Origin of the sequence: Streptomyces sp. NPDC046712 (assembly GCF_040645695.1) — a bacterium.
Taxonomy (GTDB): Bacteria; Actinomycetota; Actinomycetes; order Streptomycetales; family Streptomycetaceae; genus Streptomyces.
Map to the genome: position 1 here is coordinate 1 of NZ_JBEYYW010000038.1, position 55527 is coordinate 55527.

At 72.2% G+C, this 55527-nt stretch carries 58 protein-coding genes and 1 riboswitch (1 of these 59 only partly in view); of the genes, 27 read left to right on the forward strand and 31 right to left on the reverse strand.

Annotated elements, in window-relative coordinates; genetic code table 11:
• The first annotated feature begins 153 nt into the window (after positions 1–153).
• Positions 154–504, forward strand: a complete 351-nt coding sequence (locus tag ABZ939_RS33530) for a hypothetical protein (RefSeq protein ID WP_361863800.1) — start codon at positions 154–156, stop codon at positions 502–504.
• 68 nt (positions 505–572) lie between these two features.
• Here ABZ939_RS33530 and ABZ939_RS33535 read toward each other — a convergent pair whose 3' ends face one another.
• Complete coding sequence (locus ABZ939_RS33535; protein ID WP_361863802.1) at positions 573–1223, reverse strand: NAD(P)-binding domain-containing protein; 651 nt, start codon at positions 1221–1223, stop codon at positions 573–575.
• Positions 1224–1368: 145 nt separating this feature from the next.
• On the opposite strand from ABZ939_RS33535, the gene ABZ939_RS33540 reads away from it, so the two are divergent.
• A complete protein-coding gene (locus tag ABZ939_RS33540; protein ID WP_361863803.1) occupies positions 1369–1881 on the forward strand; it encodes a GNAT family N-acetyltransferase in 513 nt (170 codons plus the stop codon).
• Here ABZ939_RS33540 and ABZ939_RS33545 read toward each other — a convergent pair.
• The 5 genes from ABZ939_RS33545 to ABZ939_RS33565 form a co-directional block, all read right to left on the reverse strand.
• Positions 1874–2452 carry a YdeI/OmpD-associated family protein gene (locus ABZ939_RS33545; protein ID WP_361863805.1) on the reverse strand — a complete coding sequence of 193 codons (579 nt, stop codon included), beginning with the start codon at positions 2450–2452 and terminating at the stop codon, positions 1874–1876. The two genes, ABZ939_RS33540 and ABZ939_RS33545, sit on opposite strands and share 8 nt — an antisense overlap.
• A 132-nt stretch (positions 2453–2584) precedes the next feature.
• Complete coding sequence (locus tag ABZ939_RS33550; RefSeq protein WP_361863807.1) at positions 2585–3877, reverse strand: bifunctional GNAT family N-acetyltransferase/ATP-binding protein; 1293 nt, start codon at positions 3875–3877, stop codon at positions 2585–2587.
• A 190-nt stretch (positions 3878–4067) separates the two neighbouring features.
• Positions 4068–4424, reverse strand: a complete 357-nt coding sequence (locus tag ABZ939_RS33555; protein ID WP_361863809.1) for a DUF805 domain-containing protein — start codon at positions 4422–4424, stop codon at positions 4068–4070.
• Between the two features lie 214 nt (positions 4425–4638).
• Entirely contained in the window at positions 4639–5022 is a 384-nt protein-coding gene (locus ABZ939_RS33560; protein WP_361863811.1) for an SPW repeat protein, read from the reverse strand.
• A 285-nt stretch (positions 5023–5307) separates the two neighbouring features.
• The gene (locus ABZ939_RS33565; RefSeq protein WP_361863812.1) at positions 5308–5757 is read right to left on the reverse strand and encodes a VOC family protein; all 450 of its coding nucleotides are present in this window, start codon (positions 5755–5757) and stop codon (positions 5308–5310) included.
• Positions 5758–5890: 133 nt separating this feature from the next.
• Between ABZ939_RS33565 and ABZ939_RS33570 the strand changes: the two genes are divergently transcribed.
• From ABZ939_RS33570 to ABZ939_RS33585, 4 genes are all read left to right on the forward strand, one after another.
• A complete protein-coding gene (locus ABZ939_RS33570; protein ID WP_361863814.1) occupies positions 5891–6262 on the forward strand; it encodes a cupin domain-containing protein in 372 nt (123 codons plus the stop codon).
• Between the two features lie 110 nt (positions 6263–6372).
• On the forward strand, positions 6373–6888 hold the full coding sequence (locus tag ABZ939_RS33575) for a DinB family protein (protein ID WP_361863816.1): 516 nt from the start codon (positions 6373–6375) through the stop codon (positions 6886–6888).
• 69 nt (positions 6889–6957) lie between these two features.
• Positions 6958–7488, forward strand: a complete 531-nt coding sequence (locus tag ABZ939_RS33580) for a GNAT family N-acetyltransferase (protein WP_361863818.1) — start codon at positions 6958–6960, stop codon at positions 7486–7488.
• On the forward strand, positions 7485–7871 hold the full coding sequence (locus ABZ939_RS33585) for a nuclear transport factor 2 family protein (RefSeq protein ID WP_361863820.1): 387 nt from the start codon (positions 7485–7487) through the stop codon (positions 7869–7871). The genes ABZ939_RS33580 and ABZ939_RS33585 overlap by 4 nt, the downstream gene beginning before the upstream one ends.
• A 70-nt stretch (positions 7872–7941) precedes the next feature.
• Here the strand turns inward: ABZ939_RS33585 and ABZ939_RS33590 are convergent, their stop codons facing one another.
• On the reverse strand, positions 7942–8301 hold the full coding sequence (locus ABZ939_RS33590) for a hypothetical protein (protein WP_361863821.1): 360 nt from the start codon (positions 8299–8301) through the stop codon (positions 7942–7944).
• A gap of 177 nt (positions 8302–8478) precedes the next feature.
• On the opposite strand from ABZ939_RS33590, the gene ABZ939_RS33595 reads away from it, so the two are divergent.
• Positions 8479–9936 carry a carboxylesterase family protein gene (locus tag ABZ939_RS33595; RefSeq protein ID WP_361863823.1) on the forward strand — a complete coding sequence of 486 codons (1458 nt, stop codon included), beginning with the start codon at positions 8479–8481 and terminating at the stop codon, positions 9934–9936.
• Between the two features lie 62 nt (positions 9937–9998).
• Here ABZ939_RS33595 and ABZ939_RS33600 read toward each other — a convergent pair whose 3' ends face one another.
• The gene (locus ABZ939_RS33600; RefSeq protein ID WP_361863825.1) at positions 9999–10562 is read right to left on the reverse strand and encodes a type 1 glutamine amidotransferase domain-containing protein; all 564 of its coding nucleotides are present in this window, start codon (positions 10560–10562) and stop codon (positions 9999–10001) included.
• A 64-nt stretch (positions 10563–10626) separates the two neighbouring features.
• Positions 10627–11391 (reverse strand): metallophosphoesterase, encoded by a 765-nt coding sequence (locus tag ABZ939_RS33605; protein ID WP_361863827.1) that lies wholly within the window; start codon positions 11389–11391, stop codon positions 10627–10629.
• Between the two features lie 225 nt (positions 11392–11616).
• Between ABZ939_RS33605 and ABZ939_RS33610 the strand changes: the two genes are divergently transcribed.
• Positions 11617–12309, forward strand: a complete 693-nt coding sequence (locus ABZ939_RS33610; protein ID WP_361863829.1) for an RraA family protein — start codon at positions 11617–11619, stop codon at positions 12307–12309.
• Positions 12310–12324: 15 nt separating this feature from the next.
• Here the strand turns inward: ABZ939_RS33610 and ABZ939_RS33615 are convergent, their stop codons facing one another.
• Complete coding sequence (locus ABZ939_RS33615; RefSeq protein WP_361863831.1) at positions 12325–12765, reverse strand: OsmC family protein; 441 nt, start codon at positions 12763–12765, stop codon at positions 12325–12327.
• A gap of 313 nt (positions 12766–13078) precedes the next feature.
• Here ABZ939_RS33615 and ABZ939_RS33620 point away from each other — a divergent pair, with 313 nt between their 5' ends.
• From ABZ939_RS33620 to ABZ939_RS33630, 3 genes are all read left to right on the forward strand, one after another.
• Entirely contained in the window at positions 13079–13369 is a 291-nt protein-coding gene (locus ABZ939_RS33620) for a hypothetical protein (RefSeq protein WP_361863832.1), read from the forward strand.
• 103 nt (positions 13370–13472) lie between these two features.
• Complete coding sequence (locus ABZ939_RS33625; RefSeq protein WP_361863834.1) at positions 13473–14462, forward strand: glutamate ABC transporter substrate-binding protein; 990 nt, start codon at positions 13473–13475, stop codon at positions 14460–14462.
• Positions 14463–14634: 172 nt separating this feature from the next.
• Complete coding sequence (locus tag ABZ939_RS33630; protein WP_361863836.1) at positions 14635–15693, forward strand: hypothetical protein; 1059 nt, start codon at positions 14635–14637, stop codon at positions 15691–15693.
• Between the two features lie 191 nt (positions 15694–15884).
• Here the strand turns inward: ABZ939_RS33630 and ABZ939_RS33635 are convergent, their stop codons facing one another.
• Positions 15885–16580 carry an NAD(P)-binding domain-containing protein gene (locus tag ABZ939_RS33635; protein ID WP_361863917.1) on the reverse strand — a complete coding sequence of 232 codons (696 nt, stop codon included), beginning with the start codon at positions 16578–16580 and terminating at the stop codon, positions 15885–15887.
• A gap of 163 nt (positions 16581–16743) precedes the next feature.
• Here ABZ939_RS33635 and ABZ939_RS33640 point away from each other — a divergent pair, with 163 nt between their 5' ends.
• The 3 genes from ABZ939_RS33640 (at position 16744) to ABZ939_RS33650 (ending at position 20174) form a co-directional block, all read left to right on the forward strand.
• Positions 16744–19101 carry a molybdopterin cofactor-binding domain-containing protein gene (locus tag ABZ939_RS33640; RefSeq protein WP_361863838.1) on the forward strand — a complete coding sequence of 786 codons (2358 nt, stop codon included), beginning with the start codon at positions 16744–16746 and terminating at the stop codon, positions 19099–19101.
• Between the two features lie 14 nt (positions 19102–19115).
• Positions 19116–19595, forward strand: a complete 480-nt coding sequence (locus tag ABZ939_RS33645) for a (2Fe-2S)-binding protein (RefSeq protein WP_361863840.1) — start codon at positions 19116–19118, stop codon at positions 19593–19595.
• A 78-nt stretch (positions 19596–19673) separates the two neighbouring features.
• Positions 19674–20174: a MarR family transcriptional regulator gene (locus ABZ939_RS33650; protein WP_361863919.1), complete on the forward strand. Its 501-nt coding sequence runs from the start codon at positions 19674–19676 to the stop codon at positions 20172–20174.
• Between the two features lie 16 nt (positions 20175–20190).
• Here the strand turns inward: ABZ939_RS33650 and ABZ939_RS33655 are convergent, their stop codons facing one another.
• Entirely contained in the window at positions 20191–21561 is a 1371-nt protein-coding gene (locus ABZ939_RS33655; protein ID WP_361863841.1) for an AMP-binding protein, read from the reverse strand.
• A 247-nt stretch (positions 21562–21808) separates the two neighbouring features.
• Here ABZ939_RS33655 and ABZ939_RS33660 point away from each other — a divergent pair, with 247 nt between their 5' ends.
• Positions 21809–23086 (forward strand): YncE family protein, encoded by a 1278-nt coding sequence (locus tag ABZ939_RS33660; protein ID WP_361863843.1) that lies wholly within the window; start codon positions 21809–21811, stop codon positions 23084–23086.
• A gap of 7 nt (positions 23087–23093) precedes the next feature.
• Here ABZ939_RS33660 and ABZ939_RS33665 read toward each other — a convergent pair whose 3' ends face one another.
• The gene (locus tag ABZ939_RS33665; RefSeq protein WP_361863845.1) at positions 23094–23480 is read right to left on the reverse strand and encodes a MerR family transcriptional regulator; all 387 of its coding nucleotides are present in this window, start codon (positions 23478–23480) and stop codon (positions 23094–23096) included.
• 63 nt (positions 23481–23543) lie between these two features.
• Between ABZ939_RS33665 and ABZ939_RS33670 the strand changes: the two genes are divergently transcribed.
• The 5 genes from ABZ939_RS33670 to ABZ939_RS33690 all read left to right on the forward strand — a co-directional run bounded on the left by ABZ939_RS33670 (position 23544) and on the right by ABZ939_RS33690 (position 29081).
• A complete protein-coding gene (locus ABZ939_RS33670) occupies positions 23544–24773 on the forward strand; it encodes an MFS transporter (RefSeq protein WP_361863847.1) in 1230 nt (409 codons plus the stop codon).
• 194 nt (positions 24774–24967) lie between these two features.
• Positions 24968–25921 (forward strand): alpha/beta hydrolase, encoded by a 954-nt coding sequence (locus ABZ939_RS33675; protein ID WP_361863849.1) that lies wholly within the window; start codon positions 24968–24970, stop codon positions 25919–25921.
• Positions 25914–27080, forward strand: coding sequence for an acyltransferase (locus ABZ939_RS33680; protein WP_361863851.1), 1167 nt, complete (start codon positions 25914–25916; stop codon positions 27078–27080). Before ABZ939_RS33675 ends, ABZ939_RS33680 begins: the two co-directional genes overlap by 8 nt.
• A complete protein-coding gene (locus tag ABZ939_RS33685) occupies positions 27073–28407 on the forward strand; it encodes a sensor histidine kinase (protein WP_361863853.1) in 1335 nt (444 codons plus the stop codon). Before ABZ939_RS33680 ends, ABZ939_RS33685 begins: the two co-directional genes overlap by 8 nt.
• Positions 28404–29081: a response regulator transcription factor gene (locus ABZ939_RS33690; RefSeq protein ID WP_361863855.1), complete on the forward strand. Its 678-nt coding sequence runs from the start codon at positions 28404–28406 to the stop codon at positions 29079–29081. The genes ABZ939_RS33685 and ABZ939_RS33690 overlap by 4 nt, the downstream gene beginning before the upstream one ends.
• Before the next feature lie 65 nt (positions 29082–29146).
• Here the strand turns inward: ABZ939_RS33690 and ABZ939_RS33695 are convergent, their stop codons facing one another.
• From ABZ939_RS33695 to ABZ939_RS33725, 7 genes are all read right to left on the reverse strand, one after another.
• A complete protein-coding gene (locus ABZ939_RS33695; protein ID WP_361863857.1) occupies positions 29147–29968 on the reverse strand; it encodes a hypothetical protein in 822 nt (273 codons plus the stop codon).
• Positions 29968–31242 (reverse strand): VWA domain-containing protein, encoded by a 1275-nt coding sequence (locus ABZ939_RS33700; protein WP_361863859.1) that lies wholly within the window; start codon positions 31240–31242, stop codon positions 29968–29970. Before ABZ939_RS33700 ends, ABZ939_RS33695 begins: the two co-directional genes overlap by 1 nt.
• A gap of 103 nt (positions 31243–31345) precedes the next feature.
• Positions 31346–32062: an NAD(P)H-dependent oxidoreductase gene (locus ABZ939_RS33705; protein ID WP_361863861.1), complete on the reverse strand. Its 717-nt coding sequence runs from the start codon at positions 32060–32062 to the stop codon at positions 31346–31348.
• A gap of 176 nt (positions 32063–32238) precedes the next feature.
• Entirely contained in the window at positions 32239–33180 is a 942-nt protein-coding gene (locus ABZ939_RS33710) for an endonuclease/exonuclease/phosphatase family protein (protein ID WP_361863863.1), read from the reverse strand.
• A gap of 142 nt (positions 33181–33322) precedes the next feature.
• Positions 33323–34474, reverse strand: coding sequence for a YncE family protein (locus ABZ939_RS33715; protein ID WP_361863865.1), 1152 nt, complete (start codon positions 34472–34474; stop codon positions 33323–33325).
• Positions 34471–35115: an ankyrin repeat domain-containing protein gene (locus tag ABZ939_RS33720; RefSeq protein ID WP_361863867.1), complete on the reverse strand. Its 645-nt coding sequence runs from the start codon at positions 35113–35115 to the stop codon at positions 34471–34473. Before ABZ939_RS33720 ends, ABZ939_RS33715 begins: the two co-directional genes overlap by 4 nt.
• A gap of 235 nt (positions 35116–35350) precedes the next feature.
• A complete protein-coding gene (locus ABZ939_RS33725; protein WP_361863869.1) occupies positions 35351–36058 on the reverse strand; it encodes an NAD(P)H-binding protein in 708 nt (235 codons plus the stop codon).
• Positions 36059–36153: 95 nt separating this feature from the next.
• Between ABZ939_RS33725 and ABZ939_RS33730 the strand changes: the two genes are divergently transcribed.
• From ABZ939_RS33730 to ABZ939_RS33745, 4 genes are all read left to right on the forward strand, one after another.
• Positions 36154–36891 carry a TetR/AcrR family transcriptional regulator gene (locus tag ABZ939_RS33730; protein ID WP_361863871.1) on the forward strand — a complete coding sequence of 246 codons (738 nt, stop codon included), beginning with the start codon at positions 36154–36156 and terminating at the stop codon, positions 36889–36891.
• 55 nt (positions 36892–36946) lie between these two features.
• Complete coding sequence (locus ABZ939_RS33735; RefSeq protein ID WP_361863873.1) at positions 36947–37408, forward strand: hypothetical protein; 462 nt, start codon at positions 36947–36949, stop codon at positions 37406–37408.
• 130 nt (positions 37409–37538) lie between these two features.
• Positions 37539–38759, forward strand: coding sequence for a T4 RnlA family RNA ligase (locus ABZ939_RS33740; RefSeq protein WP_361863875.1), 1221 nt, complete (start codon positions 37539–37541; stop codon positions 38757–38759).
• Between the two features lie 3 nt (positions 38760–38762).
• Complete coding sequence (locus ABZ939_RS33745; RefSeq protein WP_361863877.1) at positions 38763–39680, forward strand: AAA family ATPase; 918 nt, start codon at positions 38763–38765, stop codon at positions 39678–39680.
• Between the two features lie 29 nt (positions 39681–39709).
• On the opposite strand, the gene ABZ939_RS33750 is transcribed toward ABZ939_RS33745, so the two are convergent.
• A complete protein-coding gene (locus ABZ939_RS33750; protein WP_361863879.1) occupies positions 39710–40408 on the reverse strand; it encodes an alpha/beta fold hydrolase in 699 nt (232 codons plus the stop codon).
• A 200-nt stretch (positions 40409–40608) separates the two neighbouring features.
• Here ABZ939_RS33750 and ABZ939_RS33755 point away from each other — a divergent pair, with 200 nt between their 5' ends.
• The 3 genes from ABZ939_RS33755 to ABZ939_RS33765 are packed head-to-tail and all read left to right on the forward strand — an operon-like array spanning position 40609 to position 44303.
• Positions 40609–41721 carry a CapA family protein gene (locus ABZ939_RS33755; protein WP_361863881.1) on the forward strand — a complete coding sequence of 371 codons (1113 nt, stop codon included), beginning with the start codon at positions 40609–40611 and terminating at the stop codon, positions 41719–41721.
• Between the two features lie 56 nt (positions 41722–41777).
• Positions 41778–43070 (forward strand): phosphoribosyltransferase family protein, encoded by a 1293-nt coding sequence (locus ABZ939_RS33760; protein WP_361863883.1) that lies wholly within the window; start codon positions 41778–41780, stop codon positions 43068–43070.
• A 54-nt stretch (positions 43071–43124) separates the two neighbouring features.
• Positions 43125–44303 carry a hypothetical protein gene (locus ABZ939_RS33765; protein ID WP_361863885.1) on the forward strand — a complete coding sequence of 393 codons (1179 nt, stop codon included), beginning with the start codon at positions 43125–43127 and terminating at the stop codon, positions 44301–44303.
• A gap of 208 nt (positions 44304–44511) precedes the next feature.
• Here ABZ939_RS33765 and ABZ939_RS33770 read toward each other — a convergent pair whose 3' ends face one another.
• The 10 genes from ABZ939_RS33770 to ABZ939_RS33815 form a co-directional block, all read right to left on the reverse strand.
• Positions 44512–45657: a hypothetical protein gene (locus ABZ939_RS33770; protein ID WP_361863887.1), complete on the reverse strand. Its 1146-nt coding sequence runs from the start codon at positions 45655–45657 to the stop codon at positions 44512–44514.
• Positions 45658–45827: 170 nt separating this feature from the next.
• Entirely contained in the window at positions 45828–46709 is an 882-nt protein-coding gene (locus ABZ939_RS33775; protein ID WP_361863889.1) for a LysM peptidoglycan-binding domain-containing protein, read from the reverse strand.
• Positions 46710–46713: 4 nt separating this feature from the next.
• A riboswitch (cyclic di-AMP (ydaO/yuaA leader) is annotated at positions 46714–46899 on the reverse strand.
• Between the two features lie 276 nt (positions 46900–47175).
• Entirely contained in the window at positions 47176–49200 is a 2025-nt protein-coding gene (locus ABZ939_RS33780) for a phosphocholine-specific phospholipase C (protein WP_361863891.1), read from the reverse strand.
• Positions 49201–49449: 249 nt separating this feature from the next.
• Positions 49450–49704 carry a LapA family protein gene (locus tag ABZ939_RS33785; RefSeq protein WP_361863893.1) on the reverse strand — a complete coding sequence of 85 codons (255 nt, stop codon included), beginning with the start codon at positions 49702–49704 and terminating at the stop codon, positions 49450–49452.
• A 38-nt stretch (positions 49705–49742) separates the two neighbouring features.
• Positions 49743–50459: a GntR family transcriptional regulator gene (locus tag ABZ939_RS33790; protein WP_361863895.1), complete on the reverse strand. Its 717-nt coding sequence runs from the start codon at positions 50457–50459 to the stop codon at positions 49743–49745.
• 96 nt (positions 50460–50555) lie between these two features.
• Complete coding sequence (locus ABZ939_RS33795) at positions 50556–51557, reverse strand: proline racemase family protein (RefSeq protein ID WP_361863897.1); 1002 nt, start codon at positions 51555–51557, stop codon at positions 50556–50558.
• Positions 51558–51582: 25 nt separating this feature from the next.
• On the reverse strand, positions 51583–52449 hold the full coding sequence (locus ABZ939_RS33800; protein WP_361863921.1) for a dihydrodipicolinate synthase family protein: 867 nt from the start codon (positions 52447–52449) through the stop codon (positions 51583–51585).
• A gap of 130 nt (positions 52450–52579) precedes the next feature.
• The gene (locus ABZ939_RS33805; protein WP_361863899.1) at positions 52580–54154 is read right to left on the reverse strand and encodes an NAD(P)/FAD-dependent oxidoreductase; all 1575 of its coding nucleotides are present in this window, start codon (positions 54152–54154) and stop codon (positions 52580–52582) included.
• Positions 54132–54479 (reverse strand): (2Fe-2S)-binding protein, encoded by a 348-nt coding sequence (locus ABZ939_RS33810; protein WP_361863901.1) that lies wholly within the window; start codon positions 54477–54479, stop codon positions 54132–54134. The genes ABZ939_RS33805 and ABZ939_RS33810 overlap by 23 nt, the downstream gene beginning before the upstream one ends.
• Positions 54480–54523: 44 nt before the next feature.
• Positions 54524–55527, reverse strand: the 3' portion of a protein-coding gene (locus tag ABZ939_RS33815) for an FAD-dependent oxidoreductase (protein WP_361863903.1). 190 nt of this gene lie beyond the right edge of the window; only the last 1004 of its 1194 coding nucleotides appear in the window; its start codon lies off the right edge, out of view; the stop codon is at positions 54524–54526.

Genomic DNA, 55527 nt, shown 5'->3' on the forward strand with positions numbered 1-55527 from the left:
GTGGCAGCGTCCAGGATCTGCTGTTCGCGGTGATGCCGCGGGACTCCTTTGGTACCGGCCTTCGAGCGGGGGGTTGCCATACGCCGATATTATCACCCCGACCCCCACCCCGCCATCCTCGCCGCCGCGCAGGCCGGACGGCACGGGGAGGCCGTGGCCGTCGCCGTCGCCTGGGAGCAGGAGGCGCTGCGACGGTACGGGCCGCGATCGCAGCAGGCCGTGCACTGGATGGAGGTGCGGGCCGATCTCGCGCGGCTCGCCGGGCAGCCCGCCCGCAGCTGCGAGTTGTGGATCACGGCGGCCCAGGCACGGCTCGGTCTGAGCCAGGAGCCCGGAGAACCCGACGTCGAAGGCGCCGTCGACCGGGCGCACCACCAGTGGGAGCAGATCGAGGACCTCGCCCGCGCCCGCGAGCTGGGGCCCGCCCTCGTCGCGCTGCGGCAGCGCGTCCCGGGCCGCAAGGCCGGCGCCCTGGCCGCCGTACAGCGCCGTCTGCGCTCCTGACGGACCGACAGGCGACCGATGCTCAGGGCGGGTCGGCGCCCCGAGCATCAGTCCATCCGGTGCGTCGGCTAGGACGCCGTCGGCGGCACCACCCGGATGCCGAATTCGTACGAGCCGATCGCCCCGGCGATCCCGATGAAGAGCAGTGCGTAGTGCTCCTGGCCGCGCGCCGTCTCGATGCCCCCGAGGTCGAGCAGCGACTCCTTCGGCCAGCCCAGATCCGCCAGCAGCCCGCTCACCGTCCGCTTGGCGTCGGCGTCGTTCCCAGAGAGGAAGATCGTGCTCGGTCCCTCCAGCGAGTCGGGAGCGATCATCAGCTTCCTGTCGATCGTGGCCAGGGTCTTGACCACGGGCGTCTCGGGGAACGCCCGCTGGATCTCCTCCCCGAGGCTGACCCCGGGGTGCGAGAGCGTCCCGTCCGGCAGGAAGCCGACGCCCACGTCCAGCAGCACCTTCCCCGCGAGGGCCGACGCGCCGATCGACTCCAGCAGGGCCACCGACACCGTCCCCGGCGTGGCGTTCACCACGACCTCCGCGTGCGCCACGGCGGCGCCCGAGCTCTCCAGCCGGACCCCGGCGTCGATTAACTCCTTCAGCTCCGTGCGGAGCTCCGTGTCATCGGGGCGCCTCGACCCGATGACGATGTCGTGACCCGCGCGGGACCAGCCCGCCGCGAGTGCCTGTCCCACATGTCCTGTTCCCAGAATTCCGATTCGCATGGGGACGACGCTAGGCGGCGTCGTCGCGGCGCCGCATCGGACCATGGTCCCGCCGTCGGGGCGCGAGGCCCTAGGACCGATGACCGAGGGGGTGGGTCGGGGCGGGGCGCCCGGAGAACCGGTCCGACCTGAGATGATCGTACGTATGCATAGTTCCTCCACCGCCCGGGCCGCCGTCGCCCTCACCACCGAGCGACTTCTGCTGCGGCCGGTCCAGGCGCGTGACGTGGAGGCCGTGACCCGGCTGTGGACCGACCCCGAGGTCCGGTTCCACCTGGGCGGGCCGGTCGTCGACCAGGTCGTACGGATCCGGCAGCGGCGGGTCGTCGGAGCGCCCGGCGTCCACGCGGTCGTCCGGGCCTCCGACGGAATACTGCTCGGCCTCGTCACCGTGGAGCCGGCGGCACGCGACGGCGAGACGGAGGTGTCGTACCAGTTCCTGCCCGAGCACTGGGGACAGGGCTATGCGCGCGAGGCCGTCGCCGCCGCCGTCGACCGGGCGCTGGAGAGCACACCGAGCGTGGTCGCGGTGACCCAGGAGGCGAACGACCGCTCGCGGCGGCTCCTGGAGGCCGTCGGGATGGTCCACGCCGCTTCCTTCGTGGAGTTCGACGCCCCCCAGGTGCTCTACCGCCGCACCGGCGGATCCCTCAGGTGACCTTCTCGCCGGCCGCCAGCTTCGCCATCATCCGCTCGAGCCGCTCGCCCCGGTTCTTCGGCGTGCGCGCCTGCCACAGCCGCAGGATCACCATGTACTGATCGGTCTTCCCGAGCTGCTCGTAGAAGGTCCGGGCGGGCTCGTCGGCCGCCAGCGCCGCCGCGAGGTCGTCGGGCACGGTCGCCTCGGCCTGCGAGGGGTACGCGTTCTCCCACCGGCCGTCCGCCTGCGCCGCCCGCACCTCCGCCAGCCCCGGCTCGCGCATCCGGCCCGCGGCAATCAGCGCGTCCACCTTGCGGACGTTCACCAGCGACCACAGGCTGCGCGCCCGGCGCGGGGTGTACTTCTGGAAGTAGTAGGCCCCGTCCCCGCCCTTGCGCTGCCCGTCGATCCAGCCGAAGCAGAGCATGCAGTCGAGCACCTCCGGAATCGTCAGCGACTCGCCCCCCTTGCCCTTCTTGGCGATCCTCAGCCAGACCCCGGGAGTGTCGGCATGGTGCGTTTCCAGCCAGGACTCCAGCTCCGTGGTCTTCGTGACGGTCATGAGCTCGAGCCCCTCGTACTGCTCCATGGGACCAGTCCCCCTCTGTTCGTCTGTCGTCGCGGAAACCGCTCGTGACCAGGATATTGACCGTGCTCGGACAGTGACCGTCATTTGCCGATCTTCGAGCGCCGCCCGGCACCGCGCGCGAGCGGCGCCCCGTCAGAACCGGGCGTGCGTGGTGATGTCCGACTCGAACTGAGTGATCATCTCCGGCGTCACCGTCGGACGGCACTGGCCGATCGCCTCCAGGTAGTCCGCCGTGCTCGCTCCCGGCATCCGCTCCTCGGCGGCCGACCGTCCGCCGACGGAGACCAGATCGCGCTCGAAGGAGTTCTGGGCGGCGATCCGGGCGGCGTGCTCGATGTCCGCGGGCGTGAACAGGTCGCTCGCAGCCACCAGTTCGTCGATGTCCACGTCCGGCCGGCCGTCGGTGTAGCGCGCCCAGATCGCGGCCCGGGCCGCCTTGTCCGGTGTACCGATCGGGATGAGGTAGTCGAAACGGCCGGGGCGCAGGAAGGCCGGGTCGAGGGAGCGGATCGAGTTCGTCGCGCAGACGAGGAGCCGCTCGTCGCGTTCCCGGAAGCCCGGTATCAGCTTGAGCAGTTCGTTGGTCACCCCGTGCATGCCGCCGGGCTGCGCCGGCTCCTGGCGGACCGGGGCGATCTCCTCGACCTCGTCGATGAAGACCAGGACCCGTTCCAGCTCGGCGATCCGGGCGAAGGCGGAACGCAGCGCCGCCGCCAGGTTGCCCTCGTCGGCCAGCCGGGAGGGCAGGATCTCCACGAACGGCCAGCCGAGCCGGGAGGCGATCCCCCGGGCGAACGTCGTCTTGCCGGTCCCCGGCGGACCGAACAGTCCCACCGCGCGCGGCGGGCGCACACCGTGCCGCGCCGCGCGCTCCGGCTCGGCGAGCGGAAGCACGACACGCCGTTCGATCAGGTCCTTCTCACGCTCCATGCCGGCGACCTTCGCCCACAGGTCGCCCGGCAGCAGTCGGCCGCCGAGGTCGTCGAGGAGGTTGGCGGCCGGCCCGTGCAGCGGCTCGACCTTCTCGAAGTAGGCGACGGCCGGCTGGCGGGTGTAGCCCGCGTTGAGAAGTCCCTCGCCGAGCAGGTCCTCCTCGGGCAGGACGTACGCGATCCGGCCGACCCGCGCCGCGACCAGGCGTCGCTCCAGTTCGACCAGAAGGGCGCTGGCCAGGCCGCGGCCGCGCCACGCCGAGGCGATCGCGATCCGCATCACCCAGGCCCGCTCCCCGGCCACGCAGGCGAGCGCCGCCCCGATGGGCACGCCCTGGTGGACGGCGACGACGGCCGGCTGGCGGGAGGTCAGGGCGCCGATGCATTCGGCCAGGGAGAAGACGGATTCCTGGCCGAGCTCGGCCGTGGTGTCGATCAGGTGGACCACTGCGGCGAGATCGCTCTCGCGGTAGTCATGGATGAGCCAGTTCACCGGTACCGCCCCTCGTTCGTTCGGTTGTCACGCCGTTCCGGCGAGGCTAGGTGTGGGGGCGGAGACGGGTCGTGCGCCATGGTGCACAAGGCGCGACCGGCAAATGCTACGAACCGTCACTGGGCGTACGGCGCCGGACATGCGCGAAGCCCCCGGAAGGGAGCCTTCCGGGGGCTTCGGGCGGTACTGCTTAGTACGCGGCGACGGCCTTCGGGTTCGGGCCGTAGGCGTTGTCCGTCGGGGCACCCTCGGTCGCGTAGAACACGATCAGGATGATCGGGCCGACGAGCGGGATGATGCCGATCAGGATCCACCAGCCGGAGCGGCCGGTGTCGTGCAGACGGCGGATGGTCACGCCGAGCGTCGGCAGGAAGACGGCCAGCGCGTAGATGGCGGTCAGCAGCGGCTGCGTGGTGAGCACCGCGTCGAGGACCGCGACGACGACGTACGCGATCAGGTTGAACAGGAAGAACATCCAGTATTCCTGGCGGCGCGCACGGCCGTTGAATACCGCGTACTTCTTGAGAACGTCGAGGTACCAGTTCACTTTGTCCCCCCAAGGACTGGGAATGCGAGCGGGAGCCTGTCCCTGTGGAGCAAGCTTACGCAGAACTTATGTGGCCGAAACGCTGTCGGTCAATTCGTTACCTGGGGAGGGGCGTTGGGGGGTGATGTGTCTGGTTTGCACAGTGGGACGGCAACGGCGCCGCGGCCTGATGCAGAGGCCACGACGCCGTTTCGGGGAGAGGATCAGAACGTCGTCACGTTCTCCTGCTCTTGCTCATGAGGAGTCCGCCCGCCGTGAGGGCGAAGAGGCAGACGCATGCGCCGGTGATGACGTTGCTGACCATCGCGCCGGTGTCCACGTCCCGGGCGACCACCCAGGGGGAGATGATCAGCCACACGCCACCCGCCAGAGCGACGAAGTTCAGGTCCTGCGACCGCTCCGGGGCCAACGACATACAGAGTCCGAGACCCGCGAGAGCGATGCCGACGATCAGGTTGTTGAGGGCGAGGTCCGGGTGGAGACCGGCGAAGTGAACCGTGTAAGCGGACACTGCGGCCCAGATGCCGGCCATGATGATGAGTTCCTCGACCGCGGCCACACCACGGGTCTGGAGCATCCGTGAGTAGCGGTCCCGCATTTCCGATGCGTCGGGGTGTCCCCTGATATCACCAGGACGGTGAGAGACGTCAGACATACGACTCGCCTCCTTCTGGCGTCATGCACGTCTGATCGCGCTTGCGGCGTGATGCCGCCGTTTCATTGTGCGCTTATCTGGCCTTTATGTGTAGGTCTGCCCGATAAGGGATCCGAACAGAAAGCAAGTGACGAATTAGCGCGGAACCACCAAAGGGGCGACCGCTCGGCGAATAGTCACTGAAAGATCACGCAGAGTCGCGCATCGATATGCGTCTCCCGATCTTGGTCAGTCCGCGCCGAACGGCGTGTAGGGACGCGTCAGGATCTCCATGTTGTGGCCGTCGGGGTCGTCGAAGTAGGCGCCCCGGCCGCCGAAGAGATCGTTGGCCCGGCCCGGCTCGGTGTGGCTCGGGTCCGCGTAGTACGTCACCCCGACGGCCTCCAGGCGCCCGATCATCGTGTCGAACTCCTCGTCCGGCACGAGAAAGGCGTAGTGCTGCGAGACGACCGGCTGCCCGGGGTTCTCGTAGAAGTCGAGGCTCACGCGGTTGGCGGTGGTCACGGGAACGAACGGGCCGACGGGTGCGCCGACCTCCAGACCGAGGATCGTGGCGATGAACTCGGCGGAGAGCCGCTGGTCGGTGGCGTGCACGATGGTGTGGTTGAACTCTGCGGTCACGAGGTCCCTCCCGGCGATGAAAAGGCTGTCTTCCGGAGACCGACGTCGGAATCTCATTCTCGGTCGCGCACGACGTCGTGTCCCACCGGATCGGAGCCCCGGGCAACGGGACGCCGGGCGAGGGCTGTTCGGCGTAGCCTGGAAGAGGACTCGGGGGCTGGCACGTCTCACCGCCTGGAGGCGGACGAACATGACCGGAATCGTGTCCCGGAGCTTCGACTCCGCAGATGAGACCCGTCCCTTCGAGGGCGGTAAGGGCAGGCTCGACGTCATCAACGCGGACCGCGGCCCGGTGGGCCGGGCCGTCTTCGAGCCGGGCTGGCAGTGGTCCAAGCACGTCAAGCCCATCGCCGGTACGGACAGCTGCCAGGCCGCCCACGTCGGCTACGTCGTCAGCGGCCGGTTGAAGGTCGTCATGGACGACGGGGAGTCGGCCGAGTTCGGAGCCGGCGACTTCATGGTCGTCCAGCCGGGCCACGACGCCTGGGTCGTCGGCGACGAGCCCTGCGTGGCTCTGGACTGGGTCGGCTTCGGCGACTACGCCGTACGCAAGGGCGGCTGACACCCTCACGCGGGCCTGACACAGCGCCGGCCGGGCGTGCCGCCTGCTAGCGGCGGCATGCCCGGGAAAATGCGGCAACCACTGCGTGTGCGCGCTGGCACGATGACCCGATGAACGACGATCGCCGCATACAGACGCCCCGTACCGCCGACGAGCGCGCCACGCTCACCGCCATGCTCCAGTTCCAGCGGGACACCCTGGAGATGAAGTGTGCCGGGCTGACCGCCGATCAGCTCAAGCGGCGCGCGATCGCCCCCTCGGGCCTCTCCCTCGTCGGCCTGGTGCGGCACGCGGCCGAGGTCGAACGCGGCTGGTTCCGTAATGTCCTCAACGGCGAGCAGAGCCGCAGCCCGTGGACCCCGCCGGGCTCGACGGAGTGGGCGGACTTCGACGTCGACGACCTCGACGAGGCCGGTGTCGAGGAGGCTTTCACGGTGTGGCGGGACGAATGCGCCCGCGCCCGCGCCGTCGTGGACGCGGCGGACTCCCTCGACGCCCGCGGACACGTCGGCGAGGAGGCGTACTCGCTGCGCTACGTCCTCGCCCACATGATCGAGGAGTACGCCCGTCACAACGGCCACGCGGACCTGCTGCGCGAGCGCATCGACGGCGTCACGGGCGAGTAGCGGGCATCGCCGGACCGGTCGAGGGAAACCCTTGATCAACAGGGCTGTTGGCCTGTTATCGTCCCCCCTATGCCCGAACTGACCAGCCCCTCCGCAGGACTTCAGTCCTCCTGGCTCGAAGCGCACGCCGAGTGGAGCCCCGGCGCCCACCAGGACGGTGCCGGGATGAGGCTGGCGGAAGGGGACGCCCTCGCCGATCCGGCGGTATTCGCCGCCTGGGTGGCGAGACTGCGGGCCCAGTCCGACCGGACCCGGCCGCTCGCGGAGGGCTGGGTGCACGCCACGCACTGGTGGATCGTCGAGGACGGCGCCTACGTGGGCGCGATCGACCTGCGCCACGACCTCAACGACTTCCTCCTGCGCGCCGGCGGGCACATCGGCTACAGCATCCGGCCCTCCGCCCGCCGCCGCGGTCTCGCCACCTGGGCGCTGGGCGCGGTCCTCCCCGAGGCACGTGCCCTCGGCCTCGAACGGGTCCTGGTGACCTGCGACGAGGACAACATCGCCTCCGCGCGCACGATCGAGCGCAACGGCGGCGCCCTGGAGGACGTCCGCGACACGGAACTCGGCCGGAAGCGGCGCTACTGGATCGCCCTGTGAGCGCGGAGGCGGATCAGGTCGCCGAGGCCGTCGCGGCGGAACTCCGGCTCATGGAGCCCTCGGTCCGCACCTCCCGTGCGTCGGCCCGGGAGCTCCTCGATCCCGAATTCGTCGAGGTCGGCGCCTCCGGCCGCCGCTGGACGTACGAGGAGATGCTCGCCGCGCTGCCGGAGCTGGACGGCGGTACGGAGGACGGCCCACGCTACGAACCCTCGGCGATGACCGGCACGGTCCTGGCCCCCGGCCTGGTCCACCTGACCTACGAGACGGTCATCGACGGCCTCCGCGCCCGCCGCAGCTCCCTCTGGCGCCGGGACGGCGACGGCGGCGGTTGGCGGATGTACTACCACCAGGCCACACCGGTCCCACCGGGGACGGAGTAGGGCGCGACCGCGCCGGACGGGTGCCGCCGCGCCCGTAGTCGCGCGGGGGTCTCCTCGGCGCCGTGCTTCGTCAGCCGTCCGCGTCGGTCACGCAGTCCGCGGCGCAGGCGGCACGTTCGTACGCGTCGCGCAGGGCCGCCGCCGCGTGATCGCGGGGCACCTCGGGGTGGCCGAAGTGTTCGGCGGCCAGGCGCATCACGTCCTCGACGGTGACGATGGCCGGCTCTCCGTGGCCGGCCGCCTCGCGCGCCGACGCGATCGCCATCCCGGCCGCACGCAGCAGGACACGCGCGTGGGCGCGGTCGGCCGCGGCCCGTGCCCGACCGGCGTGGAGCGGGCGTACCGCGCGGCCCTTGCGGACGGCGCCCGTCGCCATCAACGCCACCCCGGCGGCCATCACCAGGATCCCGACCGCCGTCGCCCCGTCCAAGCCGCCCCCCCCGCCCGCCGAGCCGTTCGTACGCGGTTCTACCCGAGTGCGGAAGGGCGACACACGTCCCCGGAGCGGAGAAGCGCCATCGGGGGTCACACATTCGAGTGACACGTGTAACCTCTGCTCTGAAGCGTCGTACGAACGGCCAGACGCCCACGTCGCCCAGGAGCGCCCATGACCCGCACCGCCGCACCCCTCGTCACCACCACCCGCGGCCCGGTCCGCGGTGAGCGTCGCGCCGACGGGAGTGTCCGTTTCCTCGGCATCCCCTACGCGCAGCCGCCAGTCGGCGACCTCCGTTTCGCCGCCCCGGTACCGCCGGAGCCGTGGACCGAGCCCCTCGACGCCACCGCGTACGGGCCCACCGCCCAACGCCGTCCCTTCGCCGAGGTCACCACCATCCCCGAGCCCTCCATCCCGGGCGCCGGAGTGCTCAACCTCAACGTCTTCACCCCCGACCCCGACCCCGAGGCGGGGCTGCTGCCTGTCCTCGTCTGGATCCACGGCGGCGGATACGTCGCCGGGTCCGCCGCCAGCCCCTGGTACGACGGCTCCGCCTTCAACCGCGACGGCATCGTCCTGGTCTCCCTGGGCTACCGGCTCGGCATCGAGGGCTTCCTGCACCTGGAGGGCGCGCCCGACAACCGCGGCGTCCGGGACTGGATCGCCGCCCTGGAATGGGTCCGCGACAACATCGCCCGCTTCGGCGGCGACCCGGCCAAGGTCACCGTCGCCGGCCAGTCCGCGGGCGGCGGCGCCGTACAGACCCTGCTCGCCGTCCCCGCCGCCCACGGACTGTTCCGCGCCGCGCTCTCCGTCTCCGGCGCCGTGATGCGCCCGGACGGACCCGAGGTCGCCCGCGCCGCCGCCCGCCTGTTCACCGCCCGTACCGGCGTACCCGCCACTGCCGCCGCGCTGCGTGACCTCGGCGACGACGAACTGCTCGACCTGCAGGACAGGCTCGGCGAGCCGGGCCCCGACCGCGAGGGGCTGTCGGCCATGCTGTCCCTGGCGCCCTTCGCGGACGGCGAACTGATCCCGGAACCGGTCCTCGACGCGCTGACGGACGGCGACGCGGGCGCCGACGTCCCGCTGATGCTGGGCTTCACGGCGCACGAGTTCAACGCCATCCCCGCCCCGGGGCCCGACGGCCCGCCCGTGCCGGTCCTCCTCGGCACCGTCGGCCTGGCGCCGGACCGGGTGGAGGCCTTCACCACCGCCTACGCGGCGGCCGGCCCCGACCGCCTGTTCGGCCAGGCGCTGACCGACGCCACCTTCCGCGCGCCGTCCCTGGCGCTGGCCGACGCCCGCGCCGCCCGCGAACGGCCCACCTGGCTCTACGAGTTCGCATGGGAGTCGCCGGTCGAGAAGATGGCCTTCCACTGCCTCGACCTGCCGTACGCCTTCGACCTCCTGGACGCCGAGGGCGTCACGGCCGCCGCCGGTGACGCGCCGCCGCAGGCGCTCGCCGACGCGATGCATCGCGCCTGGGTCTCCTTCGTACGGGACCAGGACCCGGGCGAGTCCTGGCCGCGCTACACGGCAGGGCACCGCGCCACGATGGTCTGGGACACCGAGCCGAGGGTCGAGCGGGACCCGCTGCGCCAGGTCCGTGAGATCTGGCTCGCCTGACCGGGCCCCTCGGACTCCCCGCGCCGAGTTCCCCTCGGCGCAGGGGGCCCGCCGCAGGACGGTCAGGACGGGGCGCCCCCGCCCAGGGCCTCGATGATCGCCTCCGAGAAGCTCCCGACATCGGCCGGCCTGCGTGAGGTGATCAGCCTGAACCCACCGGACGTGTCGACAACGACACCGCGGTCGATCCACGTCCCGCCCGCGTTCACCAGATCCGTCCGGATCGACGGATACGAGGTCACTTCCTTGCCCGGGACCAGCCCGCTCTCGACGAGCAGCCACGGACCGTGGCAGATCGCGGCCACGGTCTTCCCGGTCTTGGCGAACGCGGTCAGCAGCCGCTGCGCCGCCGGATCCACCCGCAGGCGATCGGCGTTGACCGTGCCGCCCGGCACGACGACCGCGTCGAACCGGTCCGCCGACACCTCGCCGTACGTCGTGTCGGGCCGTACGACATCACCGGGACGCCGGTCCGACACCAGCGTGACGACGGGCTCGGCCTTCCGCGCCGCCACGGTGACCCTGGCTCCGGCCTCACGCAGGGCCGCCACCGGCTTCTTCAGTTCGTCCTGCTCCGTGCCGTAGTTCGTCGTGAGGACGAGGACGCGTTTTCCGTCGAGGGACACGGCAGCCTCCCGCCTGTGGGCCGCGAACCGGCCACACTCCCGCGAGTCTCCGCGCACCGCGCCGCTAAACGGGAACGCTCCGGTAGTGGGTGGTGATCCTGCCCCCCTCGTCCAGCACGTGGAAGGCGAGCGACGGCGCCATCTCGTCCCGGTACACGTGACCGCTCGGCCGGTCGTCCCGCTCCCAGGGGAGCTTCGACGTCGAGATCACGCCGGGGGCGACCAGCAGCGGGCGCCCGGCGAAGGTGGTGGCGGCCGCGGTGTGCGCGTGCCCGCACAGGAACGCCACGATGCCCGGCCTGCGTCCGGCCAGCTCGGCGAGCCGCCGCTCCCCGAACTGACGGATGCCGTCGACGAAGGGGATGTGCAGCGCGGTCGGCGGGTGGTGGAACCCGACCAGGACGGGCACGTCGTCCGGAGTCCCGTCCAGTACGGACTCCAGCCAGGCGAGGGTCTCCTCCTCCAGGAACCCCTCGTCCTTGCCCGGCACCGACGAATCGCCCAGGGCGAGCACGAACCCGGCGCCGCGCAGGACCTGGTTCACCGGCGCGCCGCTCCGCGCCGCGGGCTCTCCGAGCAGCACCTCGCGAAAGACGTCGCGCCGGTCGTGGTTGCCGGGACAGACCAGCAACGGGTGCCGCGTCCGCAGCAACTCCCGTACATGGAGGTACTCCGACTCCAGTCCGTTGTCGGCGATGTCGCCGGTCACCACGACCGCGTCGAGGTCGGCGTCGAGCGATTCCAGATAGGCCATCACGGATCTGGTGCGCTCCGCGCTGCGCGGCGAGCTGTCGATGTGGATGTCGCTGAGATGCGCGATCACGATCACGGCGATGAACCCCTCCCATGCGTCCCTGCGCGAACAAGGGGACGGCCTCCGCGTCCCCGCGCGAACGTACTGCGATTCGCCGGCCGCCGCGCGGGCCACATCGACGGAAGTGGCCCGGGACCGTACGACGCCCCGGAGTTAGCATCGCGCGACGGCCGCCGACGGCCCGCGGACCGACCGTCACAGCAACGACCCGAGCAGCACGACAGAGAACGGACATCACCGATGCTGAAGGACTTCGCCGAGCTCTCCACGCCCCTGATCGCCGACGCCTGCGTCCGGCTCGGTGAACCGCTGCGCGCCGCTCCCGCCGGAATCGCCGCCGTCGTACCGGGACAGCGCCTCGCCGGGCGCGTCCTGCCCGCCCGGCACTACGGCAGCGTCGACGTCTTCCTGGAGGCCTTCGGCACCGCCGAGCCGGGCGACGTGCTCGTCGTCGACAACGCCGGCCGCCGCGACGAGGCCTGCGTCGGGGATCTGGCCGTCCTCGAGGCAGCGGCGGCGGGCGTCGCGGGTCTCGTCATCTGGGGGCTGCACCGCGACACCCCCGATCTCGTCGAGATCGGGCTGCCCGTCTTCTCCTACGGACGCCACGCACCCGGACCCGTCCGCCTGGACCCACGGGAGCCGGAAGCCCTGCGCAGCGCGCGCTGCGGCGAACACCTGGTGAGCGCCGCCGATGTCGTCTTCGGCGACGACGACGGCGTGGTGTTCGTGGCCGCCGACCGGGTCGACACCGTCCTCGAGACCGCCCGCGGCATCTTCCGCACCGAGCGCGAACAGGCGCGCAGGATCAGGGCCGGTGAGACGCTGCGCGCCCAGACGCGGTTCGCGGAGTATCTCGGCCGGCGGGAGGCCGACCCGTCGTACACCTTCCGGCAGCATCTGCGCCGGACCGGCGGCGCCATCGAGGAGTAACCGCTGCCCCGTGGATCAGCCCGCCCGGAAGCCGACCGTCCCGTCCGGCAGCACAGCCTCCACCGTCGCGCCGTGCTCGACGGTCCGGCTCACCGTGCAGAACTTCTCGTGCGTCAGCCGCACCCCGCGCGCGAAGACCTCCGCCGCCCGCGGGTTGCTCTCGGGCAGTTCGAACTCGTAACTGACCCTGATCCGGCCCAACCGGCCGTCGTCCTCGGGCCCCGAGACCGACTCGACCACGATCCGCAGATCGTCGTGGTCCACGGCGCGTGCCGTCCGGTCCACCACCATGCCGCCGCAGCCCCCCATGGCCGCGAGCAGCAGTTCCACCGGTGTGAACGAGGGCTGTGCGTCCGCGTCGTCGGCCGCTCCGATCCGCACCTCCGCGCCCCGGTCGTTGCGCGCGATCCAGGTGCGGTAGCCGGTGCGGACGGTCTCGATGCGGTAGTCGGCCATGGTGTCGTGGACTCCTCGGTGTGCGTACGGTGCGGTCGACCGCCCACGCAACCCCACGGGGTCCGGCCCGCCAAGCGGACGCGCCGGACGCACCGGAGGTCGGCAACCGGTCTGTGTTCCAGAGTGGACCATGGCGCCCCACGCCCCGGCCATCGCCCCCCAGACCGCGCGAAGTTCGGGCTCCGCCTCACTCTTGATCGCCCGGGTGCTTCCCTGAGGGCCGCCGACAACCCCCGAGCTGAGTATGTGGGTACGGCCGGACTGAGTACGTCGTCCGATACCCGGGGCCGGCCTCCGCTGGTCGAATGTGGTCATGACCTCGGACGCCCGGCTCAACCGCCGAATGCAGCACGTCACCACCACCGGCTCGGCGCTGGCGGTGGCGCTGCTCCCGCTCGTCGTCGGCATGTTGCTGGCGAGGAGTGTCGGCGCGGACCCCATGACGTCGGTGAACGCCCTGATCACCAGCGGCGGCCAGCGCGCCCGGCTGTCCCGGTGCCAGCTCCGCGCGGTGCGGTCGACGCGGGAGGGCCGGGGTGTTCCGGTCGGCCGGAAGCTCGCCCTGCCGTCGCTCCCGTCGTTGCCGGTCCTGCGGGGGCGGTGAAGTTTGCCCGAATACGCGACCAACTCTCTTATCAGGACCGTGTGTTGACGTTCTGCTGCGTAGCCTTGGGGGGAGGGGAGTCGGCTGCGCGGGGGTGGGGCTTGTGACTGCTGGATCCGGGTCGGCACGGCAGGGGAGAAGGCCGCTGGGCAGCCGCTCCGCGCTGTGGCTGCTGCTCACGGCGATGGTCCTGGCCACGGCTCCGGCCGCCGCGGTGACGGGCGGGCCGCCCGCCGCCCCACGCGCGAGCGCCCGGCCCGCCGCCGCGACGCCCGCCCGCGCCCCGTCCTGCGATCCGCGGCGTGCGAGCCCGCGGCCCTCGCGCGTGGACGGCCCGGCCGTCCGACGCATCCGCGAGCGCGGCCACCTCATCGCGGGGGTGGACCTGAACAGCTACCTCTGGGGTTCACGGGATCCGCACACCCGCGAACCGGTCGGCTTCGACATCGACCTCGTCCGGGCCATCGCCCGCGACATCCTCGGCCCGAATGCCACGGTCCGCTTCGTCGGCATGCCGCCCAGCCAGCGGATCGCCCGGCTCCAGGCACGCCAGGTCGACGTCGTCGTACGCACGATGAGCATCACCTGCGAGCGGCTGACCGATGTCGCCTTCTCCAGCGTCTACTTCGAGACCGGCCACCAACTCCTCGTCCCCGAGGGGTCCGGGATCCAGGGCTTCGACGCGAGGCTGCGCGGGCGGCGCGTCTGCCTCAGCAAAGGCAGTTCGGCCTCCGACCTGCTGCGCGGCGCCAAGACCGGGGCCGTCGCGGTGGAGACCGCCAGCCATCTGGACTGCCTCGTCGAGCTCCAGCAGGGCAACGTGGACGCCATCCTCACCCACGCCACCCTCGCCGCGGGGCTCGCCGCACAGGACCCCAACCTCCGGCTGGTCGGCCCGCGTCTGGACACCTCCCTGTACGGGGTTGCCATGAACAAGGACGACACGGACCTGGTCCGCCGGGTCAACGCGGTCCTGGAGGACTACCGCAAGGGCGGCGCCCGCAGCCCCTGGAGGGCCTCCTACGACAAGTGGCTCGCGCCGACCCTGGGCGCACACCCCCAGGGCCCGCCGGCGGCCGCGTACATCGACTGACTCCACGGAGCCCGCGCATCACCCCGCATCACCTCGCATCACCTCGCATTACCTCCGAGGTAATCGATCTTGTGGACGCGGCCGGGCAGGGTTGCTGTCACAGGCCGGGGCGCGGAAGGAGCGCCCCGCACCGCCTGTTGTCACGCTGTTCCTGCTACGAGGGTCGAGGTCGATGATGCGCGGTACGAAGATGCTGGGGCGTGCGGGGGCCGTCACGATGGCCGTGGTGTCGGGGGTGTCGGGCATGGCGCTCGGCACGGCGAACCCGGAGGCGGGGGCCGCGCCCCAGGCGGCCGTGGCCGCTCCGGCATCCGTGGAGTGCGCGGAGGTTCGGGACAAGGTCGGCACGCTGGAAGGCCGTGTCACCCCCAACGCCTGCGCGTTCATGAAGCGGCAGATCGTGTTCGGCGAGACGCCGACCGGGACGCTGCCGCAGGCGGGCGGGACCGGACACCCTAGGGTCGCCGCCTACCTCGACATCTTCGACCCCGAGGCCACCCTCTGGGAGGCCGGCGGCGCGGCGCAGCGCGGGCACACCACGATCGGCGACTCCATCGTGAAATCGCTGCGCCTCGCTCCCGATCTGCGCTACCGGGGCACGGAGGTCGTCGCGGACGGAGCCGTGGTGATGTTCGGCCAGTGGAACGAGGTGACCATCAAGGGGCACAAGGTCGCCTACCCGCAGATCGCCCGCAACGTCCTGTCCGACGACGGCAAGACGATGCAGGCCCGGCGCTACTACGACCGGTACACCGTGTTCCGCTCGGCCGCCCCCGAGCTGCGGAACCTCTTCGAGGGCATCACCGACTCCGGCCCCCTGGACGAGGGCGGCGCGGGGCGCCCCTTCCGTGCCGACGACATCACGACGCGCCTGGCGGCCTGGAACGGCGAGGACGTCGAGGCCCTCACCGGAGGCGCGGGCCACGGTGCACTGACCGCGCCCGGCCTTGCCGCCCCGCTCGAGACGCGCGACGGCAAGGCCGCCTACCTCCGCAGGCTCTTCGACCACGCGGACCTCCGGCTGCAGGCGGGTCAGGTCGCGTTCGGGCGGACGAACACCTACGTGGAATGGCACGGCGCCGTCACCAGTTCCAAGGGCGCGAAGATCCCGTTCGGGATCGTCGAGCGATTCGGCCCGGCCGGCGAGTGGGAGCTGACCTTCGACACCCTGCCCCTGATCGCCGACCAGGCGGAGATCGGCGCGATGTTCCAGCGCCTGAGCCAACCCTGAGGCCGGAGCGGAGCCCGCGAGGATGGCCGCCTGCGCGGATCGGCCTGCGCGGATCGGCCTGCACGGTTCGGCCTGCGTGGTCGGCCGCGCGGTCGGTCTGCGTGGTCGGTCTCCGCCTCGGCGGGAAAACCTGTGGGTGTTGTCCATCTCGCCGCATGGCGCGAGAACCCGGGCATGTCTGCCCGGCGGCGTCAGCTCCGGAACGACGTGGGGCGCTCGGGCGATGCCTGGGCGAGGGCCTCGGTGACGGCCGTAACTCCGCCCCGGAGGCCGTAGACGGGGGTGCCGGGCTGCTGGCGCCAGGAGTCGTCGAGGCCGCCGGCGTCGACGGTGTCGAAGCCCAGCTCGTCGATGAGGTCCCGTACGGCCTGCTTCGCGGCCTCGTCGTCGCCCGCCACCGGCAGGGCGATGCGCTCAGGGTCCCCGGCCGGGCGGGGACCGTCGAGGATGTCCTGGGCGTAGGTGCCGTTGAACGCCTTGATCACCGGGTGGCCGAGCTGCTGCTCGGTCCAGCGGCTCTCGGTCAGGCCGTCGTCCTCGATGCCCGCGATCCGGCCGTCACGCTGGGGGTAGTAGTTCCCGGTGTCGATCACGGCGAAGCCCTCCGCCGCGCCGTCGAGGAGTCCGGACGGCAGGTCCGGCACGGCCTTCAGCGGGACGGTCACCACGACGATCCGGGCGCCGCTCGCCGCCTCGGCGACGGTCACCGGCTTCGCGCCGGTCTCGTCGGCGAGCGCGGTGAGGGTCTCGGGACCGCGGGAGTTGGCAACGGCGACGTCGTGGCCGAGGGCCGTGAGGCGGCGGGTGAGGTTGCCGCCGATGTTGCCTGCGCCGATGATGCCGATCTTCATGGGACGTCCTTCCGGGCCGGTGCGGCGAACTGCCACCGTCACCAGAACTGCAGGCCGTGTACACCTATTCCCGTCCGTGAGGCCCCCCTGCCGTGAGGGCTTGGCGTGCTCCAGGTGAAGCCCGATGCGTTCCGGGACACAAGACGCGCCAAGTGCGCGATGATCCCTCCGACTTCGTGGTTCGTCGAGAGGGCAGCCGATGACAGCGCGCGACGATGCGCAGCAGCACCCCCGGGAGGACTCCGCGCCGAGCGGCGTGGACCGGCGCCGATTCCTCGGCTACGTCCTGGCGGCACCGACCCTGACCGTCGCGGCACAGCTCGGCGAGGCCGTCCTCGCACCCTTCCCGGCGGCCGCGGCCGCTCCCTCCCTGGTGCCCTCGTTGCCCGGCCCCTCCGAGATCTACGACCTCAACGACATGCTCACGCATGCCGCCCTGCCCACCGCGAACCTGATCACCATCCGGATCGAGCCCGACGGCACCGCCTCCTTCGCCCTGCCCCGGGCCGAGGTCGGCCAGGGCATCACCACCTCCTCCGCGATGCTGATCGCCGAGGAGCTCGACCTGCCCCTGGACAAGGTTCGGGTCACCCTCGCCGACGCCCGCCCGGAGCTGCTGTTCAACCAGCTCACCGGCGGCTCCAACACCACCATCTCCACCTTCACGCCCATCCGTGTCGCCGCCGCCGTCGCCCGCGGCCGGCTGCTGCGCGCCGCCGCCCTGGAACTCGGGGAGCTGGTCGGCTCGCTCACCGCCAAGGCCGGGGCGATCGTCTCCTCGACGACGGGCCGGAGCCTCACCTACGGCGAACTCGCCGTGAAGGCGGCCTCCGTCACCGACACCGCGGTCGGCGTCGCCCTCAAGCCGGCTTCCGAGTTCAAGGTCATCGGCACCGCGCAGCGGCGGATCGACGCCCTGGAGGCCGTGACGGGACGCAAGAAGTTCGCCATGGACGTCCGGGTGCCGGAAGCGCTGCCCACGATGGTCTGCCGGCCGCCGACGATCAACGGCACCGTGCTTTCGGTGGAGAACCTGGACGAGGTCCGGGCCATGCCCGGCATCACCGACGTCGTACGGATCTCCACCGGTGTCGCCGTCCGCGGCCGTACCTTCGGCCAGTGCATCGACGCCGTCCGGGCCCTCCGGGTCACCTGGGGCCCCGGCACCGCCGAGGGCGCCTCGGACGCGACCGTCCTGAAGAAGCTCCGCGCCGCCGAACTCCCGCTCGTCGTCCCACCGTTGCCCCTGCTGACCAAGGCGGTCGACGCCCGCTTCACCTTCCACTTCGCCAGCAACAGCGCCCTGGAGACCAACTGCGCGATCGCGGACGTGCGGCCGGACGCGGCCGAGATCTGGGCGAGCCTCAAGTCGCCCATCGTCGCCCAGGAGCAGATCGCCCTGCAGCTCGGTCTCCCGCCCACGGCCGTGAAGGTCCATGTCACCGAGGGCGGCGGATCGTTCGGCCGCAAGCTCTTCCACGACGCCGCTCGCGAGGCCGCCGAGATCTCCCGGGCCATGGGCAAGCCCGTGAAGCTGATGTGGCACCGGACCGACGACTTCCGCCAGGGCCGTACGCATCCCATGTCGACCTCCCGGGTCCGGGCCACGTACAGCCTCGGCGAGGTGCTCACGTACGAGCAGCGGCACACCTCCGTCGCCACGGACTTCGGTCACGGCCTCGGTGAGATCATCACGTCCGCGGCCGCCCAACTGCCCGTCGGGGACCTCACCTTCTCCGAGACGATCTTCCAGCTCACGCAGCAGAGCCCGTACCACTTCGGGGTCACCACCCAGCTGCTCAGCGAGACCGATAAGGGTTTCAACACCGGCTCCATGCGCAACATCTACTCGCCCAACGTCCGGTGTGCGCAGGAGCTGGTCGTCGACGAGCTGGCCCGGCGGATGGGCAAGGACGCCTACGCGTTCCGCCGCCAGTACCTCAAGGACGAGCGCGCGCGGGCGGTCCTCGACAAGGTCGCCGAGGTGGGTGACTGGGGGCGGGCCCTCCCCGCCGGCGTGGCCCAGGGGATCGCGGTCCACCCGGAGTACCACGCCTTCGTCGCCGTCCTCGCCGAGATCGACTGCCGGCCCGAGACCACCGGACGGAAGGTCGAGGACGCGTACACCGGCCCGCGCGTCACCAAGGTCGTCTGCGCAGTCGACGTCGGTCTCGCGGTCAACCCGAGGGGTCTCCAGGCCCAGATGATGGGCGGCATCATCGACGGCATCGCCGTCACCCTCACCTCGGGCCTCCACCTCCGCGACGGGCACTTCCAGGAGGGGAGCTGGGACAACTACTTCTACACCCGCCAGTGGAACACCCCACCCGAGCTGGAGATCGTCGTGATGCCGTCGACCTCGGACCGGCCGGGCGGTGCGGGCGAGCTGGCTGTCGCGGGCGCGATGGCCGCGGTCGCCTGTGCGTACGGCCGGGCCACCGGCACCATGCCGACGACCTTCCCCGTCAACCACGCCGAGCCGCTCGGATTCGAGCCGCTGCCCACCACCCCGCCGATCCCCGCCTCGCCGGTCGACGGCCTCGACCGCGCCTTCTAGGACCAGGAGCCACCGTGCCGCAACACACCTTCATCCTCAACGGCAAGGCGGTCACGGCCGACGTCGAGGACGACGTCCGGCTGCTGTGGGTGCTCAGGGACGTCCTGGGGGTGACCGGACCCAAATACGGCTGCGGGCTCGGCGTCTGCCAGGCGTGCACCAGCCACATCAACGGCAAGGCGTTCAACCCCTGCTCCGTCCCGGTCAAGGACATCGCCCCCACCGACGAGATCACCACCATCGAGGGCCTGCCCGCGACCGTCGGCCGGGAACTCCACCCGATGCAGGAGGCATGGCTCGACCTCGACGTGGCCCAGTGCGGCTACTGCCAGCCCGGGCAGATCATGACGGCGGTCGCCAAGGTCCGCAGGGCCCGCGAGGCAGGACGCGAGATCGACGAGGCCGACCTCGACGAAATCCGCAACATCTGCCGCTGTGGGACCTATAACCGAATCCGTGAGGCGATCGTGGCAGGAGCCCGCCGCATGCCCTGACGCCGCTCGCCGACGGGCCGTGTACGGCGGGGGCCGCTGCCGTATTCTGGCCGAATGGGCAAGTCCGTTGGTGAGCAGATGGGCGTCGTCGCCGCGCTGGTGCGATCGTCGTTCCTGGTGAACGCCGTCTACGCCGATTCCGGTCGTGAGTACGGCCTGACGCCGCAGCAGGGTCAGCTGCTGTGCGTGCTGATGCCGCAGCCCTACGGCATGAGCGAACTGGGTGGGATGCTCGGCCTCGCGAAGTCGAGCCTCACGGGCCTGGTGGACCGGACCTCCCAGCGCGGGCTCGTACGGCGTGAGCCTGACCCGGAGGACGGCCGCGCCGTGCGGGTGGCGCTCACGGAGGAGGGCGCGCGGCTGGCCGACGAGTTCTACACCGAGACGTGCCGCCGCCTCGAACTGCTGCCCGCGGGCCTCGACGCGGCGGAGCGCGACCGGCTCGCGCAGCTGCTCGGCCGGGTGGTCCTGGACAACAAGGTGCCGACGGTCTTCGTCGAACCGGGCGATGTGGCGACGCTCCCCGAGGCGAAGCGCCGCCAGGGCCTGTCCGGCGGATCAGGGTCGGACACCCGCTAGGTCGTTTTCCGCACGCTCAGGGCTTCGTCGGGACGTCCTTGAGGCGGCCGGTGACCACCAGGTCGCCGTCCGGGGTGCGGTGCGCGAGGTCGCCGGTGCGGAAGTAGCCGTCGGTGGTGAACGAGCGTGCGTTGTGGTCGGGCGCCCGGTAGTAGCCGCGCAGGGTGTACGGACCACGGGCGAGGAGTTCGCCGGGCTCCCCGTCGGGCACGTCCTTGCCGTCGATGTCGACGATGCGGATCTCATCGTCGGGCGAGAGCGGGCGGCCCTGTGTGCCGAGCACGGTCTCGTCCGGATCGGCGGGCCGGGTGAGGGTGAGCAGGCCCTCAGCCCTGCCGGAGACCTGCTGCAGGCGGCAGCCCAGTTCGGGGCCTATCCGTTCGGCGGTCGCCCGGTGAGGGGGTGCGCCGCCGATCTGCAGGAGACGCAGACTGCTCACATCGGCCCGGGCCGTGGGAAGTGCGTCGAGCCAGCGTCGGGCGACGTCGGGCTGCACCGACGTGAGGGTGACGCGCTCCCGTCCGATGACCGGCAGACAGGTATCGGGCTCCGGGTTGTCGGCGAGGACGACGGTGCCGCCGACGGAGAGGGTGCCGAGGATCCCGGGGCAGCCGAAGGTGAGGTTGGACTCGACGGGAAGCGCGGCGAGATACACGTCGTCCTCGGTGAGCGACACCAGCTCGGCCGCGGCCTGCGCCTGGTAGGCGTAGTCGTTGTGGGTGCGCGGAACGAGCCGGGGCGCTTCCTCGGCGGTGTCGCCGGAGAGCAGGAAGAACGCCACCTGACCGGCGCTCTGCGCGAGCGCCGGCGCGGGCGGGGCGTCGACGGAGCCCAGCGGGAAGTAGTGGCAGCCCGACGGGTCGGTCGTGTAGCCGCCGCCGTACGGGGACGAGGTGCCCGGCGCCTCGAGGGTGAACACCCGCCGCAGGAAGGGTCCTCCGGCCGCGATGTCCGCGGCCATCGCCGTGTGGTCGAAGCCCCGGTACGTCGAGGGACCGATGTAGCCGCGGGCCTGGGTGACCTGGACGAGGTGGGACACCTCGGCCGCGCGGTGCGTGATCGGGCACATCACGGGGACCGCGCCGGCCCGCATCAGTGCGAACACGGTGACGACGAACTCGGGAACGTTCGGCAGCTGGACGACGACGCGTTGCCCGGGCCGGAAGTTGAGCAGCCGGAATCCGGCGGCCATCCGGTCCACGCGACGGTTCAGGTTCGCGTACGTGAGGCGGGTGTCGCCGTGTACGAGCGCGGTCCGCGCTCCGTACTGCAGGGCCCAGCCGCGCAACAGGTTGTCCAGCGTGTTGCCATGCCAGTGCCCGGCCGCCCAGTAGCGGTCGACGAACTCCTCGGGCCAGGGCGTACAGCCGTCGAGCATGGGTGTCATTCGCTTCCTTCTGTGCCGTGTTGACCTTGGAAACCCAAGCCGTCGACACCTCCGTACGCAATGCGCTTTCCCGACCAAGGGCGAAGGACTCCCTCGGCGGAAAGACCAAGGAGCGCCGCTGACCATGAGAATCGGTGACCGACGCCGCCGAAGTCTTGTCGCGAGCGCGACAACTCCTTACCGTCGGGTAAGTTGCCCTGGCCGAAGGGGCAGTTGATGCCGCACGACCTCTCGGAAGGAACCCCCCATGCCTGCTCCCCGGACGCGTGGTGCGCGCCGTGTACTGCTCGGCTCCCTCGCCGCCGCCCTCGCACTCACCGTCACGGGGGGCGGCTCCGTCGCCGCCGCGCCGCCCGCCGACTCACCGCGGCCGGCCGGGCTGCGCGAGGTGATGTTCGTGGGGAACAACTGGGACGGCACCGCAGATGTCATCAAGTCCACCGGCGACCTCGCGCGCATCGGCCGCATCAACGTCATCCCCGACCGCGAGCGCCGCATGTGGGAGATCGGGCTGAACCCGGTCAAGCTGGCGTACTTTCTGGGCATCAGGCAAGGGCCGGGCGAGGGGCACGACCAGTTCGTCGACGACATGTACGCCACACCGGACGGCTCGGCGATGGTGGTCTCCCGGCCGAGCTTCGCCGACGTGGTCTCCATCGACCTCCGCTCGGGCGCGATCAACTGGCGCTTCCCCGTGTCCGGCTTCCGCTCCGACCACATGGCCGTCTCGCCCGACGGCACCCGGGTCGCCGTCTCGGCCTCCACCTCCAACAGGGTGCATGTCCTCGACATCACCACGGGCCGGGAGATCGGCTCCTTCGCCACCGGCGACAAGCCGCACGAGAACGTCTTCACGGCCGACGGCCGCTACCTCTGGAACATGGCGATCGGCGAGGTCACCACCGCCCTCGACGACCCGTTCTGGGACTGGACCAAGGGCGACCGCCGCATCACCGTCGTCGACGCCCGCACCTTCGAGCAGGTCCGGGTCGTCGACATGCGCGCCCGGCTCGACGCCTTCGGCCGCAAGGACCTCTCCGACGCCGTACGCCCCGTCGCCTTCACGCCGGACGAGTCCACGCTCTACTTCCAGGTCTCGTTCTTCAACGGCTTCCTCGAGTACGACGTCGCCGCCGACCGCATCACCCGCGTCAAGTCGCTCCCCGAGAACCCGGCGACCGACCCGGACCGCACCACGTGGGTCAACGACTCCCGCCACCACGGCATGTCCATGAGCCCCGACGGCAAGCGGCTCTGCGTGGCCGCCACGATGGACGACTACGCCACCGTCGTCGACCGCGAGACCCTGAAGGAGGGCCCGCTGGTCGAGGCGTCCAAGCCCTACTGGGCCACGGTCAGCGGCGACGGCCGCTCCTGCGTCATCTCGGAGAGCGGCACGGACCGCGTAACGGCGATCGACTTCGCCACCGGCCGCCGCGTCGCCTCGGTCGCCGTCGGCGACCACCCGCAGCGGGTCCGCCTCGCGCGCGTGCCCGCCGACTGGACCGGACCGGCCGCACGCTGAGGACGGCTCAGCCCGCGCCGACGGACCCGGTGGCCAACTTCTCGCGTACGGCGTCGAGATACTCGGCCACCGCGTCCCGGTTACGGGTCAGGAAGCGGATGCGCTCCGTCATCCGGTCGCGCTCGTTCTCGAGCGTGGCCAGCATCTCCGGTGTCGCGTCCGGGAAATGGATGACGCGGGGCTTGTCGAGGCACGGCAGGATCTGCTTGATGATCCGCGTCGGCAGCCCCGCGTCGAGCAGTCCACGGATCTGCAGGACCCGGTCCACGTTCGACTCGTCATAGGCGCGGTAGCCGTTCGGCGTGCGATCGGCGACGATGAGCCCCTGTTCCTCGTAGTAGCGCAACAGTCTGCGCGGGGTGCCGGTGCGTTCCGACAACTCTCCGATGCGCATGGGGTCCACCTCATAGATGCCGCTTGACCTTCACATCAATGTGAAGGTTTCAGCATACGGGGCATGAGCACCCACACGGCATCGAAGGCCGGTTCCTCCGCACGTCCCGAGAACCGGCGGCCCTCCGGAAAACTACCTCTGCCCGCCCTCCTCGCCCTGGCCACCGCCGTCTTCGTCACCAGCCTGACCGAGACCCTCCCTGCCGGCGTCCTGCCCGCGATGAGCGCGGACCTCGGCGTCGGGGAGGCGGCCATGGGCCAGTCCGTCACCATCTACGCCATCGGGACCGCGCTCACCGCGATCCCGCTGACCGCGGCCACCGCCGGCCGGCGGCGAAAGGGCCTGCTGCTCACCGCGGTCGCGGGCTTCGCCGTCGCCAACACGGTCACCGCCGTCTCCACCCACTACCCCCTCACCATGGCCGCCCGGTTCGCGGCCGGCGTCGCCGCCGGTCTCGCCTGGGCCCTGCTCGCCGGATACGCCCGCCGCCTGGCGCCCGTCCATCTCCAGGGCAAGGCGATCGCCGTCGTCATGACGGGTATTCCGGTCGCGCTCTCCCTGGGCGTGCCCGCCGGCACCTTCCTCGGCGCCGCGCTCGGCTGGCAGGTCACGTTCCTGGTCATGACCGCCCTGGCCGTCGTCCTCCTCGCCTGGATCGTGCTCTCCGTCCCCGACCACCCCGGACAGCCCCGGGGCGGCCGGGCGCCCATCCGGCGGACCCTCGCCGTCCCCGGCGTGGCGCCCGTCCTGTTCGTCACCCTCGTCCTCGTCCTCGCCCACACCATCCTCTACACCTATGTGGCCGCCTTCCTGGGCCACCTCGGTATGGGCGGCTCCACCGGACTCGTCCTCCTCGTCTTCGGCGGCGCCTCCCTGCTGAGCATCTGGTTCACCGGCCTGCACATCGACCGCCGGCTGCGGACCCTGACCCTCGCCGCGACCGTGCTGTTCGCGGTCGCCTCCGGCGCCCTCGCCGTGGCCGCCGACAGCACCTTCCTCGTCCACGCCGCCGCCGCCCTGTGGGGCCTCGGCTGGGGCGGAGCACCGACACTGCTGCAGACCGCCGTGGGCGACGCCGGCGGCGAGGCGGCGGAAACCGCGCAGACCCTGCTCGTCAGCCTCTGGAACGCGGCCATGGCGGGCGGAGGCGTCGTCGGCGGACTCCTCCTCGACCTCCTCGGCGCCGCCGCACTGCCCGGGAGCGTCCTCCTGCTCCTCGTCCCCGTCCTGATCGTCGTCGCGGCCGCCCGCACCCACGCATTCCCCGCCCGCCGAGGCCGCACCGCCGAGTGAGCGCCACGCCTCCCGCCGCCGCGACCCCTACCTCCGCCGCGTGAGCCCCACGCCTCCGGCGACCGCGACCCCTACCCGTCATACTTCCGAGCTACCCGCGGACTGTCCCCTCCGGCGGGACGCCGACTACAGGGCGTGATCCATACGTTCGGCACCGGAACGAAGCACCTCGTCCGGTACGGAAGGACCACACCATGGCGTCCCGCCCGCGCAGCCGCCGCCTGCGCCGCACGCTGCTCGCCGCACTCGTCACCGCATCCGTGGCGGTGCCGACGGCGGGCGCCGCCCGCCCCGCCGCCGTCCCGGCACCCGCCCCGGCCGCACTCGGCCCCCTCGCCCCGGCCACGGCCGCGAGCCTCGACGAGCGGTACGCCGCCAACCGGGACGCCCTCCGCGCCGCCGAACGGACCGCCGCCGACTACGGCGACCGGAAGAGGGCCACCACCCTGCGCGCCATGGCGGGCCCGACCCGGCACTTCCTCTCCTTCGACGGCCGTGACGGCGGCCGCAGCGTCGAGGTCGTCGGCGACCTCGCAGGCGCCGAACGCATCGCGGTCCTCGTCCCCGGCTCGGACACGGCGCTCGGCAGCGAGCGATTCCGGAACGGCGCCGTCGCACTCCAGCGGCAGCTGGGCGAGCGCGCCGCCGTCCTCGCCTGGCTCGGCTACCGCACCCCCGCCACCGCGAGCGCGTCGGCCGTCACCCCTGGGCGGGCCCACGAGGCCGCCCCCGCTCTCCGGGACTTCATGGGGGAGTTGGGGGCCGCCAAGCCCGCCGCCCGCCTCACCCTCCTCTGTCACTCCTACGGTTCCGTCGTCTGCGCCAAGGCGGCGCCCGGGCTCCCCGTCGCCGGCATCGTCCTCTACGGAAGCCCGGGAACCGGCGCCGACAGCGCCGCGGACCTGCGGACCACGGCCACCGTCTGGGCCGGGCGCGGTGAGTCCGACTGGATCGCCCACGTGCCCCACCTCCGCCTGCCCCTGCCCTTCGGAGAGCTCGGATTCGGCACGGACCCCCTCTCGCCGGAGTTCGGCGCCCGGATCTTCGACGCCGGGCCCGGAGGACACAGCGACTACCTCGCTCCCGGCTCCGTACCGCTGAAGAACCTCGCCCGCATCGTCGAAGGACGGGACCCGGCCGATGCGTGAACTCGTCCGCCGTATCGAGGCCGCCACCCCACCGGACCGCGACCGCGCCCTCGACGCCCTGCGCGCCCTCGCCATCCTCGGCGTGGTGCTCGGCCACTGGCTCGTGACCGCCCTCGTCGCCGACAGCGGCACGGTCCGGGCCGCCAGCCCGCTGCAGCACCTGCCCGAATTCACCCCGGTCTCCTGGGTGTTCCAGACCCTGGCCGTCTTCTTCCTGGTCGGCGGGCAGGTGGCCGCGAGGAGCCACACCGCCGCCCGAGCCCGGCAGGAGAGCTACCGCTGCTGGCTCGCGGCCCGGCTGGAACGTCTCTTCCGGCCCGTCGCCGCCGTGCTCGCGGTATGGACCGTCGCGACGCTCGCGATGCTCGCCGCGGGCGTGCCCTGGCAGACCCTGTACACGCTGGGCAAACTCGTCCTCTCCCCGCTGTGGTTCCTGCTCGTCTTCGCCGCGCTCACGGCGGCGACCCCCCTCGTCGCCCGGGTGCATCCGCTGTGGCCGCTCGCCGTCGTCCTCCATGTCGACCTGATCCGTTACGGCCTCGACGGGCCCGACCGGCTCGGCTGGGTCAACGTGGCCGCCGGCTGGCTCGTCCCGTACTGCCTGGGCGCGGCCTGGTCCCGGCACGGACTCAAGGACCGCACGACCGGCTGGGTGCTGCTGCTCGGCGGAGTCGCCGCCACCGCCCTCCTCGTGCTGTTCGCCGGCTACCCCGCCTCCATGGTCGGTGTGCCGGGCGCGCCGATATCCAACCTCAACCCGCCCACCCTCGCCGCCGTCACCTTCGGCCTCGCCCAGTGCGGCGGAGCCCTCCTGCTCCTCGGCCCGCTGCGCCGGGCCCTGCGCCGGCCCGTCGCCTGGACCGCGGTGGCACTGCTGAACCTCGGCGCGATGACCGTCTTCCTCTGGCACCAGACGGCGATGATCGCCGTCACCGCCACCGGACTTCTGGCCGGCGAACTCCTGGGCCACGGGCCGTTCCCCGGGCTGCACACCGTGCCCGACGGGTACGGCTGGGTCCTGGCCAGACTCGCCTGGCTGCCGCTCTTCCCGCTCGCGCTGCTGGTGTGCGTCGCCGCGTTCCGTGCGTACGAACAGGGTGGTCACCGCCCCGCTCGCGAGCGGCGACCTGCCGCGAGGAAGGAGATCCGACGTGCCTAGGGTGGTGGACGCAGCGGACAAGGGGGAACGGGTGGGGGACGGTTACGGGCGGACGCTGATCGCCGGCCTGCGGGGAGCACCGCGCGCTCTGCGCGAGGACCTGTGGACGACGGCCCGCGATCCGCTGCCCCGTCAGGCGTGGTTCGGCTGGCTGCCGCACGGACACCTCGTGCTGCTCGCCGTCGTCGCGGGCGTGGCCAACATGGCCGGGTACAGCAACGCGATGGACGTGCTCTCGGCGCCCATGCAGTTGTTCGTCGTCCTCCAGGCGGCGGCCCTCGTCCTCGCGTTGAGCCGCCCGGTGCCCGCCTGGTGGCTCTCCACGGTCTCCCTCTTCCTGACCGCGGAGATCGGCGAGTCGACCGTCGGACCCGACATGGTGTGGCCCTGGAGCGTCTGGGGCATCGTGGTCCACACCTTCATCGTGCTGCTGCTCGCTCTGCGCGTCCCCCTGCGGGTCACGGTCGCCACCTTCGTGATCACTGTGTTGACCGGAGCGGCCCACACGGTGGTGCCCACGGGCTTCCCCCACAACGAGGACCTCGCCGGCGGCACCCTCTCCTTCGCGACCGCGGCGGTGGTCGGCGCCTCGCTGCGCATCAGCCGCGTGGCGCGGACTCGGCTCGTCGAACAGGAGGTCCTCACCGCCGAGGAGCGGGCCCGACGCACCGTTCTGGAGGAGCGTGGACGGATCGCCCGCGAGCTGCACGACGTCGTCGCCCACCATATGTCGGTCATCTCCATCCAGGCCCAGGTCGCCCCGCATCTCGTCGAGAACCCCTCCGCCGAGCTGAGGGAGAACCTCGCCGGCATCCGCCAGAACGCCGTCGAGGCGCTGACCGAACTGCGCCGTGTCCTCGGGGTCCTGCGCGCCGAGGACGCGGCGGCCGACGCCGTACGGCACGCCCCGCAGCCCACCCTGGACCGGCTCGACGAGCTCCTCGACAACGTCCGCGCCGCCGGCCTCACCGTCGACGCGGCGACCACGGGAGAACGCCACGCGCTCTCACCGGGCGTCGAACTCTCCGCGTACCGCATCGTCCAGGAGGCGCTGAGCAACGCCATGCGGCACGCGCCGGGGGCGCGGGTGCGGGTGGAGACCAGGTATCTTCCCCACGGAATCACCCTCCGGATCGCCAACACCCCACCGTCCCGCCCCGCCGATGCCGCATCCGCCCCGCAGGCGCCGGGAATGGGGCACGGGCTGCTCGGCATGCGCGAGCGGACCGCCATGCTGGGCGGCGAACTGACCGCGGGACCCACCCCGGACGGCGGCTACGAGGTGACCGCCACCCTTCCCACCGAGACCTGCGAGGACGGCACATGACGAGCAGTACGATCCGGGTTCTCGTCGTCGACGACCAGATGATGGTCCGTCAAGGCTTCACCGTACTGCTCAACGCCGAGCCAGGCATCGAGGTCGTCGGTCAGGCCGTGGACGGCGACGACGCCGTCGCCAAGGTCGCCGAACTCGCCCCCGACGTCGTCCTGATGGACATCCGGATGCCCGGCACCGGCGGCATCGAGGCCACCCGCCGTATCACGGGGCCCGCCGGCGCCACCGTGAAGGTGCTCGTCCTGACCACCTTCGACCTCGACGAGTACGTGTACGAGGCCCTGCGCGCCGGCGCCTCCGGCTTCCTCCTCAAGGACGCCTCCGCCGACGAACTCGCCCACGCGGTACGGGTGGTGGCGTCCGGCGACGCGCTGCTCGCGCCCAACGTGACCAAGCGCCTCATCGCCGAGTTCTCCCGGCTCAGCGCCGGACCCCGCACCCCGCTCAAGGACCGGGTCGGCGCCCTGACGGAGCGCGAGACCGAGGTGCTGAGCCTGATCGCCCACGGTCTGTCCAACGCCGAGATAGCCACCCGGCTGGTCGTCGCCGAGCAGACCGTCAAGACCCATGTGAGCCGCATCCTGATCAAGCTCGGCCTGCGCGACCGCACCCAGGCGGCGGTCTACGCCTACGACACGGGACTGGTCCGCCCCGCCGGACTCTGACACGCGCGGGGGAGCACGAACGGCCGCGGGCGTCGTACGACGACACCCGCGGCCGCTCGCACGCGTCAGACGGCCGGCGGCACCCGTGACGGGCGGCCGGAGCCCCGCGTCAGGGAGTACCCGCCGATACCCGCGAGCGCGCCGAGGACTCCGCCGACCGCGGTCCAGACCCAGCGGTCGGACCACCAGCCCGAGGACCAGCCGTCCTCGGGAGCCCGCGCCTCGACAGCCGACGTAACGTCGGCCGCGATCGCGTCCTCCGTCGTGGCGCCCGGTACCAGCGGCGCGGCGAGCGAGCCGCCGCCCGCGTACGCCCCGCCCTGCTCGGCGGAGACCGCGCCCACGCGGGCGGTGAACGGCTGGCCGAGGTCGTCCTCGGGCAGGCCGGTGACCGTCAGCCGGACGTAGTAGCTGCCGGGCAGCGGATCGTTGTCCCAGGTGTCGGCCCAGGGGCGGACCGTGCGCAGGGTGCAGGACAGTTCCACGGATGTGGCGTCCTTCGCGGCGGCCCTGGACTGCATCCCGTACATGCACGGCTGACGGCGGCGCAGGCCGTCGTAGACGTCGATCCGCCAGGTCGAGGCGCCGTGCCGGGCGGCGGCCTCGGGAAGCGCGACCGAGGCGGTCACGGTGGGCCGCTGCCCGGTGTCCGCGGGGAACACCCAGTAGAGGTAGTCACCCGTGGAGGCCTCGGCGGTGGCCTGCTGGCCCTGCCGGAAGAAGGCGGCGGTACGGAAGGTCGTGCCTGCCTCCGTCGGCCCGGCCGTCGCGGCGGCGCTCGCGCTGCCGCTCGGGGACGGGGAGTCCGCGAGGGCGGGCACGACCGCCGGACCGAACAGCCCGGCGCCCGCCAGAAGGGCGGTGGTCAGCGCGCGTACGGTACGCATCAGTTGGTCCTCCAGACGGCGACGCGCCAGCGGGACAGCCAGCCCCACAGCAGACCGCCCACGAATCCGGCCAGTACCAGCACGCCGAGCAGCCACCAGCCGCGGCCGAGACCGAAGGCGGCCACATCGGACGCCTCGTCGGGCGCGTCGACCAGGTCCACGGTCAGCTCGATCGGCATACCGGGCGTCGTCTTCACCGACGGCGGCGCCGAGAAGGAATTGGCGACCTGGAGACAGACCGTCTCCGCCGCGGGCTTCGTGTCTCCGTCGACGTCGTCGAGCGGCGGCTTGGGGTAGCGCAGTCCGGTCGAGATGACGTCCGTGCGTCCGTCGCCCGCCTCGGAGCCCCGGACGACCTCACGGCCGTGCACCGTCACCGCGCGCAGCAGGACGCCGTAGTCGTTGTTGACGGCGCGGTCCGCCGCCACGCTCACCGAGGCGCGCAGCTCCTGCCCGGGCAGCACGTCCACCCGGTACCAGCGGTGGCGGCCGAAGGTCTGGCGGTCGGTGTACAGACCCGGCTTGAGCTGAGGGGCGTTCGCGCAGCGCTCGGCGCCCTCGGTGGCCACCGGGGTGACGACCGGGTCCGCGGCGCGGTCGACCAGCTGTCGGACCCGCTTGGAGAGTTCCTCGGTGTGGCGGACCGAGGTGTACGTGCCGCCGGTCGCCTCGGCGATGCAGGTGAGCTGCTGCCGGATCTTGGCGTTCGGCACCAGGCCCAGGGTGTCGATGGTCAGGTGGATGCCCTTGGCGGCGATGTCGCGCGCCACCTCGCAGGGGTCGAGCGGGGCGCAGGTGTCCTCCCCGTCCGTGATGAGCACGATCCGGCGGGTGGCGTCACCGCCCTTGAGGTCCTCCGCCGCCCCGAGCAGGGCCGGTCCGATCGGGGTCCAGCCGGTGGGGGCGAGCGTGGCCACCGCCGTCTTCGCCTCGGTCCGGTCGAGCGGGCCGACCGGGTAGAGCTGCCGGGTGTCCTTGCAGCCCTTCTGGCGGTCCTGTCCGGGGTAGTCGGCGCCGAGCGTGCGTATGCCGAGCTGCACCTCCTCGGGCACCGCGTCGAGCACCTCGTTGAAGGCCTGCTTGGCCGCGGCCATGCGCGACTGGCCGTCGATGTCGCGGGCCCGCATCGAGCCGCTGACGTCGAGGACCAGCTCGACCTTGGGGGGTTCCTTGGCCGCCGGTTCGTCGGCGGCGGCGCCGGTCGGGACGAGCCCGACGGCCAGGGCGGCGAGCAGCGCGCAGGCTCCGGTCGCCAGCCGTTTTCTCGTGATCATCTGCCGGATCGTAGGGATGATCGTCCGACAATCCAAAACGGCCCGGTGGGTGGACTCCTGAGGGGGTGTCCGCGCGCGTCCGGGAGGTGTGCTCAGACGCGGGTCAGCGGTGCTCGGGGTTGGGGAAGTCCGCCCGGCAGCCGGCGTCCCAGGCCGAGCGCTGGTTGCCGTGCGCCGGGACGCCGCCCGCACGCTTGAGCATCCCCGCCAGATGCATCAGGTTCCACGCCATGAACGAGGTGTTGCGGTTGGTGAAGTCGTTCTCCGGGCCACCCGAGCCCTCCTCCAGATACGACGGTCCGGGCCCGGCCTCGCCGATCCAGCCCGCGTCCGCCTGCGGCGGGATCACATAGCCCAGGTGCTGGAGGCTGTAGAGCACGTTCATGGCACAGTGCTTGACCCCGTCCTCGTTCCCCGTGATCAGACAGCCGCCCACCCGGCCGTAATAGGCGTACTGCCCCTCACCGTTGAGGAGGCTGGAGCAGGCGTACAGGCGCTCGATCACACACTTCATCACCGAGCTGTTGTCGCCGAGCCAGATCGGACCGCACAGCACGAGGATGTCGGCCCCCATGACCTGCTTGTACAGCTCCGGCCAGGCGTCCGACTCCCACCCGTGCTCGGTCATGTCGGGCCACACCCCGGTCGCGATGTCGTGGTCGACGGCCCGCACCAGCGAGGTCGTCACGCCCTGCCGCTCCATCACGGCACGGCTGCGGTCGATCAGCCCCTCGGTGTTGCTGACCTCGGGGGAGCGCTTGAGCGTGCAGTTGACGAACAGGGCGCTCAGATCGTCGTAGCGGTACGGAGTCGCGGACATCGGCCGTCTCCTCGCGGGGGTGGGGGTGCCGCAGTGCCGCGGTACCCGCACCAGCCTCTCCGGACCGGGCCGCACGGGCCAATCCGGGGCGACCGACCGGATGACGGACGCACGCGCCGGCGGCGGCGGGGGCCGCGTGGCGACGTCAGAACCGAACCGTCAGAACCGCATGGACGTCAGAACCGTATGCGCGCGGCCACCGGCAGATGGTCGCTGCCGGTGTCGGGCAGGGTCCATGTCGTGGTGACCTCGGCGCCGCGGGACAGCACGTGATCGATGCGGGCGAGGGGCACGCCGGCGGGCCAGCTGAAGGCGAACTCGCCGCGGCTGCCGCGCACCTGGCTCATCACGGGATCCAGGCCCCGGTCGTCGGCGGTGCCGTTGAGGTCGCCGAGGACCAGCACCGTCGCGGCCCGCTCCCCGGCGAGGGCGTGGCCGAGCAGCCCGGCGCTCTCGTCGCGCCATCCCGTGGCGTACCCCTCGGCGGGCCGCACCCGGACCGACGGCAGGTGTGCCACATAGGTCGCCACCTCCCCGTGCGGGGTGTGCACGACGGCGCGGAGCCCGCGATCCCAGCCGCTGCCCACCGCACGCGGTCTGATGTCGACCCGCCCGATCTCCGTCAGCGGATACTTCGACCACAGCCCGACCGTCCCCACCGTCGCGTGATGCGGATGGGTCCGGCCGAGGACGATACGGAACGCGGGCAGGCTCGACTCCGTGAGCTCCTGGAGCGCGACGACATCGGGGTCCGGGGCGAGGAGGATCTTCGCGACCCGGGACGGGCTGGTGTTCTCGTCGCTCACGTTGTGCTGGACGACGGTCATGTCGTACGCGGCGGGGGTGCCGGACGCCCAGGTCGGCAGCGCCGCCCGGAACACCCCCACCCAGACGGCGGCGACGACCAGGCAGGCCGTCGCGGCGACAGCCGACCGGCGGACGGCGGCGACGATCAGCCCGACCGGGACGGCGAGGCCCAGCCACGGCAGGAAGGTCTCCACCAGGCTCATCACGTTCCCTGGCAGACGGGGCACCGAGGAGGAGAACAGCAGCAGTCCGCCGACGACGGCCAGCACCGCCCCGGTGACCAGCCCCCGCGTCCTTCTGTTCGCCTCCATCGCACCCCTTTCCGGGGTGAGGACGCGGCACGAACGGAACCAGTTCCCGTGCCGGAGGAGGTGACGGGCGGCGTGGCCAGCCGTGCCGGACGGGGACGGGCGGCGTGGCCACGCGTGCCCGACCCGGCAGCGGCCGGCGTGGCTACAGGACAGCGATGCCGAGCGGGCGTTCCCCGGCGGCGAGTCGCCGGGTGTCCCCGGTCTCCAGGTGGACCACGGTGATGCCGTTCCAGTAACCGTCCCGGGTGAAACCGCCCGTGACGTAGGCGGTGCGGCCGTCGCGCGACACGGTGACGTCCTCATGGGGTCCGTCCAGGGGGTGGACCCGTTCGGCGCCGCCGGGAGTGCGGACCGTGAGGGAGGGGCCCTCGTCCTCGGCGGGGTCGATGGGACCCGTGCCGACCACGAGGAGGGTGCCGTCGGGTGTGATCGTGGCGCCGTGCTGGTGGGTGTCGGCGGTCATCGGCTCGATCTCCGAGCGGCCGGTCCGCGGGTCGACCACCGCCAGCCGTTCGCCCTCGAAGGGGAGCAGCAGCTTGCCGTCCGAGGGGCGGACGACGGTGTAGTGCGGCTTGAGCCAGGAGCCGAGGCCGCCTTCGGTGCCGTACGGGGCGACCTCGATCCGCCGCGGTTCGAGCGTGTCGGCCGGGACGACCGTGACGTCGAAGGAGTCGTGGTCCGTCGCGTACACCTCGGAGCCGTCCCGCGACACGTCGACGTCGAAAGGCCGCCGGCCGACGGGAACGGTGGCGGTCACCTCGCGGCTCGCGGTGTCGATGACCTCCAGGGTGCCGTTGCCGCCCGGGACGTTGACGCCGACGTACACCCGCTTCCCGTCGGGGGAGAGCGCGATGCCCATGCCGCCGCCCCGGTACTCGCCGGTGGTCACGGGGCCGGTGTCGGTCTCGTACGGAATGAGGGAGAGGCGTTCCCGGGTCCGGGTGTCGACGACGGCGACGCCCTCGGCGGTGGCCACCCAGGCGCGTCCGTCGGAGCCGACGACCAGTCCGTAGGGCGCGGTCCCCACCTCGACGGAGCCGAGCGCGCCGCGCTCCGGGTCGACGAAGGTGACCGTGTCGGCGCCGAAGTCGGCGACGAGGAGGGCCCCTTCGGGGGTGGGGGAGGCCGCAGCCGAGCCGGTCGGAGCGGCGCCCTCGCCGGCGGAGGCCGAGGGGGAGCCGGAGGCGTCCGCGGCTCCGGCACCGGCGCCGGGCGCACAGCCGGCGAGGACGGCCGCGACCGCGGCGGCGGGCACGAGGACGCGCGCGGCGCGCCACGGACGGCGGGGGCTCATCGGCTGGTCTCCCGTCCCCTGGAGCCCGCGCGCGCCGAAGCCGCCTCTAGCAGACCGGCGATCCGGTCGAACCCGTGCCGGCGTGCGTGCTGGAGCGGCGTCGTGCCGTCGTGGTCCGCGAGCAGCGGGTCCGCCCCCGCGGTGATCAGCAGTTCGACGATCTCCATGTGGGGGAGACCGCCGTCGCCGAGGATCACCGCTTCGAGCAGTGCGGTCCAGCCGAGCCGGTTGACGTGGTCCACGTCGATGTCGGTCTCGCGCAGGACGGCCCGTACGTACGCGACATGGCCGCGTTCGGCGGCCGGGATCAGCGAGGTCCCGCCGAAGCGGTTGGTGAGACGCAGGTCGGGGCCGGCCGCCAGCAGGACGCGCATCATGTCCACACTGCCCGTGACTCCCGTGACCAGCCAGGGCGTGTCGTCCTGAGCGTCCCGCGCGTCGGGGTCCGCGCCCGCGTCGACCAGGATCTCCGCGGCGGCCACGTGGTCGGCCCGCGCGGCCAGCAGCAGCGGGGTGCGGTGCTCGCCGTCACGGCTCTCGACGTTCGCGCCGGCGTCGAGCGCGGCTCGGATCTCGGCCGTGTCCCCGCGGTGTGCCGCCGCGAGCAGCAGCCGGTCGTTCGCGTGCGTGGACGTGTGCATGGACGTTCTCCTTCGCGTGGCCGTCGGCATCACGGTTTCGTCCCTTCGCGGTGGGCGGAGGCAGTCGGTACGCTCCGGCCGCCCACGAGCGCCTCCTCCCGGGTCCGCTCGCCTCATCCATCCTGGGTCCGCCGAAGCCCCGCGACCGTCGGCCCAGCGGGTCGCCGCGGAGAGCCGTCCGGTCGACACGGGGGTCATCCGATCGGACGACCCCCGCGGACCCGGCTCCGGCGTGTCAGTAGCCCACGGTGAAGCGCCGCTGCACATGCCGGGGCAGCTCCGCCTCGTCGATCAGGGCGACCGCCGCGTCCTCCGCGGAGATCCGGCTGAGCCCGTCGGCGTCGAGGACCGGCTGGTCGCCCCCGACGCGGAAGCGTCCCGTGCGCTCGCCGGGGGCGATGCTCTCCGCCGGGCTGAAGTACGTCCACAGCCGGTTGGAGGTGCGCAGCACGTTCAGGGCGTCCCGGTGGCCGCGTACGGCCGCCGCGTACTCCCTCGGCAGGCCGACCAGATCGAGCGTCTCGTGCAGGAGCGGGTCGGAGTCGGCCCGTACGACTCCCGGCCTGGTCTCCAGGCTCCCCGCGCCCCCGATGACGATCAGGCGCGTGCGGGGATGTGTCGCGAGCGCTTCGACGAGCGAGCGGGCGGCGCGCGCGTAGAGCGTCGGATCGGCGATGGAACGACGCAGGGTGTCCGCCAGGTCGACCGCCGCGTTCCCCGGCTGGAAGCCGCTGATCAGCACGTCGAGGCCGGGCAATACGCCGCTGACGGCGGCGGGGTCCAGGACGTCGACGCTCCGCCAGACGACACCCGGCCTGGTCTCCCCGGCGGCGTGCGGGGCCGAGTCACGGCTGAGCGCGGTGATGTGGTGCCCCCGGTCGAGGGCCTCGGTGACGACACGGCTGCCGATGGTGCCGCTGGCTCCGATGACTCCGATGTGCATGACTCTCCCCTGTCTTTCCTTCACGGCATGCGAAAACTATACGGCGTGAAGTTACCGCACGATGTGAGGTGACGTGACGCTGTAGAGTCACGTCCGTGGTGAGTGGACGAGGGAGCGCCGGTGGGCGCCGGGAGCGGCTGAGGGCCGAGACGACCGCCGAGATCAAGCGGGTCGCGCTGGAGTTGATGGCCTCAGGAGGCCCGGACGCGATCACGCTGCGGGCCATCGCCCGCGAGATGGGAATGACCGCCAACGCCATCTACGGCTACTTCGCCACCCGCGACGACCTGGTCACCACCCTGATCGACGATGTCTACACAGCTCTGGCCGACGCCGTGGACACTGCCTGGCGCGCCGCCCCCGCCGCCGGGCCGGCCGTCCGGATCCAGGCGTGGGCCGACGCGTTCCGCGGCTGGGCCCTGGCGCACCCCGAGGGTTTCCGGCTCGTCTACGGCGACCCGGTCCCCGGCTACCGGCCGCCCGAGGGCGGGCCCGCACCCGAGGCCGCGCGCCGCGTCTGCACCGGCCTCGCCGGTCTCGCGGACGCGTCCTGGCCGCACGCCGCGGCCCTCTACCCGGCCGACGCGTTCGACTGGCCCGACTTCGATCCGGGCCTGCTCGCCAAGGTGCGGCCGGCCTTTCCCGAACTCCCGCCCGCCGGGGTGGCCCTGGCCCTGCGGATCTGGGGGCATCTGCACGGCCTGGTCTCCCTGGAGATCTACGGCCACCTGCGCTCGCAGACCGTCAGTCCGGACAAGCTCTTCCGTGCGGAACTGACCGCGCTCGTCAGGTCGCTGGGCATCCCCGGAGGCGACGGCGTCGAGCAGTCGTAAGTTGGCACTAAAGTGATCACTTCAGACCAACTGAGCTTCATCTCTGGGGGATTTCTTGCGTTTCAAGCACGCCATGGCTGCCTGCTCGGTGGCGGTGGCCGCCCTGCTCGTCCCGCTGGCCGCCACGCCCGCCGCGGCCGCCACGCCGACCACGGGTGACTCCGTGCAGGCGACGGACTACTCGTACTACGGGAGCTTCGAGATCGGCTGGCGGATCGACAAGCTGGACCCCGTCAAGATCACACTCAAGGACACGAAGACCGACGGCTACGCCGTCGGCGCGCGCCTCATCACCAACGGCCAGAACGGCAAGATCGTGTGGCGGATGCGCACGATCCCGTCCGGCCAGGACACCGCCTCCTGGACGACGTACGCCGCCCCCGGCGGCTGGATCTCCTCCGCCTACTTCGAGATCTGCAAGGTCAAGGTGAGCACCGGCGCCCTGTCGTACTGCGACACCACGCGCGTGATGCACAACCCGATCTCCGACGAGAACAACGTCCCGTTCCCGGGCTGACCAACCCGGATCGGTGAGCGGGGAGGAGGGGTGCACGGCCGGGCACCCCTCCTCCCCGGCGCCGGAAAAGCATTGCCGGCTCGAGGCCTCCACAGGTGACAATGAGTCACCACTGACCAGGAGGAACCCCATGAGCCAGGCCTACCTGACTCTCCAGGAGCTGCTGCCGCCGCAGGAGTTGACGGCGGCGATCGACGCCGGGCACGTCACCCGCAAGGCCCACCCCGAACTGCCGCTGTCGATCTACACGTACACGCGCGCCTGCCAGTACGAGCGGATCTGGAACCGGGTGACCACGCGCTGCCGTGGACTGGTCGCCGACGACACGACCGGGGAGATCGTCGCGCTGCCCCTGCCGAAGTTCTTCAACGTCGGTGAACACGAGACCGGTCAGCCCTACGCGCCTGCGCTGCCCGACGAGCCGTTCGACGTCTACGACAAGGTCGACGGCAGCCTCGCGGTGATCTTCCACTACGCGGGCCGTTGGCAGGTGGCCTCCAAGGGCTCCTTCATCAGCACGCAGGCGACCTGGGCGCAGCGCCGTCTCGACGCCCGGGACACCAGCGCGCTGACGCCGGGAGTCACCTACCTCGCGGAGATCCTCTACCCGCAGAACCGTATCGTCGTGGACTACGGCGACCGCCGGGACCTGGTCCTCCTCGCCGCCTTCGGCCCGGACGGCACGGAGGTGCCCCTGGCCGAGGCCGCCACCGCCTGGACGGAGATCGGCACGGTCGTACGGACCTGGCCCGCGATGTCCCTCACCGAACTGATCGCTCTCACCGAGTCCAACACGCTGCCCGGCGGCCGTGCCGCCACCGGCACCGACGCCGAGGGCTTCGTCCTGCGGTACGCCTCGGGCGTCCGCGCGAAGGCCAAGCTGAGCGAGTACGTACGGCTGCACAAGGTACTGACCGGGGTCACCGAGCGGGACATCTGGCGCAGCCACGGCATCCAGCGATTCGCCGGCATGTCCGTCAAGCGGCTGGCACAGGGCCTTGGCTGCTCGGTCGCCGAACTCGGCGGCATCAGGAGCTCGGGCGGCCGGCCGCTGGACGCCCTGCTGGAACAGGTGCCGGACGAGTTCGACACCTGGGTGCGCGGGGTCATCGCCCGGCTGGAGGACGAGGCGGCCGCCCGCGAGAGCGCGATCGACGACGCCTACAAGTGCGTCGCCCACCTGGCCGCGGACCGGGGCGCGTTCGCCCGGGCGGTCAAGGCGCTGCCGGTCGACCCGGAGATCCGCTCCGCCATGTTCCTGCGACTCGACGGGCGGCCGACCGACCTGGTCGTCTGGCGCGCCGTCAGGCCGGAGGCGGCCGACCCCTTCACGACCGACGAGGAGAACTGACCCGTGCCCGTAGTACACGTCATGACGGGACTTCCGGCCTCGGGGAAGACCACGGCCGCCCGGCGGCTGCAGGCGGAGTCCGAGGGCCGGATGCGCCGCGTCAACCTCGACGACCTGCGCACCATGCTCGACGTCCCGGCCCCCGAGCGCGGCCGCTCGCACGCGCACGAGCGGACCGTCCTCGACATCCAGGACGCGGCGGTCCGCTCCGCCGTCGAGGGCGGCTTCGACGTGGTCGTCGACAACACGCACCTGACCCCGCACATCCCCAAGCGGCTCATCGCCGCCGTCACCGGCCTCGACGCCGGCTTCGTCGTGCACGACTTCACCGATGTGCCGGTCGAGGAGTGCGTACGGCGCGACGCCGCGCGCGAGCGGCCCGTCGGCGAGGAGATCATCCGCATCCTGGCCGACAAGCACGCCAAGGCCACCCGTGGCGGCTGGAGGCTGACGGCCGAGTGGCTGAGCACCCGGCCGTCGGCCACGCCCTACGTCCCCGATCCGGCGTTGCCGTCCGCGGTGATGTGCGACATCGACGGCACGCTCGCGCTGCGCGGCGACCGCGGGCCGTACGACTTCTCGCGCTGCGACCTCGACCTGATCAACGTCTCGGTGCGGCAGGCCCTGCGCGCCTTCCGTGCCGCCGAGAACGACACGATCGTGCTGGTCTCCGGCCGCAGCGAGGACCACCGGGCCATGACCGAGGCATGGCTCGCGCGCCACGAAGTGCCGTACGACGAGCTGTGGATGAGGGCCTCGGACGACGGCCGCAGCGACGACATCGTCAAGGCCGAGCTCTTCGACGCGCATGTGCGGAACCGGTACGCGGTGCGGGTGTCCCTGGACGACCGCGATCGCGTGGTCGCCCTCTGGCGCCGCATGGGTCTGCCGACCTGGCAGGTCAACTACGGCAATTTCTGAGCCGCGTCACCTCCGGGCCGGTCAGCCGGTCACTTCCGGGCCGCGTCGAGGAGGATCCGGGCCAGCTCGTGCGGCTGGGAGAACATGGGCCAGTGGCCCGTGTCCATCCGCACGAGCTGCCAGTTCTCGCTCTTCAGCAGCGTCGCCACGTCGTCGTTCGGCTCGGCGCCGTCCAGCAGGCACTTGATGTACGTCGCGGGCAGCTCGCCGAGCGGGCGGGTCAGTTCCGCCGGCTCGGTGAGCGAGGCGCCCGGGTGCGGCGTCGAGCCGTCGACGAGCCGCGCGAGCTGCGCGTCGTCGAGGCCCTGACCCGCGGCGTCCTCGGCGCCGAGCGGGGCCCAGAAGCCGCCGTTGGCGGCGATCGATCCCTCCACCATCGCCCGGCCGTCCGGCCACCCGGAGACGAACGACTCACCGTCGGTGGGCACGCTGGAGTCGACGAAGACCACGCGGGCCAGCCGGTCGCCGATCCGCTCGGCGGCCTGGCCCACCGGGATGCCCGCGTAGCTGTGCCCCACCAGGACGACATCACGCAGATCGAGCCGCTCGATCGCGTCGACGATGTCCGCCACATGCGTCCGCTGCCCCGCCGCGACGCCCTTCTTCTCGGCGAGTCCGGAGAGCGTCACCGCATGGGCACCGTGACCGGCCGCCCGCAACTCCGGAACCACCTCGTCCCACGCCCACGCTCCGAGCCATGCCCCCGCCACCAGTACGTATTCCGTCATGGGCGCAACGTAGTGCAGGGGTCGGACAATCGAGCCGAGGGCATTCGCCGTGCACGGCCCGACGGTCCGGCCCAGCCTGGTCACGCCCACGGCCCGGACCATGTGCTCGACATGCCGGTGGTGCAGCCGCCTCCGACGTCGAAGCCACCGGCCAACGTCCTGAGCCGCTGTCCCGCCCCGTGCCGCACTACCCTGGGCGTATGGGCAGTGACCTGGTCAGACTGTTCCTCTGCGGAGACGTGATGCTCGGCCGCGGGGTCGACCAGATCCTTCCCCATCCCGGCGACCCGGCCCTCCGAGAACGCTATGTGCACGATGCACGTTCCTATGTGGCGCTCGCGGAGGCGGTCAACGGCCCCATTCCCCACCGTGTGGACTTCGCCTACCCCTGGGGCGTCGCGCTCGACGCGCTCGACGCCGCCGAGCCCGACGTCCGGGTCACCAACCTGGAGACGGCCGTCACCACGAACGGCGAGTTCGCTCCCGGCAAGGCCGTCCACTACCGGATGCACCCGGAGAACCTGCCGAGCCTGACGGCCGTCCGCCCCGACGTCTGCGTCCTGGCCAACAACCACGTCCTGGACTACGGCCGTGGTGGACTCGACGACACCCTGGACTCCCTCGCCGGGAGCGGACTGCGTACGGCCGGAGCGGGCCGGGACGCCGAGGAGGCCGGGCGGCCCGCCGCCGTCGACCTCCCCGCGGGCGGGCGGCTCGTCGTCCACGCCCTGGGCATGGCCTCCAGCGGCATCCCAGGGTACTGGGCCGCCACGGCCGAGCTCGGGGGCGTCCACTTCGCCGCCGCACCGGCCGACGCCACCGCCACCCGTCTCACCTCCCGGATCCGGGAGACCAAGAGGCCGGGCGACATCGTCGTGGTGTCGGTCCACTGGGGTTCCAACTGGGGCTACGCCCTCTCCCGCGCCGAGGTCGACTTCGCGCACGCCCTCATCGACAGCGGCGCCGACATCGTCCACGGGCACTCCTCCCACCACCCCAGGCCCGTGGAGGTGTACCGGGGCAGACTCGTCCTCCACGGCTGTGGCGACCTGATCAACGACTACGAGGGCATCACGGGCTACGAGCAGTACCGCGACGATCTGCGGCTGCTCCACGTCGCCTCGGTGAGGCCCGAAGACGGCGGACTCCAGGAGGTGCGCATCATTCCTCTGCGGGCCCGGCGCATGCGGCTGGAGCACGCCCCCGGCCGGGATGCGCGGTGGCTCCACGACGTTCTCGGCCGGACGAGCCGGCCTTACGGCGCGCAGGTCGCCCTCGACGAGGACGGAACCCTCGTCGCCCGTCCCGCCTAGCGGGACACCACGGCACCGAGCGCGCGCACGCTCCGGACCAGGGAGACGAGCGCGACATGTACTTCACCGATCGGACGGACGCCGGACGGCAGCTCGCCGCCCGCCTGGACCATCTCAAGGGCCACGACGTCGTGGTCCTGGCACTTCCGCGCGGCGGCGTGCCGGTCGCCGAACAGGTCGCCGACGCCCTCGGGGCTCCCCTGGACGTCTGTCTCGTACGCAAGTTGGGAGTGCCCTTCCAGCCGGAGCTGGCCATGGGCGCCATCGGGGAGGGCGACGTGCGGGTCCTCAACGAGAGCGTGCTGGCCGACACCGGTGTCTCCGACCGCGACGTCGCCGCCGTGGAGGAGCGGGAACGGATCGTGCTGCGGCAGCGGGCCCAGCGCTATCGCGGGACGCTGCAACCGGCCCGCCTCGACGGCCGCACGGCCGTGGTGGTCGACGACGGCCTGGCGACGGGCGCCACGGCACTGGCCGCCTGCCGGGTCGTCCGCGCGCGCGGGGCCGCGCGGATCGTGCTCGCCGTGCCGGTCGCGCCGAACGGCTGGCCGGCACGGATCGGCGGCGAGGCGGACGAGACGGTCAGCGTGCACGAGCCGGAGTTCTTCTACGCGATCGGCCAGTTCTACCGGGACTTCACGCAGACCGCCGACGAGGAGGTCATGGCCTGCCTGGAGCGCAACCACGCCGCGCACGGATCGAGCGCCCAGGACGCGGAGGTACGCATCCCGGTCGGGGACGTACGAGTGGCCGGGCATCTGGTCGTGCCCGAGGGCGCCGTCGGCATCGTGCTGTTCGCCCACGGCAGCGGCAGCAGTCGGCACAGCCCGCGCAACCGCGCCGTCGCGGAGGCCCTGAACCGAAACGGCCTCGGCACGCTCCTCTTCGATCTGCTCACCGAGGGGGAGGCGGCCGACCGGGCCAACGTGTTCGACACGGAACTCCTGGCCGACCGCCTGGCCCGGGCCACGGCATGGCTCGGCGAACAGCCCGGCCTCGGCAGGCTGCGCACCGGATACTTCGGGGCCAGCACCGGCGCGGCGGCCGCGCTCTGGGCCGCCGCCGACCCCACCGCCACCGTGGCCGCGGTGGTCTCCCGGGGCGGCCGTCCGGACCTGGCCGGCCCACGCCTCGCCGCCGTACGCGCCCCCACTCTCCTGATCGTCGGAGGCCACGACCCTCTCGTCCTCGACCTGAACGAGCAGGCCCAGCGTCAACTGCGCTGCGAGAGCGAGCTCGTCGTCGTCCCCGGCGCCACTCACCTTTTTGAGGAACCGGGCACCCTGGAACGGGTCGGCGACCTCGCGGCCGGCTGGTTCGCCGACCACTTCGGTGGCCACGTCCCGTAACCTCCAGCAGACCAGGGGATGCACGGGGTGCACGATCAAGGGCGGGGAACGTACATGACATACCGGCGCGCGGCGATACCGGCACTGGCCGGAGGGCTGCTGCTCACGGCGCTTCTCTGGTGGGCGGGGGCGAGCACGAGCGCACTGCATCTGCCGGGCTCCACCGGGGTGTTCGGCGGCCGGGCCGCCGCCGAGCTCGAAGGCTGGCTCATGCCCTGGGCGTACGACCCCCCGGCCGCGCTCCGGCTCGGCGCCGAGATGTCCGGCGGTATCGAGGACACGGCCGGCACCGACGGCAACCGCTACCTCTCGCTGTACACCACCGCCATGCAGATTCGCTTCTGCGCGGTCTTCGCCTTCTTCCTGCCCGGGGCGCTGCTCCTGGTCCGCAGGCTGCCGCCGGTGCACGGCCGACTGCCCGCGACGCTGCTCGCGGTGTGGGCCTGGGGCCTGGTGGCCGGCACGCTGGCGGTGACCGTCTCCGCGCCGTGGCTGATCGCCGCGCAGGGTCATGGCAGTTACCGCATCCTGCCCCAGCTGGCGGGCATGATCTCCGCCGGGCGGCAGGTTCTGGTGGCGACCGCGCTGGTCGCGGCGGCCGTGACCGTGCTCGCCGCGCGGATCACCGCCAAGGGCGCGGGTCCGCTGCCGCAGGAGGTCGTCCCGGCGCGTGCCGCCCGCCTGGCCGCCACGGCCGGGACCGCGGCGATCGCGCTGTCCCTGGTGGTCCTCTCGTACCATCCGGTCGCCGCCGCCCTGCAGACCGTCTCCCCGGACGGCGGACTGTTCGCCGAACCGGGCGACCTCCTGCGCCAGTGGCTGCTGCTCGGTGCCTGGGCGAGCCCGGCGGGCGTGCCGCTCGGCGACTGGCTGCTGTACCGGGCCGCCGACGTGCTGCTGCTCGCCGTGGTGTGGTTCGCACTGCGGCGGCTGCCCGGACTGCTCACCCGGGCCACCGTCCCGGCCATGGCGGCGGGCGCGGTCTGCGCGACCGTCCTCGGGCTGCTCGCGAGCCAGGTCCTGCGGCTGGCGACGGACGGGGCCGGCCTGCGCTGGGGGCTGCTGCACATGTCCGCGGTCCTGGGCGGCGGCGTCCCGGCCGCCCTGACCTGGGGCCTGGTGGCGGGTCTCGCGGCCACCGTGACCCTGCGGGTGGCCGTGCGCCGCGCCGAGAGCGCCCACACCACGGCCACCGCCCAGAGCTCCACCCGGCCCCAGGACCTGGTGCCCTAGGGGGTGCCTTCCGGATCTTGCCAGGCTCGCGACGCCTGGCACGCACCGGACGCCGCTCGCCGATCCGGCATGATCCGGAAGACAGCCCCAGGGCCTGTCCGGCGGATCATGGCCGGGTCCGCGACGCCTGGCACGGCACCTCGCCGCATCCCCCAGGCCCTGGGGGCCTGGGGCCGCGGCATGTCCGACCCTGATCCGCCGGACAGGCCTAGGGCACGTACGCCTGACGGCTCGCGCAGTGCCAGATCACCGGGTGGGCGACCCACGAGGCGTCGACGGCGACCCCGCCGACCCGGTCGTCGTCGGACACGGCGCGGGCCGACGCGTCGCGGTCCGCGGCGAGGGAGGGCAGGGCGAGGACCGGTCCGTGGCCGGGCCACAGCTGCGCCTGGTACGGCACCGCCGTGGTGTCCTCCCCGTGGGTCATGGCCGTGCCGACCGAGACACCGGTCGTCGGGCTGACCGCCCCGAAGTCGCCTTCTGTCTGCCCGGCCAGGACGCCGGGGGAGGAGCCGTGATCCTGGTACGGGGGCGTCCAGGTCTGCGGCTCGCGCTCCGGGTCGTACCGGTCGCTGACCGAGACGTACCCGACCACCCGCCCCGCGTCGTCGATGCCCTCGGCCATGTTGTGCACCAGATACTCCGCGCGGGCGACCGGCAGCGCGCGGGCCGGGCCGCCGTCCCCCGGCCACAGGACCGGGAAGGAGCTCCAGGTCCAGCCGTCGGGGCCGTCGTACGACTGCTCGGCCGCGCCGATCACGTCGCCGCGCGCGTTGATGCCGGTGACGCGTGTGACGACGGTGCCCGGACCGGCGTCCGGCGGCAGCGGCAGGGTCCGCACGACCTCTCCGCCGCGCCATGCCTTCGCCGTCCCGTCGGCGTCGACGGCCGCGACGATCCCGGTGTCGCTGACGTCGACGTCGGCCGCGCCCGGGGCCACGCCCTCGGTGAGCAGCCGCACCGACGGCGCCCCGGGGCGGTAGGTGAACAGTGCCGTCGCGCGGTCCGACCGCCGGCTCACCCAACCGGCCATGAGTCCCTGCCGGTTGACGGCCCGGACCGTGCCTTCGTCGTAGCCCTCGGGCATCGGTACCCGGCGCAGTCGCTCACCCGTCCAGTACACGGGCAGACCCCCACTCGCCCCCACGGCCAGGCCGCGCGGGCCGAGGTCGTGCACACCCTCGGTGGAGATGCCGCCGCCGGCGGCGGGCGGCAGCGAAGGCAGGACCTGCGGGCCGCTCGCGCATCCCGCGGCGGTCTCGGCCCCGCCGGTGTCCGCCGCCGCGGGACCGGCCGCCGTGAGCAGACCGGCCAGCGCGATGGCGGCAGCCGGCACGGCAAGAGCTCTCTTCATCTGTGGTTCCCCCCTGGGACGGGACCCGCGGTCCCCGGCCGCGGATCATCAGGCGGCCATACTGCCCCGGCATGTCCATGTCGCGGGACGGAATACCCCATACCGCTTGGAGGGACGACGAAGCCCCGGCCCCACGAGGGGGCCGGGGCCTTTCAGTCACGCCGCGGGGGTCAGTAGGGCCCGTTGACGTTGTCGATGGAGCCGTAGCGGTCCGCGGCGTAGTTGCAGGCCGCGGTGATGTTGGCGACGGGGTCGAAGAGGTCCATCGACGTGCCGGGCACGTGGTAGGCGAGGAAGGTCGGCTCGATGACCTGGAGGAGACCCTTGGACGGGGTGCCCTTCACGGCGTTGGAGTCCCAGAGGTTGATGGCCTGCGGGTTGCCCGAGGACTCACGCATGATGTTGCGGTGGATGCCCTCGTACGTGCCGGGGATGCCGTACTTCGCCATGACGTCCAGCGATTCGCGGATCCAGCCGTCGAGGTCGTTGCTGTAGCTCTTGGCAGCCGCGGCCGCGGCCGCGGGGGCAGCGGCGGCGGTGGCGGCCTTCTTCGGGGCCGCCTTCGTGGGAGCCGCCTTGCCGGGGGTGGCGCTGCGCTGCTGCGAGCGGTCGGCCCGGTCGGAGTCCGTACGGGGCGTGGACTTCGGCTTCTTCGGAGCGGCGGCGGATTTCCCGCGGAGCGTCAGTTCGAGTCCAGGATGGATAAGTGACGGGTTGTCACCCACGACGCTGCGATTCGCTCGGTACAGGGCCTTCCAGCCACCCTGCACATCCTGCTCCTGCGCGATCAACGAAAGGGAGTCGCCGCGGACGACCTTATAGATCTTCGCGGGAGAATTCTGCGCGGTGGGAATTGATTCCGCGATCTTGGCCGGGGCGCTGAAGACGGTCTTCTCGGCGGGGGCGATCTCCGGGGCCGACTGGGGCGCCGCGTGGGCGGTGGCCGTGGCGACCAGGGGCAGGGCCAGTGCGGCACCACCCGTGCTCGCGAGGGCGATACCGCGGGTCAGGGGACGTCGCCTGGGGCGCCGGTGCTTACCGTGAGCGGGCATGTTGCATTCCTCTCCGGCGCCTGCGGGGTGAGCTGTCGGGTTCGGGCTGGAGATGCCCGGCCGCACATGTGCGACTTCACCCCGAGCCGTTCCGGAGAATCCGGGCCGGCGAATAGTGGGTCCCCCGCTCCTGCCTTCGGGTGAATGGTCGGTCTTTTCGGACGGTGGCAGGATTCGGCGGTCCGTCCGGGTCGAGGTGACCGTAGGCGAGAAATGTCGACAGAAACAAGACGCCGGGTACGCGGGTAATTCGAGGAGGCGTTCTCCATCGCTCCCGACGGGCCGAACTTCCTTGCCGGGCAAGGGGACGGAAGGTGTCGAAAGGCCCCCGTCACCCCCTGGCGTGATTCATCTCACCCGAGGTGTCAAATCGGTCATTCCAGTAAATTCAGCTGAGTTGAGAAAAGGGATACAAGGGTGAGGTAAAACCCCTTGTATCCCTTTTGGTAGGACCTGGTGGTGTACGTCAGCCTGTGACGCTTGCCGCGCCCGTCTCGATGTGACCTGTGTAACGGCGCGACCAGGTGCCGTCGATGTCGGCCAGGATCGTGAAGTCGTACCAGCCGTTGTGGTAGGCCACGGCGTTGAAGAAGTCCTCGCGCGAGGAGTTCGCCGCGACCGTGTACGTCCACGGCCCGTCGGTGCGGTAGGCGTTCGAACGGATGGTGAAGGTCACCGGAGCGGCGGAGTTGTTGGTCATCGTGAAGTAGATCGCCGTCTTCCCGGTGCCCGGCTCGGTCGCGAAGCGGGCCGCGACCTCGATGGCCTTGCCCGCCTTCGACGCGTCGCCGATGAAACGGCGCAGGAAGCGGTTCGGGCCCATCATCGAGATGTCGTACTTGCCCGAGCCCGAGCCCGTCCCGATGTTGAAGTAGTCCGTCGACGTCGCGCCCGCGTCGACGGTGTACTGCCAGGCGGCCGTGTCCCGGTACTGGTGCGGATGGATCGTGAAGTGCGCGGCGCGCTTCGCCTGCGCGCCCTGGTTCGTCATGGAGAACCAGGCCAGGATCTTCCCCGCCGCGCCGAACTCGAACCGGTCGAGGTTGCCGTTGACCTGGTACGGCACGGCGCGCGCCGGTCGGGTGCCGGCCTCCTGCGCGGGCAGGGCGTTGTCCTGCGGCACGGGGTTGGGCAGCGGGCCGCAGGTGGACTGCCCGATCACCTTGGCGGTGGAGGGCAGGCCCGAGGGCACGCCGTGGACGGGGTGCGCGAAGTCGAAGACCCCGGTCAGGTCGCCCGTCACCTTGCGCCGCCAGGCGCTGATGTTGGGGCAGGTGGCGGGGGTGCCGAGGGCGGTCGTCCAGGTCTCCATGAAACGCAGGACGGAGGTGTGGTCGAAGACCTCGGAGCTCACCCAGCCGCCTCGCGTCCACGGGGACATGACGAGCATCGGGACGCGGAAGCCGAGACCGATCGGGACGCCGTCGAGGTACTCGCCCGGGGTGCCGGGCGGGGCGACCGGCGGCGGGACGTGGTCGAAGAAGCCGTCGTTCTCGTCGTAGTTGAGGAAGAGGACCGTCCCGTCGAAGACCTCGGGGTTCGCGGCGAGCGCACGGTAGACGAGGTCCACGAAGTGCGCGCCGTCACCGGGCGGGGCGTACGGGTGCTCGGAGAAGGCCTCGTTGGCCACGACCCAGGAGACCTGGGGGAGCGTGCCGGCGAGGACGTCGGCGCGGATCGCGGCGGCGATGTCGTCCGGGGTCGAGCCCGTGACCTTGGGGACCGATCCCATGCCGCGGTCGTACAGCGGGTCGCCGGGCCGGGCGTCGGTGAACCTCTTGAAGTACGCGAGGCCGTTGTCGCCGTAGTTGTCCTGCGCGTTCTGGTAGACCTTCCAGCTCACACCGGCGCGCTGGAGTGCCTCGGCGTACGTCTCCCAGGTGAGCCCGGACTCGTCGCCGCCGTCCTTGCTGGACGCGTCGATCTTGCCGCTCCACAGGAAGGTGCGGTTGGGGCCCGTGGCGCTGAGCGCGGAGCAGAAGTACGCGTCGCAGACGGTGTAGTTGTCGGCGAGGGCGTAGTGGAAGGGGATGTCGCCGCGGTCGAGGTAGCCGAGGGTGCGGGTGTTGCCGACCCCGGTCACCCAGTTGTCCATGCGGCCCTTGTTCCAGGCCGCGTGCTGCGAGGTCCAGCTGTGCGGAAGGTCGCCGTTGCACTGGGCCAGGGTCTCGCCGTCGACACCACCGGCGGGCGGGGTGGCGCTGAGCTTCCACGGGTACTGCCGGCCACCCCAGTTGGGCTGGTTGAAGGTCCCCCAGCCGCCCGGGATGTTGCCGGCGGCCCGGTCGCCGAAGCCGCGGACGCCGCGCAGCCTGCCGAAGTAGTGGTCGAAGCTGCGGTTCTCCTGCATGAGGATCACCACGTGCTTGACGTCGGTGATGGTGCCCGTGGCGGCCGCGGCGGTGGCCGATGCCGTGCCCGTGGGGAGGGCGGCACTCGCCACGAGACCTGCCCCGATACCGACGAAACCCCTGCGGCTGATGGGAGTCATGCCCCGCCTCTCGCGTCACTGCGTGCCCCAGTGGCACACCGAGGACAGGATGGGGGAGGCGGCCTTAAAGGTATAGATCCGTGCGGTAATTCTTGGGTGAACTTCCGAGGGGTGGTGAGAGGTTGGGCTCTGATTGGTGGCAGGACGAACCAATGGGGCTCATCGGCTCCCGATGGCCGGCACGGACACCCCGGCCGTTCGCGCCGCGATCACCTGCGCCGGCGGGGTCGGCGACAGGATGCGGGCCGGTCAGCGCCGGGCCCGCCGATGGGCGATGAACAGACCGAGGATCATTCCGACGATGAGCGTGACCGTCAGGACGCTCCAGAGGGGCAGGGTCACGGTGGGGACCCAGAGCCTGATCGTGACCGACCCCGTGTTCACGGCGATGAACCAGATCGCGATACCGGCGAGCGCGACGAATCCGATCGTCCGCAGACGCAGGTCACGGCCCTTGACGGACAGGGTCGAGGGGGGATGCTTCCGAGCTGTCTTAGGGGCCATGAGGTCCATTATCGGACGATTCGCCCGGGAGCTCGACCTCAGCGGGACGGGGTGCGCGGAGGGGGCGCCGCCGCGGCCGACGTCGTACGGGAGGCGTCCCGCGCCCACAGGGAGCGTACGTGGCTGAGATGCCGCACCATGCAGGCCTCGGCGCCCATCGCGTCGCCCGCCAGCATGAGGTCGAGAAGCTCCAGATGCTCCTCGGCGGAGGGCAGCAGCTCACCCCGCTCGTCCAGCGCCGTCAGGCCGTAGAGCCGGGACCGTTTCCGCAGGTCGCCGACGGTCTCGACCAGGCGCTCGTTGCCGGAGAGCCCGAGCAGCGTGAGGTGGAAGCGGCGGTCGGACTCCAGGTAGCCGATGAGGTCGTGGGCGCGCGCCGCCGCCACGATCTCCTCCGCGATCGGACGCAGCGCCCGAAGCTCCTCACGGTCCGCCGTCAGCGTCACCCGGCCCACCGTCGGCACCTCGATGAGCAGCCGGATGTCCGTGTACTGGTCCAGGTCGCGTTCGTTGACCTCGGTGACCCGGAAACCCTTGTTGCGCACCGGCTCGACCAGGCCCTCGCGGGCGAGGTCGAGCATGGCCTCCCGTACTGGCGTCGCGGAGATGCCGAAGTCCTCCGCCAGGCCCGGCGCCGAGTACACCTCGCCGGGCTTCAGCTCGCCGGAGATCAGCGCGGCCCGCAGAGCGTGGGCCACCTGGTCACGCAGGCGCTCCCGGGTGGTGATCAGATGACTCTGCTTCAGATGGCCCATGTGCCGTTCTCCGACTTCCGCTTGTCGCGCCGCCCGGCTGCCGGTGCATGGCGCCGCACCAGCGTACAATTTCACGTTTTCACGGCGCGAGACAGCTCACAGCAGGAACCCGCCGGGGAACGGGTCGTCCGGGTCGAGGAAGTACTGCGCGGTGCCCGTGAGCCAGGCGCGCCCCGTGATGGTCGGTACGACCGCGGGCACCCCACCCACCTCCGTCTTCTCGATCAGCCGGCCGGTGAACCGGGTGCCGATGAAGGACTCGTTGACGAAGTCCTGGTGCAGCGGGAGCTGCCCGCGGGCATGGAGTTGCGCCATGCGCGCGGAGGTCCCCGTGCCGCAGGGGGAGCGGTCGAACCAGCCGGGATGGATGGCCATGGCGTGGCGCGAATGACGTGCGTCGGACCCGGGCGCGGTGAGATGGACGTGCTTGACGCCGCCGATCTCCGGCCGGACCGGGTGGGTGGGGCGGTCGTCGGCGTTGATCGCCTCCATCACCGCCAGCCCGGCCTTGAGCAGCTCGTCCTTGTGCTCCCGGTCGAACGGCAGCCCGAGCGCGTCCAGATCGACGAACGCGTAGAAGTTGCCGCCGAAGGCCAGGTCGTAGGGGACCGTGCCGAACTCCGGCACCTTCACCTCCCGGTCAAGAGCGGCACAGAACGCGGGGACGTTGGTCAGCGTCACCGCCTTCGCGACCCCGTCCTCGACCCGCACCTCCGCACGCACCAGGCCGGCGGGGGTGTCGAGGCGGACGGTGGTCACCGGTTCGGACACCGGCACCATCCCGGTCTCCACCAGCACGGTCGCCACTCCGATCGTGCCGTGCCCGCACATCGGCAGCAGCCCGGACACCTCGATGAACAGGACGCCGACATCGGCGTCCGGCCTGGTCGGGGGCTGCAGGATCGCCCCGCTCATGGAGGCGTGACCGCGGGGCTCGTACATCAGCAGCGTACGGACGTGGTCCATGTGCTCGATGAAGTGCAGCCGGCGTTCGGCCATGGTGGTGCCCGGGATCGACCCGACGCCTCCGGTGATGACGCGCGTGGGCATTCCCTCGGTGTGCGAGTCGACGGCGTGGAACACATGACGGGTGCGCACGACGGGGCTCCTCTCGGTTCCGGCTTCAGTGCCGGCCGTCGGCGACGGCCTTCTCGGTGGCGGCGCGGACCTCGGCCTCGGGGACGCCGGCGAGGGGTGAGCGCGGTGGACGGCAGGGACCGCCGCGCCGGCCCGCGATGTCCATGGACAGCTTGATCGACTGGACGAACTCCGTCTTCGAGTCCCAGCGCAGCAAGGGGTGCAGCGCGCGGTAGAGCGGCAGGGCGCGCTCCAGGTCGCCGGCGACCGCGGCCCGGTACAGCTCGGCGCACGAGGCCGGGAAGGCGTTCGGATAGCCGGCGACCCAGCCGACCGCGCCCGCGACGGCCAGTTCGAGCAGGACGTCGTCCGCCCCGATCAACAGATCCAGTTCCGGGGCGCGTTCGGCTATCTCGTAGGCCCGGCGGACGTCGCCGCTGAACTCCTTCACCGCCACGATGTGGCCGTCCGCGTGCAGTGCGGCGAGCAGGTCGGGGGTGAGGTCCACCTTGGTGTCGTGCGGATTGTTGTACGCGACGACCGGCACGCCGACGGACGCCACCTCCGCGTAGTGGGCGCGGACGGCGGAGGCGTCGCACTTGTAGGCGTTGGGCGGGAGCAGCAGGACCGATCCGCACCCCGCCTCGGCGGCCTGCTCGGTCCAGCGGCGCGCCTCGGCGCTGCCGTACGCGGCGACCCCGGGCATCACACGCGCCCCGTCGCCGGCCGCCTCGACGGCCGTACGGACGACGCGGGCGCGCTCCTCGTCGGTGAGGGTCTGGTACTCGCCGAGCGAACCGTTCGGCACCACGCCGTCGCAGCCGTTGTCGAGCAGCCAACGCACGTGCGCGGCGTAGGCGTCGTGGTCGACGGTGAGGTCGTCGTCGCGGAAGGGGAGGGCGGTGGCGACCATGATGCCGCGCCAGGGGCGGGTGGCGGTCCAGTGAGCGGGGGCAGGAGTGACGGTCACGTGGAGCCCTTCGTGGATGAGATGTGACATGATACTGATGGATCGTCAGTTACGTCTCGGGTCGGTACGGGATTCAGTCGCCGCCCGGCCGAAGGTCCGGGTCCTCTTCGAGCGCCGCGAGCGTGCCCAGCGTCACCGGCACGGCAAGCGGGCGGCGCTCGGGCGAGCCGGGCAGCGCGGCTCCCCGCTCGGACCCGCCGCGCGCAAGACACGCGACCGCGGGCCCGCACACCCGCCCCTGGCACCAGCCCATACCCGCCCGGGTCAGCAGCTTCACCGTACGGGCGTCGCCCGCACCCAGGCTCTCGACCGCCTCGCGGACGCGCCCCGCGCTCACCTCCTCGCAACGGCACACCTCCGTCTCGTCGTCGAGCCAGCCGTCGCGCCCGTACCAGCCGTCGCCCGGCGCGTGCGCGGCGGCCATCAGCGAGGCGAAGGCCCGCAGCCGGGCCCGGGCGCGCACCAGGGACCGCGTCCGCGCGGACGAACCCCCGACGGACGCTCCGCGCAGGCGCACGGCGATCGCCGTGCCCGCCAACTCACCCTCTGTCATGGCCAGTCGGGCGCCACCGACCCCTGCCGTCTCGCCCGCCGACCAGAGACCCGGGACCGTGGTCCGCTGACCGGCGTCGACCACGAGGGCCGTCGCGCCGTCCGGCATGGCGCGGGTGGCGCAGCCGAGGGCCGTGCCCAGGTCGATCCGGGGCACGAGACCGTGGCCCACGGCCACCGCGTCGCAGGAGATCCGGCGCTGCGTGCCGGGCACCGGGCGCCAGTCGCCGTCCAGGCGGGCGACGGTCACCGCCTCCACCCGCTCGGCGCCGTGCGCGCGGACCACGGCGTGCCGCGGGTACGGCCGAACGCCGTGCACCAGCAGCGGCGCCAGGTGCCCCATGGCCTCCGCCAACTTGCCCGGCCCGGCGGCCAGTACGCCGGGCCGCCGGGCGTACCCGAGATAGCCCGCAGCCTCGACCACGGCGGGTACCCGGGCCCCGGCCGCGACCAGGGAGGAGGCCACGGCGAGCAGCAGCGGACCGCTGCCGGCGACCACGACCCTTCCCCGAGCTCTCGGCTTCGCTCGAACAGGGGACACCCCAATGCCGGGCAGCACGAGCCCGGACTTGAGCATCGCCTGCGCACCCCCCGCGCCGATCACGCCCGGCAGGGTCCAGCCGGGGAAGGGCAGCTGGCGCTCGGCCGCACCGGTCGCCAGCAGGACGGCCCGGCCCCGCACCACCGCGGGCCGGTCGCCGTCCCCGTCGGGACCGGTGACCGCGTGCACCGCCCACGAGGCGCCGTCCGCGCCCGCTCCCGGCACGGCGGTCCGCTCCGACGCCACCGTCCAGACGTGGTGCTCGGGGAGATGGACGCCCCCGCTCGCCTCCCAGCGCCGCCGCAGCCCGGCGAACGCCGACCAGTCGTGGTGCAGGGCCTCGGGCCGGGTGGCGCCGAGGGCGGCCACGGGGTGCCGGTAGAACTGGCCGCCGAGCCCGGCGTCGCCGTCGAGCAGCGCCACCGACAGACCCCGCTCGGCGGCGGCGACGGCACCCGCGAGTCCGGCGGGCCCGGCACCGACGACCACCAGGTCGTACGTCCCGGGCGTCCCCGACGGGCTCCGGGAGCCGCTAGCGGTCCTCGGGTTCGGCACGGCCGTGTCCCTCCTGGGTGGTGACGACGTCGCCCGGCCCGGCCGGGACGAGACAGGCACGCCGATTCGGGCGGCCGTCGACCGTGACGAGGCAGTCGAAGCACTGGCCGATCCCGCAGAACACCCCGCGCGGCCGTCCTCCGCCGCGCGTCGTCCGCCAGGCGAGGATGCCCGCCGCCCACAGTGCGGCGGCGATCGACTGCCCGGGCAGGGCGGTGACGGGCCGCCCGTCGAACGTGAACGTGACCGCCGGACCCGGCCGGGCGGCGACGAGTGTGCGCGGGGTACGGGAACGGCCCACGCGGTGCCTGAGGCGTCGGATCATGCGCACTCCCAGCGGAGGGGGATCGGTGGACGGGTCGTCCCGGGTCATGGCGTCTCCCCCGGGGGCCCGGCGGAGGGCGGCTCCGGGACGGCGAACCGCTCCGGGCGGAAGGGGTGGACGTCCAGCGGGGGCGCGGACCCGGTCAGGAACCGGGAGACGGCCAGGCCCGTCGCCGGGGCCAGCCCGATCCCGGCGCCTTCGTGTCCGCAGGCGTGGAGGAGGCCCGGCACGCGGGGGTCCGGGCCGATCGCCGGCAGATGATCCGGCAGATACGGGCGGAAGCCCGCGTACGCCCGCATCACCCGCACGTCGGCGAGTACCGGGAACAGCCGCGTGGCGCCCTCCGCGAGCCGGCCGAGGGCGGCCGTCGACAGCGTCCGGTCGAAGCCGACCCGCTCCCGGCTTGCGCCGATCAGGACGGGCCCGGCCGGCGTGCCCTCGACCACCGGAGAGGTCTGCAGGGCGGCCGAGTCGCTCGCGACGTCCGCGACGTAGTCCGCCGCGTACACCTTGTGCCGGACCACCCGGGGCAGCGGCTCGGTGACCAGGACGAAGCCGCGGCGGGGAAGGACCGGGAGCTCCGTGCCGACCAGCCGGGCGAGCGCGCCGCCCCAGCTTCCCGCCGCGTTCACCACGTGCGGGGCGTGCAGTGTGGCGCCCTCGGCCGTCCGCACCCCGCGGACGGATCCGTCCGACCCGGTCAGTACGGAGGTGACCTCCGCACCGAGGCGGACGGTGGCCCCCGAGGCGCGCAGCAGCCGGGACGCGGCGAGCGCCGGCTGCACCTGCGCGTCCTGCGGGTAGTGGAACGCGCCCGCGAGACCCGGTGCGAGATGCGGCTCCAGGTCGTGGAGCCGGTCACCGGGGATCTCGCACGCCTCGACGCCCGCGGCGGCCTGGGCCTTCGCGAACCGGCGCAGCGCGTCCAGACGGTCCTCGTCCGAGGCGACCACCAGACCGCCCTTGGACTCGAACTCGGCCTCCGTCCGCAGGACGGGGGAGAGTTCGCGCCAGAGGCGGTTCGACAGCAGCGCGAGGTCCAGCTCGG

Bases quoted from the DNA above. Each gene is read 5' to 3' on its own strand.
- ABZ939_RS33535 (WP_361863802.1), bottom strand. From the start codon at position 1,223: ATGCGAATCGGAATTCTGGGAACAGGACATGTGGGACAGGCACTCGCG.
- ABZ939_RS33540 (WP_361863803.1), top strand. From the start codon at position 1,369: ATGCATAGTTCCTCCACCGCCCGGGCCGCCGTCGCCCTCACCACCGAG.
- ABZ939_RS33545 (WP_361863805.1), bottom strand. From the start codon at position 2,452: ATGGAGCAGTACGAGGGGCTCGAGCTCATGACCGTCACGAAGACCACG.
- ABZ939_RS33560 (WP_361863811.1), bottom strand. From the start codon at position 5,022: ATGCGGGACCGCTACTCACGGATGCTCCAGACCCGTGGTGTGGCCGCG.
- ABZ939_RS33565 (WP_361863812.1), bottom strand. From the start codon at position 5,757: ATGAGATTCCGACGTCGGTCTCCGGAAGACAGCCTTTTCATCGCCGGG.
- ABZ939_RS33570 (WP_361863814.1), top strand. From the start codon at position 5,891: ATGACCGGAATCGTGTCCCGGAGCTTCGACTCCGCAGATGAGACCCGT.
- ABZ939_RS33575 (WP_361863816.1), top strand. From the start codon at position 6,373: ATGAACGACGATCGCCGCATACAGACGCCCCGTACCGCCGACGAGCGC.
- ABZ939_RS33580 (WP_361863818.1), top strand. From the start codon at position 6,958: ATGCCCGAACTGACCAGCCCCTCCGCAGGACTTCAGTCCTCCTGGCTC.
- ABZ939_RS33595 (WP_361863823.1), top strand. From the start codon at position 8,479: ATGACCCGCACCGCCGCACCCCTCGTCACCACCACCCGCGGCCCGGTC.
- ABZ939_RS33610 (WP_361863829.1), top strand. From the start codon at position 11,617: ATGCTGAAGGACTTCGCCGAGCTCTCCACGCCCCTGATCGCCGACGCC.
- ABZ939_RS33615 (WP_361863831.1), bottom strand. From the start codon at position 12,765: ATGGCCGACTACCGCATCGAGACCGTCCGCACCGGCTACCGCACCTGG.
- ABZ939_RS33620 (WP_361863832.1), top strand. From the start codon at position 13,079: ATGACCTCGGACGCCCGGCTCAACCGCCGAATGCAGCACGTCACCACC.
- ABZ939_RS33630 (WP_361863836.1), top strand. From the start codon at position 14,635: ATGATGCGCGGTACGAAGATGCTGGGGCGTGCGGGGGCCGTCACGATG.
- ABZ939_RS33640 (WP_361863838.1), top strand. From the start codon at position 16,744: ATGACAGCGCGCGACGATGCGCAGCAGCACCCCCGGGAGGACTCCGCG.
- ABZ939_RS33650 (WP_361863919.1), top strand. From the start codon at position 19,674: ATGGGCGTCGTCGCCGCGCTGGTGCGATCGTCGTTCCTGGTGAACGCC.
- ABZ939_RS33655 (WP_361863841.1), bottom strand. From the start codon at position 21,561: ATGACACCCATGCTCGACGGCTGTACGCCCTGGCCCGAGGAGTTCGTC.
- ABZ939_RS33660 (WP_361863843.1), top strand. From the start codon at position 21,809: ATGCCTGCTCCCCGGACGCGTGGTGCGCGCCGTGTACTGCTCGGCTCC.
- ABZ939_RS33665 (WP_361863845.1), bottom strand. From the start codon at position 23,480: ATGCGCATCGGAGAGTTGTCGGAACGCACCGGCACCCCGCGCAGACTG.
- ABZ939_RS33670 (WP_361863847.1), top strand. From the start codon at position 23,544: ATGAGCACCCACACGGCATCGAAGGCCGGTTCCTCCGCACGTCCCGAG.
- ABZ939_RS33675 (WP_361863849.1), top strand. From the start codon at position 24,968: ATGGCGTCCCGCCCGCGCAGCCGCCGCCTGCGCCGCACGCTGCTCGCC.
- ABZ939_RS33680 (WP_361863851.1), top strand. From the start codon at position 25,914: ATGCGTGAACTCGTCCGCCGTATCGAGGCCGCCACCCCACCGGACCGC.
- ABZ939_RS33690 (WP_361863855.1), top strand. From the start codon at position 28,404: ATGACGAGCAGTACGATCCGGGTTCTCGTCGTCGACGACCAGATGATG.
- ABZ939_RS33695 (WP_361863857.1), bottom strand. From the start codon at position 29,968: ATGCGTACCGTACGCGCGCTGACCACCGCCCTTCTGGCGGGCGCCGGG.
- ABZ939_RS33700 (WP_361863859.1), bottom strand. From the start codon at position 31,242: ATGATCACGAGAAAACGGCTGGCGACCGGAGCCTGCGCGCTGCTCGCC.
- ABZ939_RS33705 (WP_361863861.1), bottom strand. From the start codon at position 32,062: ATGTCCGCGACTCCGTACCGCTACGACGATCTGAGCGCCCTGTTCGTC.
- ABZ939_RS33710 (WP_361863863.1), bottom strand. From the start codon at position 33,180: ATGGAGGCGAACAGAAGGACGCGGGGGCTGGTCACCGGGGCGGTGCTG.
- ABZ939_RS33715 (WP_361863865.1), bottom strand. From the start codon at position 34,474: ATGAGCCCCCGCCGTCCGTGGCGCGCCGCGCGCGTCCTCGTGCCCGCC.
- ABZ939_RS33720 (WP_361863867.1), bottom strand. From the start codon at position 35,115: ATGCACACGTCCACGCACGCGAACGACCGGCTGCTGCTCGCGGCGGCA.
- ABZ939_RS33725 (WP_361863869.1), bottom strand. From the start codon at position 36,058: ATGCACATCGGAGTCATCGGAGCCAGCGGCACCATCGGCAGCCGTGTC.
- ABZ939_RS33740 (WP_361863875.1), top strand. From the start codon at position 37,539: ATGAGCCAGGCCTACCTGACTCTCCAGGAGCTGCTGCCGCCGCAGGAG.
- ABZ939_RS33750 (WP_361863879.1), bottom strand. From the start codon at position 40,408: ATGACGGAATACGTACTGGTGGCGGGGGCATGGCTCGGAGCGTGGGCG.
- ABZ939_RS33755 (WP_361863881.1), top strand. From the start codon at position 40,609: ATGGGCAGTGACCTGGTCAGACTGTTCCTCTGCGGAGACGTGATGCTC.
- ABZ939_RS33760 (WP_361863883.1), top strand. From the start codon at position 41,778: ATGTACTTCACCGATCGGACGGACGCCGGACGGCAGCTCGCCGCCCGC.
- ABZ939_RS33765 (WP_361863885.1), top strand. From the start codon at position 43,125: ATGACATACCGGCGCGCGGCGATACCGGCACTGGCCGGAGGGCTGCTG.
- ABZ939_RS33770 (WP_361863887.1), bottom strand. From the start codon at position 45,657: ATGAAGAGAGCTCTTGCCGTGCCGGCTGCCGCCATCGCGCTGGCCGGT.
- ABZ939_RS33775 (WP_361863889.1), bottom strand. From the start codon at position 46,709: ATGCCCGCTCACGGTAAGCACCGGCGCCCCAGGCGACGTCCCCTGACC.
- ABZ939_RS33780 (WP_361863891.1), bottom strand. From the start codon at position 49,200: ATGACTCCCATCAGCCGCAGGGGTTTCGTCGGTATCGGGGCAGGTCTC.
- ABZ939_RS33785 (WP_361863893.1), bottom strand. From the start codon at position 49,704: ATGGCCCCTAAGACAGCTCGGAAGCATCCCCCCTCGACCCTGTCCGTC.
- ABZ939_RS33790 (WP_361863895.1), bottom strand. From the start codon at position 50,459: ATGGGCCATCTGAAGCAGAGTCATCTGATCACCACCCGGGAGCGCCTG.
- ABZ939_RS33800 (WP_361863921.1), bottom strand. From the start codon at position 52,449: ATGGTCGCCACCGCCCTCCCCTTCCGCGACGACGACCTCACCGTCGAC.
- ABZ939_RS33810 (WP_361863901.1), bottom strand. From the start codon at position 54,479: ATGATCCGACGCCTCAGGCACCGCGTGGGCCGTTCCCGTACCCCGCGC.